The organism is Paracoccus denitrificans (genome assembly GCF_900100045.1).
GTDB lineage: Bacteria > Pseudomonadota > Alphaproteobacteria > Rhodobacterales > Rhodobacteraceae > Paracoccus > Paracoccus denitrificans.
This window is the reverse complement of the sequence record NZ_FNEA01000007.1, coordinates 55313-108534: the sequence shown is the minus strand read 5'-3', so window position 1 is coordinate 108534 and position 53222 is coordinate 55313. Positions and strand designations below refer to the sequence as shown.

64 protein-coding genes and 2 riboswitches (2 of these 66 running past the window's edge) are annotated in these 53222 nt (G+C 68.9%); of the genes, 47 read left to right on the top strand and 17 right to left on the bottom strand.

Annotation, left to right across the window (positions count from 1 at the left end; all coding sequences use genetic code 11):
* The 4 genes from fsa to BLT64_RS07785 form a co-directional block, all read left to right on the top strand.
* On the top strand, positions 1-299 hold the 3' portion of the coding sequence (gene fsa / locus BLT64_RS07800; RefSeq protein WP_011748779.1) for a fructose-6-phosphate aldolase. Its footprint begins 355 nt before the window's first position; only the last 299 of its 654 coding nucleotides appear in the window; the start codon falls outside the window, past its left edge; it ends in the stop codon at positions 297-299.
* Positions 299-1009, top strand: a complete 711-nt coding sequence (locus BLT64_RS07795) for a DUF484 family protein (protein WP_011748780.1) — start codon at positions 299-301, stop codon at positions 1007-1009. The genes fsa and BLT64_RS07795 overlap by 1 nt, the downstream gene beginning before the upstream one ends.
* Positions 1006-1944: a tyrosine recombinase XerC gene (locus BLT64_RS07790; RefSeq protein ID WP_011748781.1), complete on the top strand. Its 939-nt coding sequence runs from the start codon at positions 1006-1008 to the stop codon at positions 1942-1944. Before BLT64_RS07795 ends, BLT64_RS07790 begins: the two co-directional genes overlap by 4 nt.
* A 165-nt stretch (positions 1945-2109) precedes the next feature.
* On the top strand, positions 2110-2868 hold the full coding sequence (locus tag BLT64_RS07785) for a TSUP family transporter (RefSeq protein ID WP_011748782.1): 759 nt from the start codon (positions 2110-2112) through the stop codon (positions 2866-2868).
* A 37-nt stretch (positions 2869-2905) separates the two neighbouring features.
* Here the strand turns inward: BLT64_RS07785 and BLT64_RS07780 are convergent, their stop codons facing one another.
* Positions 2906-3892 carry an asparaginase gene (locus tag BLT64_RS07780; protein WP_011748783.1) on the bottom strand — a complete coding sequence of 329 codons (987 nt, stop codon included), beginning with the start codon at positions 3890-3892 and terminating at the stop codon, positions 2906-2908.
* 151 nt (positions 3893-4043) lie between these two features.
* Here BLT64_RS07780 and BLT64_RS07775 point away from each other — a divergent pair, with 151 nt between their 5' ends.
* The 6 genes from BLT64_RS07775 to BLT64_RS07750 all read left to right on the top strand — a co-directional run bounded on the left by BLT64_RS07775 (position 4044) and on the right by BLT64_RS07750 (position 10726).
* Positions 4044-4571, top strand: a complete 528-nt coding sequence (locus BLT64_RS07775; RefSeq protein ID WP_011748784.1) for an invasion associated locus B family protein — start codon at positions 4044-4046, stop codon at positions 4569-4571.
* Positions 4572-4676: 105 nt separating this feature from the next.
* Complete coding sequence (rlmN, locus tag BLT64_RS07770; protein WP_011748785.1) at positions 4677-5852, top strand: dual-specificity RNA methyltransferase RlmN; 1176 nt, start codon at positions 4677-4679, stop codon at positions 5850-5852.
* A 218-nt stretch (positions 5853-6070) separates the two neighbouring features.
* A complete protein-coding gene (gene gpmI / locus BLT64_RS07765) occupies positions 6071-7594 on the top strand; it encodes a 2,3-bisphosphoglycerate-independent phosphoglycerate mutase (RefSeq protein ID WP_011748786.1) in 1524 nt (507 codons plus the stop codon).
* Positions 7591-8826 carry a murein hydrolase activator EnvC family protein gene (locus BLT64_RS07760; RefSeq protein ID WP_011748787.1) on the top strand — a complete coding sequence of 412 codons (1236 nt, stop codon included), beginning with the start codon at positions 7591-7593 and terminating at the stop codon, positions 8824-8826. Before gpmI ends, BLT64_RS07760 begins: the two co-directional genes overlap by 4 nt.
* A complete protein-coding gene (locus tag BLT64_RS07755; protein WP_011748788.1) occupies positions 8823-10238 on the top strand; it encodes a S41 family peptidase in 1416 nt (471 codons plus the stop codon). The genes BLT64_RS07760 and BLT64_RS07755 overlap by 4 nt, the downstream gene beginning before the upstream one ends.
* Positions 10235-10726 (top strand): RNA pyrophosphohydrolase, encoded by a 492-nt coding sequence (locus BLT64_RS07750; protein ID WP_011748789.1) that lies wholly within the window; start codon positions 10235-10237, stop codon positions 10724-10726. Before BLT64_RS07755 ends, BLT64_RS07750 begins: the two co-directional genes overlap by 4 nt.
* A 90-nt stretch (positions 10727-10816) precedes the next feature.
* Here the strand turns inward: BLT64_RS07750 and BLT64_RS07745 are convergent, their stop codons facing one another.
* Both BLT64_RS07745 and BLT64_RS07740 read right to left on the bottom strand, forming a co-directional pair.
* Positions 10817-12070 (bottom strand): lytic murein transglycosylase, encoded by a 1254-nt coding sequence (locus tag BLT64_RS07745; protein WP_011748790.1) that lies wholly within the window; start codon positions 12068-12070, stop codon positions 10817-10819.
* Between the two features lie 88 nt (positions 12071-12158).
* On the bottom strand, positions 12159-12476 hold the full coding sequence (locus BLT64_RS07740; protein WP_011748791.1) for a DUF8846 family protein: 318 nt from the start codon (positions 12474-12476) through the stop codon (positions 12159-12161).
* A 56-nt stretch (positions 12477-12532) separates the two neighbouring features.
* Here BLT64_RS07740 and BLT64_RS07735 point away from each other — a divergent pair, with 56 nt between their 5' ends.
* Positions 12533-13003, top strand: coding sequence for a YbaK/EbsC family protein (locus BLT64_RS07735; protein WP_011748792.1), 471 nt, complete (start codon positions 12533-12535; stop codon positions 13001-13003).
* A 44-nt stretch (positions 13004-13047) separates the two neighbouring features.
* On the opposite strand, the gene BLT64_RS07730 is transcribed toward BLT64_RS07735, so the two are convergent.
* On the bottom strand, positions 13048-13299 hold the full coding sequence (locus BLT64_RS07730; RefSeq protein WP_011748793.1) for a GlsB/YeaQ/YmgE family stress response membrane protein: 252 nt from the start codon (positions 13297-13299) through the stop codon (positions 13048-13050).
* A gap of 104 nt (positions 13300-13403) precedes the next feature.
* Positions 13404-14228 carry a 2,3,4,5-tetrahydropyridine-2,6-dicarboxylate N-succinyltransferase gene (dapD, locus tag BLT64_RS07725; protein ID WP_011748794.1) on the bottom strand — a complete coding sequence of 275 codons (825 nt, stop codon included), beginning with the start codon at positions 14226-14228 and terminating at the stop codon, positions 13404-13406.
* A gap of 92 nt (positions 14229-14320) precedes the next feature.
* Between dapD and BLT64_RS07720 the strand changes: the two genes are divergently transcribed.
* Positions 14321-15148, top strand: coding sequence for an LOG family protein (locus BLT64_RS07720; RefSeq protein WP_041529973.1), 828 nt, complete (start codon positions 14321-14323; stop codon positions 15146-15148).
* Positions 15149-15366: 218 nt separating this feature from the next.
* On the opposite strand, the gene BLT64_RS07715 is transcribed toward BLT64_RS07720, so the two are convergent.
* From BLT64_RS07715 to BLT64_RS07700, 4 genes are all read right to left on the bottom strand, one after another.
* Positions 15367-15894, bottom strand: coding sequence for a hypothetical protein (locus BLT64_RS07715; RefSeq protein ID WP_011748796.1), 528 nt, complete (start codon positions 15892-15894; stop codon positions 15367-15369).
* A 112-nt stretch (positions 15895-16006) separates the two neighbouring features.
* A complete protein-coding gene (rlmH, locus tag BLT64_RS07710; RefSeq protein ID WP_011748797.1) occupies positions 16007-16474 on the bottom strand; it encodes a 23S rRNA (pseudouridine(1915)-N(3))-methyltransferase RlmH in 468 nt (155 codons plus the stop codon).
* 3 nt (positions 16475-16477) lie between these two features.
* Positions 16478-16876, bottom strand: a complete 399-nt coding sequence (gene rsfS / locus BLT64_RS07705) for a ribosome silencing factor (RefSeq protein ID WP_086000147.1) — start codon at positions 16874-16876, stop codon at positions 16478-16480.
* A 132-nt stretch (positions 16877-17008) separates the two neighbouring features.
* A complete protein-coding gene (locus BLT64_RS07700; protein WP_011748799.1) occupies positions 17009-17242 on the bottom strand; it encodes a hypothetical protein in 234 nt (77 codons plus the stop codon).
* A 295-nt stretch (positions 17243-17537) separates the two neighbouring features.
* Here BLT64_RS07700 and leuC point away from each other — a divergent pair, with 295 nt between their 5' ends.
* Entirely contained in the window at positions 17538-18974 is a 1437-nt protein-coding gene (gene leuC / locus BLT64_RS07695; RefSeq protein ID WP_011748800.1) for a 3-isopropylmalate dehydratase large subunit, read from the top strand.
* Between the two features lie 17 nt (positions 18975-18991).
* On the opposite strand, the gene BLT64_RS07690 is transcribed toward leuC, so the two are convergent.
* Positions 18992-19597, bottom strand: coding sequence for a hypothetical protein (locus BLT64_RS07690; protein WP_232290471.1), 606 nt, complete (start codon positions 19595-19597; stop codon positions 18992-18994).
* Between the two features lie 71 nt (positions 19598-19668).
* Between BLT64_RS07690 and leuD the strand changes: the two genes are divergently transcribed.
* The 6 genes from leuD (at position 19669) to bluB (ending at position 23706) form a co-directional block, all read left to right on the top strand.
* Complete coding sequence (leuD, locus tag BLT64_RS07685; protein ID WP_011748802.1) at positions 19669-20274, top strand: 3-isopropylmalate dehydratase small subunit; 606 nt, start codon at positions 19669-19671, stop codon at positions 20272-20274.
* On the top strand, positions 20265-21317 hold the full coding sequence (locus BLT64_RS07680) for an endonuclease/exonuclease/phosphatase family protein (protein ID WP_011748803.1): 1053 nt from the start codon (positions 20265-20267) through the stop codon (positions 21315-21317). Before leuD ends, BLT64_RS07680 begins: the two co-directional genes overlap by 10 nt.
* Positions 21318-21361: 44 nt before the next feature.
* A riboswitch (cobalamin riboswitch) is annotated at positions 21362-21566 on the top strand.
* Between the two features lie 37 nt (positions 21567-21603).
* Positions 21604-21780, top strand: coding sequence for a CbtB domain-containing protein (locus BLT64_RS07675; RefSeq protein ID WP_011748804.1), 177 nt, complete (start codon positions 21604-21606; stop codon positions 21778-21780).
* 1 nt (position 21781) lies between these two features.
* On the top strand, positions 21782-22480 hold the full coding sequence (locus BLT64_RS07670) for a CbtA family protein (protein WP_011748805.1): 699 nt from the start codon (positions 21782-21784) through the stop codon (positions 22478-22480).
* Positions 22481-22549: 69 nt separating this feature from the next.
* Positions 22550-23083 carry a hypothetical protein gene (locus tag BLT64_RS07665; RefSeq protein ID WP_011748806.1) on the top strand — a complete coding sequence of 178 codons (534 nt, stop codon included), beginning with the start codon at positions 22550-22552 and terminating at the stop codon, positions 23081-23083.
* Positions 23083-23706 carry a 5,6-dimethylbenzimidazole synthase gene (bluB, locus tag BLT64_RS07660; protein ID WP_011748807.1) on the top strand — a complete coding sequence of 208 codons (624 nt, stop codon included), beginning with the start codon at positions 23083-23085 and terminating at the stop codon, positions 23704-23706. Before BLT64_RS07665 ends, bluB begins: the two co-directional genes overlap by 1 nt.
* A 3-nt stretch (positions 23707-23709) precedes the next feature.
* Here the strand turns inward: bluB and BLT64_RS07655 are convergent, their stop codons facing one another.
* Positions 23710-24126 (bottom strand): DUF1801 domain-containing protein, encoded by a 417-nt coding sequence (locus BLT64_RS07655; RefSeq protein WP_011748808.1) that lies wholly within the window; start codon positions 24124-24126, stop codon positions 23710-23712.
* A gap of 4 nt (positions 24127-24130) precedes the next feature.
* Positions 24131-24742: a cob(I)yrinic acid a,c-diamide adenosyltransferase gene (cobO, locus tag BLT64_RS07650; protein WP_011748809.1), complete on the bottom strand. Its 612-nt coding sequence runs from the start codon at positions 24740-24742 to the stop codon at positions 24131-24133.
* Positions 24743-24779: 37 nt separating this feature from the next.
* Positions 24780-24980, top strand: a riboswitch (cobalamin riboswitch).
* Between the two features lie 77 nt (positions 24981-25057).
* Between cobO and BLT64_RS07645 the strand changes: the two genes are divergently transcribed.
* From BLT64_RS07645 to cobJ, 7 genes are read left to right on the top strand one after another with little or no spacing between them, the layout of a single operon-like run.
* The gene (locus BLT64_RS07645) at positions 25058-25411 is read left to right on the top strand and encodes a DUF1636 family protein (protein ID WP_011748810.1); all 354 of its coding nucleotides are present in this window, start codon (positions 25058-25060) and stop codon (positions 25409-25411) included.
* 3 nt (positions 25412-25414) lie between these two features.
* Positions 25415-26449: a cobalamin biosynthesis protein CobW gene (cobW, locus tag BLT64_RS07640; RefSeq protein ID WP_011748811.1), complete on the top strand. Its 1035-nt coding sequence runs from the start codon at positions 25415-25417 to the stop codon at positions 26447-26449.
* 3 nt (positions 26450-26452) lie between these two features.
* Positions 26453-29623, top strand: coding sequence for a cobaltochelatase subunit CobN (cobN, locus tag BLT64_RS07635; protein ID WP_011748812.1), 3171 nt, complete (start codon positions 26453-26455; stop codon positions 29621-29623).
* Entirely contained in the window at positions 29620-30783 is a 1164-nt protein-coding gene (locus tag BLT64_RS07630) for a ferredoxin-like domain-containing protein (protein WP_011748813.1), read from the top strand. Before cobN ends, BLT64_RS07630 begins: the two co-directional genes overlap by 4 nt.
* Positions 30784-30826: 43 nt before the next feature.
* Entirely contained in the window at positions 30827-31456 is a 630-nt protein-coding gene (locus BLT64_RS07625; protein ID WP_011748814.1) for a precorrin-8X methylmutase, read from the top strand.
* 2 nt (positions 31457-31458) lie between these two features.
* The gene (cobI, locus tag BLT64_RS07620; protein WP_011748815.1) at positions 31459-32220 is read left to right on the top strand and encodes a precorrin-2 C(20)-methyltransferase; all 762 of its coding nucleotides are present in this window, start codon (positions 31459-31461) and stop codon (positions 32218-32220) included.
* Positions 32217-32945 carry a precorrin-3B C(17)-methyltransferase gene (cobJ, locus tag BLT64_RS07615; RefSeq protein ID WP_011748816.1) on the top strand — a complete coding sequence of 243 codons (729 nt, stop codon included), beginning with the start codon at positions 32217-32219 and terminating at the stop codon, positions 32943-32945. The genes cobI and cobJ overlap by 4 nt, the downstream gene beginning before the upstream one ends.
* On the opposite strand, the gene BLT64_RS07610 is transcribed toward cobJ, so the two are convergent.
* Positions 32921-33658 (bottom strand): cobalt-precorrin-6A reductase, encoded by a 738-nt coding sequence (locus BLT64_RS07610; protein ID WP_041529974.1) that lies wholly within the window; start codon positions 33656-33658, stop codon positions 32921-32923. The two genes, cobJ and BLT64_RS07610, sit on opposite strands and share 25 nt — an antisense overlap.
* Between BLT64_RS07610 and cbiE the strand changes: the two genes are divergently transcribed.
* From cbiE to BLT64_RS26775, 9 genes are all read left to right on the top strand, one after another.
* Entirely contained in the window at positions 33657-34829 is a 1173-nt protein-coding gene (gene cbiE / locus BLT64_RS07605) for a precorrin-6y C5,15-methyltransferase (decarboxylating) subunit CbiE (protein ID WP_011748818.1), read from the top strand. The genes BLT64_RS07610 and cbiE overlap by 2 nt on opposite strands.
* Positions 34826-35176, top strand: a complete 351-nt coding sequence (locus BLT64_RS07600) for a cobalamin biosynthesis protein (RefSeq protein WP_011748819.1) — start codon at positions 34826-34828, stop codon at positions 35174-35176. The genes cbiE and BLT64_RS07600 overlap by 4 nt, the downstream gene beginning before the upstream one ends.
* The gene (cobM, locus tag BLT64_RS07595) at positions 35173-35946 is read left to right on the top strand and encodes a precorrin-4 C(11)-methyltransferase (protein WP_011748820.1); all 774 of its coding nucleotides are present in this window, start codon (positions 35173-35175) and stop codon (positions 35944-35946) included. Before BLT64_RS07600 ends, cobM begins: the two co-directional genes overlap by 4 nt.
* Positions 35943-37232 (top strand): cobyrinic acid a,c-diamide synthase CobB, encoded by a 1290-nt coding sequence (locus BLT64_RS07590; protein ID WP_011748821.1) that lies wholly within the window; start codon positions 35943-35945, stop codon positions 37230-37232. Before cobM ends, BLT64_RS07590 begins: the two co-directional genes overlap by 4 nt.
* Entirely contained in the window at positions 37229-37978 is a 750-nt protein-coding gene (cobF, locus tag BLT64_RS07585; protein WP_011748822.1) for a precorrin-6A synthase (deacetylating), read from the top strand. The genes BLT64_RS07590 and cobF overlap by 4 nt, the downstream gene beginning before the upstream one ends.
* Complete coding sequence (locus BLT64_RS07580; protein ID WP_011748823.1) at positions 37963-38271, top strand: DUF1636 family protein; 309 nt, start codon at positions 37963-37965, stop codon at positions 38269-38271. The genes cobF and BLT64_RS07580 overlap by 16 nt, the downstream gene beginning before the upstream one ends.
* Positions 38272-38643: 372 nt before the next feature.
* Positions 38644-39099, top strand: a complete 456-nt coding sequence (locus tag BLT64_RS07575) for a c-type cytochrome (RefSeq protein ID WP_041529975.1) — start codon at positions 38644-38646, stop codon at positions 39097-39099.
* Positions 39099-39680 carry a cytochrome b/b6 domain-containing protein gene (locus tag BLT64_RS07570; RefSeq protein WP_011748825.1) on the top strand — a complete coding sequence of 194 codons (582 nt, stop codon included), beginning with the start codon at positions 39099-39101 and terminating at the stop codon, positions 39678-39680. The genes BLT64_RS07575 and BLT64_RS07570 overlap by 1 nt, the downstream gene beginning before the upstream one ends.
* Positions 39681-39781: 101 nt before the next feature.
* Positions 39782-39937, top strand: a complete 156-nt coding sequence (locus tag BLT64_RS26775; protein ID WP_155984334.1) for a hypothetical protein — start codon at positions 39782-39784, stop codon at positions 39935-39937.
* 32 nt (positions 39938-39969) lie between these two features.
* Here the strand turns inward: BLT64_RS26775 and parC are convergent, their stop codons facing one another.
* Positions 39970-42213: a DNA topoisomerase IV subunit A gene (parC, locus tag BLT64_RS07565; RefSeq protein ID WP_011748826.1), complete on the bottom strand. Its 2244-nt coding sequence runs from the start codon at positions 42211-42213 to the stop codon at positions 39970-39972.
* A 102-nt stretch (positions 42214-42315) separates the two neighbouring features.
* Here parC and BLT64_RS07560 point away from each other — a divergent pair, with 102 nt between their 5' ends.
* The 6 genes from BLT64_RS07560 to BLT64_RS07535 all read left to right on the top strand — a co-directional run bounded on the left by BLT64_RS07560 (position 42316) and on the right by BLT64_RS07535 (position 46810).
* A complete protein-coding gene (locus BLT64_RS07560; protein WP_011748827.1) occupies positions 42316-43134 on the top strand; it encodes an SDR family NAD(P)-dependent oxidoreductase in 819 nt (272 codons plus the stop codon).
* Positions 43135-43158: 24 nt separating this feature from the next.
* Positions 43159-43359 (top strand): twin transmembrane helix small protein, encoded by a 201-nt coding sequence (locus BLT64_RS07555; RefSeq protein WP_011748828.1) that lies wholly within the window; start codon positions 43159-43161, stop codon positions 43357-43359.
* Positions 43359-43931, top strand: a complete 573-nt coding sequence (locus BLT64_RS07550) for a cob(I)yrinic acid a,c-diamide adenosyltransferase (protein WP_011748829.1) — start codon at positions 43359-43361, stop codon at positions 43929-43931. Before BLT64_RS07555 ends, BLT64_RS07550 begins: the two co-directional genes overlap by 1 nt.
* 120 nt (positions 43932-44051) lie before the next feature.
* Positions 44052-44810, top strand: a complete 759-nt coding sequence (locus tag BLT64_RS07545; protein WP_011748830.1) for an electron transfer flavoprotein subunit beta/FixA family protein — start codon at positions 44052-44054, stop codon at positions 44808-44810.
* Positions 44810-45736, top strand: a complete 927-nt coding sequence (locus BLT64_RS07540) for an electron transfer flavoprotein subunit alpha/FixB family protein (RefSeq protein WP_011748831.1) — start codon at positions 44810-44812, stop codon at positions 45734-45736. Before BLT64_RS07545 ends, BLT64_RS07540 begins: the two co-directional genes overlap by 1 nt.
* Positions 45737-45934: 198 nt before the next feature.
* Positions 45935-46810: a 3-hydroxybutyryl-CoA dehydrogenase gene (locus BLT64_RS07535; protein ID WP_011748832.1), complete on the top strand. Its 876-nt coding sequence runs from the start codon at positions 45935-45937 to the stop codon at positions 46808-46810.
* A gap of 75 nt (positions 46811-46885) precedes the next feature.
* On the opposite strand, the gene plsY is transcribed toward BLT64_RS07535, so the two are convergent.
* Genes plsY through BLT64_RS07520 form a run of 3 tightly spaced genes read right to left on the bottom strand, consistent with a single transcriptional unit; the run spans position 46886 to position 49694 of the window.
* On the bottom strand, positions 46886-47470 hold the full coding sequence (plsY, locus tag BLT64_RS07530) for a glycerol-3-phosphate 1-O-acyltransferase PlsY (protein WP_011748833.1): 585 nt from the start codon (positions 47468-47470) through the stop codon (positions 46886-46888).
* Positions 47467-48738 (bottom strand): dihydroorotase, encoded by a 1272-nt coding sequence (pyrC, locus tag BLT64_RS07525; RefSeq protein ID WP_011748834.1) that lies wholly within the window; start codon positions 48736-48738, stop codon positions 47467-47469. The genes plsY and pyrC overlap by 4 nt, the downstream gene beginning before the upstream one ends.
* Positions 48735-49694, bottom strand: a complete 960-nt coding sequence (locus BLT64_RS07520; RefSeq protein WP_011748835.1) for an aspartate carbamoyltransferase catalytic subunit — start codon at positions 49692-49694, stop codon at positions 48735-48737. Before BLT64_RS07520 ends, pyrC begins: the two co-directional genes overlap by 4 nt.
* A 102-nt stretch (positions 49695-49796) precedes the next feature.
* On the opposite strand from BLT64_RS07520, the gene cobA reads away from it, so the two are divergent.
* The 6 genes from cobA to BLT64_RS07490 all read left to right on the top strand — a co-directional run.
* A complete protein-coding gene (gene cobA, locus BLT64_RS07515; RefSeq protein WP_011748836.1) occupies positions 49797-50531 on the top strand; it encodes a uroporphyrinogen-III C-methyltransferase in 735 nt (244 codons plus the stop codon).
* An 83-nt stretch (positions 50532-50614) separates the two neighbouring features.
* Positions 50615-51130: a DUF2478 domain-containing protein gene (locus BLT64_RS07510; protein ID WP_011748837.1), complete on the top strand. Its 516-nt coding sequence runs from the start codon at positions 50615-50617 to the stop codon at positions 51128-51130.
* A gap of 2 nt (positions 51131-51132) precedes the next feature.
* A complete protein-coding gene (locus BLT64_RS07505) occupies positions 51133-51375 on the top strand; it encodes a sulfurtransferase TusA family protein (RefSeq protein WP_011748838.1) in 243 nt (80 codons plus the stop codon).
* The gene (locus BLT64_RS07500; protein WP_011748839.1) at positions 51375-52304 is read left to right on the top strand and encodes an AEC family transporter; all 930 of its coding nucleotides are present in this window, start codon (positions 51375-51377) and stop codon (positions 52302-52304) included. The genes BLT64_RS07505 and BLT64_RS07500 overlap by 1 nt, the downstream gene beginning before the upstream one ends.
* Positions 52305-52307: 3 nt before the next feature.
* Complete coding sequence (locus BLT64_RS07495; protein ID WP_011748840.1) at positions 52308-53114, top strand: crotonase/enoyl-CoA hydratase family protein; 807 nt, start codon at positions 52308-52310, stop codon at positions 53112-53114.
* 105 nt (positions 53115-53219) lie between these two features.
* On the top strand, positions 53220-53222 hold the beginning of the coding sequence (locus BLT64_RS07490; RefSeq protein ID WP_011748841.1) for a DMT family transporter. It continues 942 nt past the right edge of the window; 3 of the gene's 945 nt are visible here — the first part of the coding sequence; its start codon is at positions 53220-53222; its stop codon lies off the right edge, out of view.

Here is a 53222-nt window from a genome sequence, read left to right as displayed (position 1 = left end):
CCAAGGCCGGCGCCACCTTCATCAGCCCCTTCATCGGCCGGCTCGACGACATCAACTTCGACGGCATGGAACTGATCGCCCAGATCCGCGAGATCTATGACAATTACGACTTCCAGACCCAGATCCTGGCGGCCTCGATCCGCTCGGTGAACCACATCACCGACGCCGCCCGCATCGGCGCCGACGTGATCACCGCGCCGCCCGCCGTCATCAAGGCGATGGCGAATCACGTGCTGACCGACAAGGGCCTGGAACAGTTCAACGCCGACTGGGCCAAGACCGGGCAGAAGATCGTCTGATGAGCCAGGAGCCCGCGGCCGAACTGACCGAGGAGATCCGCGCCCGGCTGCTTGCCCGGCCCGAGCTCATCCTCTCCGACCGCGACCTGATGCGCGCGCTGATCGGCGCGCGCGAGGCCGAGGTGGGCGAGAACGTCATCGACATCCGCGGCCGCGCCATGCAGGCGCTGGAATCGCGGCTCGACCGGCTGGAGGCCGCGCATGAATCGGTGATCTCGGCCGCCTATGACAACCAGTCGGGGATGAACACCATCCACCGCGCCGTGCTGTCGCTGCTGGAACCGATGGATTTCGAGGAGTTCCTGGAAAACCTCGACATCGCGGTCGCGCCGATCCTGCGGGTGGAAACCTTGCGGCTGGTGATGGAATCGGGCGGTGCGATACCCGAGCCGGAAGACGGCGGCCCGCTGGTGATCGCCCCCGCCGGCACGGTGGCCGGGCTGATCTCGGGCGGGCGGCGGATGCCGCGCGGCGACGACATCGTGCTGCGCCGCGCCGTGCCCGAGACCCTGCCCTTTCATGGCGAGGCCCGGGCCCCGATCCGCTCCGAGGCGCTCTTGCCCATCGACCTCGGCCCCGGCCGCTTCCCGGCGCTGCTGCTCATGGGTTCGGCCGATATCGGGCGCTTCAACCCCGCCCAGGGCACGGATCTCCTGCGCTTCTTCGGCCAGGCGTTCCGGCTGGTGCTGATTTCCTGGCTCAGGAAATGACCGGCGGGGCCGAGCTTTTGGCGCTGGCCCCGGCCATGGCCGACAATCTCGAGCGTTGGCTGGCCAGCGAGCGGGCTGCGCGCGACCGCTCGGACCACACGATCCGCGCCTATCAGGCCGACCTGCTGGCCTTCCTGACCTTCCTCGGCAGCTATCACGGCACGCCCGCCCTGCCCGCGACGCTGGCCGGGCTGACGCAGACCGACATGCGCGCCTTTGCCGCCGCCGAGCGCGGGCGGGGGCTTTCGGCTCGCTCGCTCGCGCGGAGGCTCTCGGCCACACGCAGCTTCATCCGCTGGATGTCGGACCGGCACGGCTTCGACGCTTCCAGGGCGCTGGCCTCGCGCGGGCCGAAATACACCCGCTCGCTGCCTCGCCCACTGGCGCCGGAACAGGCGCAGGACGTGCTGGAAATCACCGGCAGCACCCATCCCGAAGCCTGGATCGCGACCCGCGACGCGGCGGTGCTGACGCTGCTCTGGGGCTGCGGGCTGCGCATCTCCGAGGCGCTGGGGCTGAACGGCGCCGACTGGCCGCTGCGCGAGGCGCTGACCATCCGCGGCAAGGGCGGGCGCGAAAGGCAGGTGCCGGTCCTGCCCATCGCGCGCGAGGCCATCGCCGATTACCTGCGCCTCTGCCCCTATCCGCTGCAAGCCAAGGCTCCGCTGTTTCGCGGCGCTCGTGGCGGTCGGCTCAGCCCGACGCTGATCTCGGGCGCGATGCGACAGGCAAGACAGGTGCTGGGCCTGCCGCCGACCGCGACCCCGCATGCGCTGCGCCACTCCTTCGCCACGCATCTGCTGACTGCGGGCGGCGATCTGCGCACGATCCAGGAACTCCTGGGCCATGCCAGCTTGTCCACGACCCAGGTCTATACCGGCGTGGACGACGCCCACCTGCTGGCGGTCTATCGCGCCGCCCACCCCCGCGCCTGAGCGCCTTCACCGTTTCCCCAATACCCATGCGGCACCCATGCAGCCGCGCGACCGGCACAGGCCGCGCCAGCCTCTCGCCAAGGTTTCTTCGTTCCCCAAATACTCATGCGACCCCACCGCCCGGGCCGGCTTTACATTTCCCGCACGGCCCCGCAAAGGGGCGGCATGTTCGAACTCTCCCTCGACCTCGTGCTGCTGCTGGCCGGCGCCGCATTCGCCGCCGGCTTCGTCGATGCCATCGCCGGCGGAGGCGGGTTGATCACCGTCCCCGCCCTGATGCTGGCCGGCCTGCCCCCGGCGCAGGCGCTGGCCACCAACAAGGTGCAGGGCGTCTTCGGTGCGGCGACTGCGGCGATCTCCTATGCCCGGCGCGGGTTGGTGGACCTGCGCCAGCAGACCGGCGCGGCGGCGGTGGCATTCGCGGCCGGGCTTTGCGGCGCGCTGCTGGTGACATGGCTCCCGGCGCAGGCGTTGCGCTATGGCTTGCCGGTGGTGCTGATCGGCATCGCCGCGTTCTTCGCCCTGCGACCGGGACTGGACGATACCGACCGCATGCGCCGCATCGCCCCCGCGGCCTTTACCGCCACGGTCGTTCCCATCGTCGCCTTTTACGACGGGCTGGTCGGGCCGGGCACGGGTTCCTTCTTCATGCTGGGCTTCGTCATGCTGGCGGGCTACGGCATCCTCAAGGCAACGGCGCACACGAAGCTGCTGAACTTCGCCTCGAACCTGGGCGGGCTGGTCGCCTTTGCCGCTGTGGGCAAGCCGCTCTGGCTGGTCGGCGCAGTCATGGCACTGGCGCAGATCGGCGGCGCCATGCTGGGCGCACGACTGGCGATGCGAACCGGAGCGCGGGTCATCAAGCCGCTGCTGGTCGTGACCTCGACCGCACTGGCACTGCGGCTGATCTGGCAGCTTCTGTAAAGGACGAAACCTGGCCCAAGCCGCAACGGCCGGGGTCTCAGCTTGGAAAACCCCCGGCGCGGCGCAGCTCGCCCGTGGCCAGCCCGCGCCAGTTGCGCAAGGGTCCGGTCAGGTATTTCTGCACCACCGGATGGCCTTCCTCCAGCAGCCCCAGATGCACCATCAGCGCGGTGATCGCCGCTTCGGCACCGCGCGTGCCGCCATCCGCGACCTTCAGCGCGATCCCCAGCCCCCGCTCGGGAACGATGCCGACAAAGACCGCCTCGGCCCCGGTCTTGACCGCGGCGCGACCCTTCATGGCGCGCATCAGCTCGGTGCAGGCCCGCCCTTCGCCGGCGACCAGGTCGGGATGGGCCAGCATCGCCTCGACCAGGCGCCGCTGCGCGCGGCCTCGCACCCCGGCCCCCGGCTGGGCGAAGCCGGCCATGGCATGGGACAGCCCCTCGATCGTGCAGGCGAAATTCGGCGCCGAGCAACCGTCGATGCCCCAGCCGGTGGCGGTCTCGCCGGTCACCTCCTCGAAGGCGCGGCGCACGGCGCGCTGCACGGGATGATCGATCTCGACATATTCCGGGCCGGCCTTCATGTGCCGCTTGAGCGTCAGGAAGCCGGCATGCTTGCCCGAGCAGTTGTTGTGGATCTGGCAGGGGTTTTCGTCCGAACAGGTCAGCCGCTTGCGCTCGGCCGGGTCGTTGGGCATATGCGCGCCGCAGCGCAGGTCCTCCTCATCCAGCCCCAGGCCGGACAGCCAGGCCGCGACCCGCTCGGTATGGATGCGGGCGCCGTTATGGCTGGCGCAGGCCAGCGCCAGATGCTCGCTTCCCAGCCCCGCCGCATCGGCCGCGCCGCTCTCGACCAGCGGCAGCGCCTGCACCATCTTGCAGGACGAGCGCGGATAGATCACCGCACCCGGATCGCCCCAGGCCTCGACGATGCCGTTCGCATCCGAAATCACCACATGGCCCAGATGGGTGCTCTCGCGCATGCCGCCACGCCACAATTCGATGAGTCTGGCTGCGGTCATGGTCGCTTTTCCTCTGACAATCGCGCGATTTTCCGCGAACGGGGGTTTTTCACGGCTTCCTTTTCGCATTATCTTGCCGCCAGATGGTTGAAAACACCACCGTCATCGGCAACAAGCCGGAACAAACCGGACCATGGCAGGAGGCCAGAGCATGTTGAAATTCGCGCCGCGCGCCGCAGCGGCAGCCGCCGCACTCGCGATCGCCGCGTCTTCGCCGGTCCTGGCCCAGGACTCGACGAATGTAGTCGGGACCGAGGGCGACTGGACCGTCTTCTCGGCGAACAGCCCCAAGGAATGCTGGGCCGTGTCGGCACCGAAATCCACCCAGAACCTTGACGCGAGCGGCAAGCCCAAGGAGGTGACGCGCGGCGACATCCGGCTTTATGTCGCCTATCGCCCCGGCCAGTCGGGCGAGGTCTCGTTCTCGGGCGGCTATCCCTTCGCCCCGGATTCGGCGGTCGAGGTGAATATCGGCGGCAACGTCTTCAAGCTGTTCACCGAGGGCGAAAGCGCCTGGACCGGCTCGCCGGCCGACGACGCCAAGCTGGTCTCGGCGCTGCGCGCGGGCTCTTCGGCCGTGATCACCGGCCGCTCGGCACGGGGCACGGTGACCAAAGACACCTTCAGCCTGTCCGGCATCACCGCCGCGACCAACAAGGCGCAGGCCGCCTGCAAATAGGCCGCACCTGCCGGAACCGATACGAACAGGGGCGCGAGCCCCTGTTTTCTTTTGGGCCGTCTTGCCCTATATAGGCCCATTGCCCCCTCGCCCGGACATCCAGCCATGAACGCCGCCCCGATCACCCAGGACCTGCTGACCATCCCGCGCAAGCTGCCCGAGACGGCAGGCAGGAACCTCGTCGGCCTGACCCGCGAGCAGTTGCACGAGGCACTGATCCAGGCCGGCACGCCGGAAAGGCAGGCCAGGATGCGTGTGGGCCAGATCTGGCAATGGATCTATCACTGGGGCGTGCGCGATTTCGCGCAGATGACCAACCTGGCCAAGGACTATCGCGCCCTGCTGGCGGAAAACTTCGAGATCGCGCTGCCCGAGATCGTCACCCGCCAGATCAGCGCCGACGGCACCCGCAAATACCTGCTGCGCATCAGCGGCGGGCACGAGGTCGAGACCGTCTATATCCCCGAGGAGAACCGCGGCACGCTTTGCATCTCGTCCCAGGTGGGTTGCACGCTGACCTGCTCGTTCTGCCACACCGGCACGCAGAAGCTGGTGCGCAACCTGACGGCGGGCGAGATCGTCGGCCAGGTCATGGTCGCCCGCGACGACCTGGGCGAATGGCCCAAGCCCGGCGCGCCCAAGGACGAGACGCGACTGGTCTCGAACGTGGTGCTGATGGGCATGGGCGAGCCGCTCTACAATTTCGACAATGTCCGCGACGCGATGAAGGTGGTGATGGACGGCGAGGGCATCAGCCTGTCGCGCCGCCGCATCACGCTGTCGACCAGCGGCATCGTCCCCGAGATCGCCAAGACCGCCGAGGAGATCGGCTGCCTTCTGGCCGTCAGCTTCCACGCCACCACCGACGAGACCCGCGACAAGCTGGTTCCGGTGAACCGCAAGTGGAACATCGAGACGCTGCTCAATGCGCTGCGCGAATATCCGCGCCTGTCGAACTCGGAACGCATCACCTTTGAATATGTCATGCTGGACGGGGTGAACGACAGCGACGAGGATGCGCGGCGGCTGGTCCGGCTGATCCGCGGCATCCCAGCCAAGGTGAACCTGATCCCCTTCAACGAATGGCCCGGCTCGCCCTATCGCCGCTCCGGCTGGGAGCGGATCGAGGCTTTCGCCGACATCGTCCACAAGGCCGGCTATGCCTCGCCCATCCGCACCCCGCGCGGCGAGGACATCATGGCCGCCTGCGGCCAGCTGAAATCCGCGACCGAGCGCGGCCGCAAGACCGCCGCCCAGATCGCCGCCGAGGCCCGCGCCTGAGGCTTTTCTGCAGGTGCTTGCGGCTTGGTCGCATGAGTATTTGAAGAACGAAGAAGCGTGGACGCGCGCCGAATGAAGCTTCTTCGTTCCACAAATACTCATGCAACGGCGCCACAATCGGCACGCTGCGCCTTCACGAATCCGCCAGAACCCGTGGCGACCTTGCCCCGCGCGCCCCGCAGTCGTAGAAGCGTCGCGACCCGCGAAAGAGGTGCCGCATGACCCGCCCGAAACCCGTCGTCCTTTGCATCCTCGATGGCTGGGGCATTTCCTCGCGCCCCGAGCAGAGCGCGCCCGACCAGGCCAGGACGCCGAATTTCGACCGCCTGATGCGCGGCTGCCCGCATGGAACGCTGGTGACCTTCGGCCCGGATGTCGGATTGCCCAAGGGCCAGATGGGCAATTCCGAGGTCGGCCACACCAATATCGGCGCCGGCCGCGTCGTGGCCATGGACCTGGGCCAGATCGACCTGGCCATCGAGGACGGCAGCTTTTACGAGAACGCCGCACTGGGCGAGTTCATCCGCAAGCTCAAGGCCAGCGGCGGCACGGCGCATCTGATGGGCGTCGTCTCGGACGGGGGCGTGCATGGCCATATCCAGCATGTCATCGCCGCCGCGCGTGCGGTGACCGACAAAGGCGTGCCGGTGGTGATCCATGTCGTCACCGACGGTCGCGACGTGCCGCCGCAATCGGCGATGGGCTTCGTCACCGAACTTCTGGGCGAATTGCCCGAGGCCGCGCGTATCGGCACCGTCGTCGGCCGCTATTACGCCATGGACCGCGACAACCGCTGGGAGCGCGTCGCCCGCGCCTATGCCGCCATGGTTCGCGCCGAAGGGCTGCCCGCCCCGGATGCGGCGCAGGCGGTGGCCGACGCCTATGCCCGCGGCGAGACCGACGAGTTCATCCAGCCCACCGTGGTCGAGGGCTATGCCGGCGCGAAGGATGGCGACGGCTTCTTCTGCCTCAATTTCCGCGCCGACCGCGCGCGCGAGATCCTGGCCGCCATCGGCCAGCCGGATTTCTCTGCCTTCGACACCGGCAGGCGGCCGGAATGGGCGGCGCTTCTGGGCATGGTCGATTACTCGACCAGCCATGACGAATACATGCAGGCCGCCTATCCCAAGCGGCAGGTGGTCAACACGCTGGGCGCCTGGGTCGCCGCCAGGGGCCTGCGCCAGTTCCGCCTGGCCGAGACCGAGAAATACCCGCATGTCACCTTCTTCCTGAACGGCGGCAAGGAGACCCCGGAAGAGGGCGAGGATCGCTTCATGCCGGCCAGCCCCAAGGTCGCAACCTATGACTTGGCGCCGGAGATGGCCGCGCCCGAGGTCAGCGCAAAACTGGTCGAGGCCATCGAGGCGGGCTACGACCTGATCGTGGTGAACTATGCCAACCCCGACATGGTCGGGCATACCGGCAGCCTGCCCGCCGCCATCCGCGCCTGCGAGGCGGTGGACAAGGGGCTGGGCATGATGCTGGAGGCGTTGGAAAAGGCCGGCGGCGCCGCGGTGGTCATCGCCGATCACGGCAATTGCGAAACCACCATCGACCCCGAGACCGGCGGGCCGCATACCGCCCACACCACCAACCCGGTGCCGGTGATCGTCTTCGGCGGGCCCGAGGGTGCCAAGCTGCGCAACGGCCGGCTGGCCGATGTGGCGCCGACGGTGCTGGACCTGATGGGGCTGGACCTGCCGCCCGAAATGACCGGCACCTCGCTGATCGGGCGCGCATGAAACACAGGCTGCTCCTGCCGGTGCTGGTGGCCTTTGCCATCGGCTCGATGGCCCCGGCCCAGCCGGCAGCGCCCGCGCAGGACGATTCGTCGCTGGGCCAGGCCGCGCAGGAGGCTGCCAGGGCCGCCGACATGCTGCGCGAGGCGGTGGGCCAGCTGGACGAGGCGCTGACCGAGGACGATCAGGTCGCCTCGCTGACCCGGATGATCCGTGCCTATGAACAGGGCATGGCGGCGCTGCGCGAAGGGCTGCGCCGCGCCGGCATCCGCGAGCAGGAGATCCGCGCCGAATTCGACGCCCGGCGCGAGCGGCTGGGCCGGGTGCTGGGGGTGATGACCTCGATGCAGAAATCGCCCGAGACCATGTTGCTCCTGCATCCCTCGGGACCGGAATCCTCGGCCCGGGCGGGGATGATCCTGTCCTCGGTCGCGCCGGGGCTCGATACCGAGGCGCGGGAGATGCAGCAGAAGCTGGAGGAGATCCGCACCGTGCGCGCGATCCAGCTGAGCGCGGCGAATACGCTGGCGCAGGGGCTGGACCAGGTGCAGGAGGCGCGGCGCCTGCTGGCCTCGGCGGTGACCGACCGCTCCAGCCTGCCGGTGCGTTTCGGCGAAGACCCGAAGGAGTTGACCGCGCTGGTGCAATCGGCCGACACGCTGGACGCCTTTGCCTCGGGCATCGTCGGCATGGAGCAGGATGTCGGCCCGCCCATGGCCGATTTCGAGGGCGCGCAGGGCAGCCTGGCGCTGCCGGTGCTGGGCCGCGTGCTGCGCCGCTATGACGAACCCGATGCCGCGGGGGTGCGCCGGCCGGGAATGGTGATCGCCACCTCGCCCGCCGCACTGGTCACCACGCCCTGGCCGGCGACGATCCGCTATCGCGGCCCGCTGCTCGATTACGGCAATGTGATGATCGTTGAGCCCGCGCGCGGGTATCTGATGATATTTGCCGGACTGGCGCAGGTCTTCGGCGAGACGGGCGACGTGCTGGCCCTGGGCGAGCCGGTCGGGCTGATGGGCGGGCAGGAGCCGCCTGCGCAGGAGTTCGGCGCCGAGTTCGTCGCCAATGCCGCAGCCGGAGGCGGTGCTGGACAGACCGAGACACTCTATGTTGAACTCCGCAAGGGCAAGGAAACACTGGACCCGGCAGAATGGTTCGTGATGAATCCCATTGTCGGAGAGGCCACGGACGGGACAGGCCGCAACGCAACCGGGCAGGACGGAACTGAATGAAACATTATCTTCTGGCAGGGGCGATCGGCACGCTTGCGGGCATCACCGTCGCCACCCAATTCGCCGGCCCCTTGGTCGCGCAGGAAACGGGCAAGAACGCCTCGGTCTACGAACAGCTGGACCTGTTCGGCAACGTGTTCGAGCGCGTGCGCGCCGATTACGTCGAGCAGGTGGACGACAAGAAGCTGATCGAGGCGGCGATCAACGGCATGCTGACCTCGCTTGACCCGCACAGCTCGTTCCTGTCGGCCAAGGATTACGACGACATGCAGACCCAGACCCGCGGCAGCTTCGGCGGGCTGGGGATCGAGGTCGGGCAAGAGGACGGGCTGGTCAAGGTGATCTCGCCCATCGACGACACGCCCGCCGCCGAGGCCGGCGTGAAGGCCGGCGACTACATCACCCATGTGAACGGCGAATCGCTGATGGGCCTGACGCTGGACGAAGCGGTCGAGAAGATGCGCGGCCCGGTCGGCTCGGAAATCAAGATCACCATCCTGCGCGAGGGCGAGAAGGAGCCCTTCGACCTGACCATCACCCGCGACACGATCAAGCTGACCGTGGTCAAGACCCGGATCGAGGGTCATGCCGTGGTGCTGCGGATCTCCACCTTCAACGACGAAACCATGCAGACGCTGAATACCGAGATGGCCAAGGCGATCAAGGACGCGGGCGGCATCGACAAGGTGACGGGCTTCGTGGTGGACCTGCGCAACAACCCGGGCGGGCTGTTGAACCAGGCCATCGAGGTGTCGGATGCCTTCCTCGACAAGGGCGAGATCGTCTCGACCCGCGGCCGCAAGCCCGAGGAAAGCGAACGCTGGAACGCCAAGACCGGCGATCTGGCGCAGGGCAAGCCGATGGTGGTGCTGATCAACGGCGGTTCTGCCTCGGCATCCGAGATCGTCACCGGCGCGTTGCAGGACCACCGCCGCGCCATCGTCGTCGGCACCAAGAGCTTCGGCAAGGGCTCGGTCCAGACGGTGATGCCGGTCACCTCCGACAGCGCCATCCGGCTGACCACGGCGCGCTATTACACGCCCTCGGGCCGCTCGATCCAGTCTCTGGGCATCCAGCCCGACATCATCGTCGAGCAGCCCACGCCGAAACCGCAGGAAGAGGACGAGGCCGGCAAGCCCCGGACCGAATCGAAATTCCTGAACTCCGAGGCCGATCTGCGCGGCGCGCTGAACAACGATTCGATCAGCGACGAAGAGCGCAAGCAGATCGAGGAGGAGGCCAAGCAGGTCGAGGCCACCGCCAAGCTGCGCGAAGAGGATTATCAGCTGGCCTATGCCGTGGACATCCTCAAGGGCCTGGCGGCGGTGGATTACCACGCCCAGGCGGTGCCGGAGGCCGCGAAACCCGCCAATACCGGCGAGGACGCGGCCCAGGGGGCGCAGGCGGAATGAGCGCGGATCTGCTGGGCCCCTCGGGCCTGCCTTACCGGCCTTGCGCCGGGGTGGTGCTGATCAACCCGGTGGGGCTGGTCTTTGCCGGGCAGCGCATCGACAATCCCGGCCCGGCTTGGCAGATGCCGCAAGGCGGCATCGACCGGGGCGAAAGCCCGCGCGAGGCGGCCCTGCGCGAACTGGTCGAGGAGACCGGCGTCACCCCCGACCTGGTCGATGTGCTGGCCGAGACGCCCGGCTGGGTGACCTATGACCTGCCGCCGGAACTGCTGGGCAAGGTCTGGAAGGGACGCTATGGCGGCCAGAAGCAGAAATGGTTCGCCATGCGCTTCCTGGGCGAGGATTCGGCAGTGCGGATCGCCACCGAGCACCCGGAATTCGAGCGTTGGCAATGGATGCGGGCGGCGGATCTGATCGACGGCATCGTGCCCTTCAAGCGCGATGTCTATGCCCGGGTTCTGAGCGATTTCCGCGAGATCCTGGCCTGAACGGCCGACGCCGCGCCTTGTGGCACGGGCGGAATGGGTATTTGGAAAACGGAAAGAGAGGCGGCGCGGCTATCGGGCCGCCCCCTTGTCTTAGCCGCGCAGCATGGCCAGCAGGCGGGTATCGGCATAGCCGTCGGGCGTCACGCCGCGCGAGCGCTGGAAGGCCCGGATCGCCTCGGTCGATTGGCCGCCCAGCTTGCCGTCCACCCCGCCGGTATCGAAGCCGCGCGCCATCAGCAGGCGCTGGATCTCGGCCTTTTCGTTGTTCGACAGCGTGCGGTCGCCGCGCGGCCAGTTGCCCTGGATGCCGCGGCGGCCGGCGATGGCCTCGCCCAGATAGGCGACGGCCAGGGCATAGCTGTCGGAGGCGTTGTATTTCAGGATGGCGCGGAAGTTGTCGGTGATGAGAAAGGCCGGACCCCGCGCCCCCGCCGGGGCCAGGATGGAGCCCGAGGGCACCGGCGCGCCGCTGACCGTGCGCACCCCCATCGCCGCCCATTGGCTGCCTGAATGCTGCACCGACTTGCCGGACCGGTTGAAGTCGAAGCCCGGCGGCAGGATCACCTCGGCTCCCCAGGGCTGGCCGGGGCGCCAGCCGTTCTGGCGCAGGTAGCTGGCGGTCGAGGCCAGTGCATCGGTCGGATCGTTCGACCAGATGTCGCGACGGCCGTCGCCGTTGAAGTCCACGGCATGGCTGAGGAAGGACGACGGCATGAATTGCGTATGCCCCATGGCCCCGGCCCAACTGCCGACCATATGGGCGCTGTCCACATCGCCGGACTGGATGATGCGCAGCGCCGCCACCAGCTCGCCGGCAAAGAATTCGCCGCGGCGACCGTCATAGGCCAGCGTCGCCAGCGCCGGCACGATCCGGGTGTTGCCGCGATTGGCGCCAAAATTCGATTCCATGCCCCAGACCGCCAGCACGATCTCGCGCGGGACGCCGTAGCGCGCCTCGATGGCCGAGAGCGTGCCGGCATATTGCGCGGCCTTGGCACGGCCGGTTGCCCCGCGCGTGCCGATGGCACCGTCGAGATATTCCCAGATCGGCTTGGTGAATTCGCTTTGCTTGCGGTCCAGCGCGACGATGCTGGGCTGGTAGTGCGCCCCGGCCATGGCGCTGTCGAACGTGCCGGGCGAGACACCGGCCGCCAGCGCGCGCGGGCGGAAGCTTTGCACCCAGTTCTGGAAGCCCGCCTCGGAGCCCTGCCCGCCCGCCGTGGGCAATCCGCCGAAATTGCCGCCGCCGACGGTGCCCGGCGTGTGGTTCAGCGACACGCCGCAGCCTGCCAGGGCGATGGTCAGCACGGCCGAGGTCGCGATGCGGGAAATGCGTCTGGTCATTCTGCCTGTCCGTTCCGTTGCTCGTTTTGGGCTTTTGTTCTGGTTGCAGCCAGTCTAGCCCAGCATGGCGCGGCTGGATAGGGGCGGATCAGCCGTCCTCATCACCGTAAAGCGGCTCCATCTGGGCAACGATCACCGCGTTCTCCTCCAGCGCGCGGTCCATCAGGGCGCGCTCTTCCTCGGGGATCTCGTGGCCCTCGGCCAGCCGCTCGTCGATGCTGCCATGGCCGGTGACCTCGATGGGCGCAAGGCCGGCCTGCTTCAGGATGGCGACGGTTTCGCGCACCGCCTCTTCCTCGTCCTTGCCCGAGGCATAGCAGACCAGCGCCGCGCCGGTAGCGCCCTGGGGCAGGCCGTCATCGGCCGCGCGGCCGACTTCGACCAGAAGCGTATAGACCTGTTGCATGGCTTTCCCTTCGCCGCGATTTGGCGTCATATCGCCCGAAACGGACGGAGGTGACAATGAGCAAGAGCTTGCGCCGCGTGCAATCGGCGCTGGAGGCCGCGGGCCTCGCCGCACTGATCCGCGAGACCGACGACAGCGCGCGCACCGCCGAGGGCGCAGCGGCGGCGGTCGGCTGCGCGGTCGACCAGATCGCCAAGTCGATCATCTTTCGCGGCGAGGAATCCGGCCATGTCGTGCTGTTCCTGACCGCGGGCGGCAATCGCGTCGATCCGGCCAAGGCGACCGGGGTGGCGGGGCAGCGGCTGGGCAAGGCCGATGCGGACCTGATCCGGGCCGAGACCGGCTTTGCCATCGGTGGCGTCGCGCCGGTCGGGCATCTGCGCCCGATCGAGGCCTGGCTGGACCCACGCCTGCTGGAATTCGACACGGTCTGGGCGGCGGCAGGCACCCCGCGCCATGTCTTTGCCATCGCGCCCAGCGATCTGATTCGCATTACCGGCGCCCGCCAGGCGGATTTCACCGCCTGAACCGCCGGGCGGCAAAAGGGGCGGGAAAACCCGCCCCGGCTTCGCTATCCTGCCACTGCCCGGTAAAGCCAGATCAGCACCACCGCGCCGATCAGCCCGGCCACGCCCTGCGCCAGCCAACTGCCCGCCTGCGCATTCAGCCCGACGAGGCCCAGAAGCGCATTGCCGACCACCGCACCGACGATGCCGAGGATGACGTTGAGGAAAATCCCCGTATCGGCCTTCATGATGCTGCTGGCGATCCAGCCCGCCAACCCGCCGACGACGATCGCGGCCAGCCAACCCAAACCCTGCATGTGAACCCTCCGATTGCAAGACGACATGCGGGGTGAACGCGCAAACGCGCCTTCGGTTCACGGCCGCATCACGCCCAGCTGCGCTGATGCGGCCATGCAACGGTTCAGTCGCGCAAAAGCTCGTTGATCGAGGTCTTGGAACGGGTCTGCGCATCGACGCGCTTGACGATCACCGCACAATACAGGTTCACACCGTTCTTCGAGGGCATCGAGCCGGCGACGACCACCGAACCCGCCGGAACCTCGCCATACATGACCTCGCCGGTCTCGCGGTCCACGATCTTGGTCGATTTGCCGATGAAGACGCCCATGCCCAGGACCGAGCCCTCGCGCACGATGCAGCCCTCGACCACCTCGGAACGGGCGCCGATGAAGCAATTGTCCTCGATGATGGTCGGGCCGGCCTGCATCGGCTCCAGCACGCCGCCGATGCCGACGCCGCCCGACAGGTGCACGTTCTTGCCGATCTGCGCGCAAGAGCCGACGGTGGCCCAGGTATCGACCATGGTGCCCTCGTCGACATAGGCGCCCAGGTTCACGAAGCTGGGCATCAGCACCACGCCCTTGGCGATATAGGCCGAGCGGCGCACGACGCAGTTCGGCACGGCACGAAAGCCGGCGGCCTGCCATTGCGCCTCGCCCCAATGGGCGAACTTGCTGTCCACCTTGTCCCACCAGGTGCCGCCTTGCGGCCCGCCCATGTGGACCTCCATGTCCTTGAGGCGAAAGCCCAGCAGCACGGCCTTTTTCGCCCATTGGTTCACATGCCAGTCGCTGCCGCGCTTTTCGGCGACGCGCAGCACACCCTTGTCCAGCGCCTCCAGCGTGGCCTCGACGGCATCGCGCACCTCGCCCCTGGTGGCGGGGGTGATCTGGTCGCGGATCTCCCAGGCGGATTCGATGGCGGCTTCAAGGGCGTCATTCGACATGGTCTGGCCTCTCTCGGGTGGAAACTCTTGCCCAAGGGCTATAAGCCGAGGGGTGCGGCCGCGCAATGCGGCGGTTTCTGCCAGAGGATCGGATGACGGAACTTGACGAGCGCAGCCACCCGTTTCGCGACAGCCATCAGGACGTGGAGGCGGCGCGGACCATCCCCGACACGGCCCAGACGCGCGCGCCGGCCTATCGGCTGGCCTTTACCGATTCCGAATTCCTGCTGCGCGAGGAACTGCGCCCGGTGCGGTTGCAGCTCGAACTGCTGAAGCCGCAGATGATCATGGATGCGCGCGGCATCCGCTCGACCGTGGTGATGTTCGGCGGCGCCCGCATCCCCTCGCCCGACCGGCGCGAGGGCGCGCGCACGCCGGCGCTGGCCGCCCTGTCGCATTACTATGACGAGGCCCGGCGCTTTGCCCGGCTGATGACCGAACGCAGCCTGAAAAGCTATGGCGCCGAGGATGTGATCTGCACCGGCGGCGGTCCGGGGGTGATGGAGGCCGGCAACCTGGGCGCGCACGAAGCCGGGGGCGCCTCGATCGGCCTGTCCATCGTGCTGCCGCATGAACAGACGCCGAATGCCTATGTGACGCCGGACCTGTGCTTCAATTTCCACTATTTCGCCATTCGCAAGATGCATTTCCTGATGCGGGCCAAGGCGGTTACGGTCTTTCCGGGCGGCTTCGGCACCATGGACGAGATGTTCGAGGCGCTGACCCTGATCCAGACCGGCCGCATGAGGCGCATCCCCTTCATCCTGTTCGGGCCGGAATTCTGGCACAAGGTCATCAACTGGGAGGCGCTGGCCGAGGCCGGCACGATCAGCCCCGAAGATCTGGAGCTGATCAGCTTCGTCGAAAGCGCCGACGAGGCGGTCGAGATCATCGACAATTGGGTCGTACCCTGCCCCTGAGCGGGGCGGGCGCGGTTCTGGTGAGCGGGGCGAGGCGGCTCTGGACGAAGCTCCGGCCCCAGCCATTCCCCGCTCTGCCCATGCGCGGCGGTGTTTTGCGGATGCTTTTTCCGGCCATCGCCTTTTCGGAACCCCGGCCACGGCCGGGCAGGCTGGCCAAGGGCGTTCCATCGGCCCCGGCAACCCTGTCATCGGCGCCGAGCACATATTTGACCGGGTCATTTCGGCCACCAGGCGATGAAATCGCCCGCGACGATATTCGAGGGCTGGTCACCGCCCTGCCGATCCGTTGCCGCCATGGCCTGCTGCGCCTGGGCGGCGCCGTGGCGATAGGTTGCATATGACAGTTCGGGCCGCATCTCGGGTTCGGGCTGGTCCTCGACCGCTTGAATCACGATGGTTCCCAGCTTCAGCGCGCGCTGGAACGCTTCGTCCTCGCCATAGATCGCGGTAAGGAACCTGATCACCCGGGCGCGAAACACGGCGCGATCCTGCGGACCATCGGGGTTGCTGGCCGTTCCCGGCATGCCCTCCCGCTCCGGCGTTGGGGGAGATTCTGCCCGCCGCGAATGGTCGACGCCCTCGCGGCCAAGCTGCATGTCCTTGTCGACCGCGTCTGCCTGCCCGACCGGAGGCACCTCGGGCCGGGCGCGGGCAAGGGTGGGACCGACGACCTCGACCTCTTGTGCCGCATAGGTGGCCGCGGGGCCGGTCCGGCTATGGATATGGTGAACGACTGGAATCATGGCGCACCCGGCGACTCGCGATCTGGATGCGCCCATCATAGCGGATGCCGGGCGGATTTCACCGCTCCCGCGCCGGATTTTTCCTTAAAATTTTAATAAATTTAATGGCTTGTCATTCCCGATGATAGGGGTTGCCGGCCAGGATGGTGGTGGCGCGATAGATCTGTTCGGCCAGCATGACCCGGACCAGCATATGCGGCCAGACCATGCGGCCGAAGCTGATCGCCAGATCGGCCCCGTCGCGCAGGCCGGGGTCGATGCCGTCCGCGCCGCCGATCACGAAGGCGACATCCCGCGCCTGATCGCGCCAGCCGGCGATCCGGGCCGCGAATTCGGGTGAGCTGAGCATCTGGCCGCGCTCGTCCAGCACCACCAGCGCGGCGCCCTGGGGAATGGCCCTGGCCAGCAGCGCCGCCTCGGCCACCATGCCGCCGCCACGCTTGTCCTCGACCTCGGCCAGCGTCACGGGCGGCAGGCCCAAGGCGCGGCCCGCCTTGGCGTGGCGGTCCAGATAATCGGCGATCAGCTTCGCCTCGGGGCCCTGCCGCAGCCGCCCGACCGCGGCAATGACCATGCGCATGGATCAGTTGCGGGGCGAGCCGGGCTGGTCGGCCGCATGTTCGGCGCGCAGCCGGTCAAGCGCGGCAGAACGCAGCGCGTCGGCGGGCATCCACATCTTTTCCAGCTGATAGAACTCGCGGACCTCGGGGCGGAAGACATGGACGATCACGTCGTCGGTGTCGATCAGCACCCAATCGCCGGTTTCCTTGCCCTCGATCCGGGCCGAGCGGCCGGTCTGCTCCTTCAGGCGCTCGACCAGCTTTTCGGCGATCGAGGCCACCTGGCGCGCGTTCCGGCCCGAGGCGATCACCATGTGATCGGCCATGGCCGAGCGGCCGCGCAGGTCGATGGTCACGACATCTTCGGCCTTGTCGTCGTCAAGAGAGGCAAGAATGCGGTCCAGTAGCTGATCGCTCGTCAGCCCGGATTCCGCGGTGGTCGCAGCCGGCGCAGAGGCCGGCGAGACGGTATTGGACAGGGTTCATCCTCCGGTCATCACGCCGATCTCCCCCGGCGCAGGGGCCTTATCAATGTAGCACGGAATCGCGCCCGCTCAATGCAGGCGCAGCGGATTTCTGGCCGCACCCCCCGCCGGACAGGCGGAAACCGGCAGATTTCCCCAGGGATCGGCGCATCTGACCTGCCCCTCGGCCCAGGCCAGATGCCGGCTTTCGACGCCCGCCATCTGCCGCGCCTGCTTGAGCGGCGTGTCGGCCACATGCACCGCCAGCGCGAAAACGGCCACGCAGATCAGCGGGATGGCCCGCAGGATGATGCGAATCAGCATGATCGGTCCCTTTCCTGTCCCTTGCACAGAAAATAGGGACCATTTCTCAACTTGGAATTAACAGAGCCGTGTGACGATATTGAATATGACGTGAAATCGACCTATTACTGCTGGCATGCGAGGATTCGTCTATTTCGACATTCATGACCGCGCCCGCCTGCCCGGCCGGTTCTACGGCGAAAGCCTGTCCGTCACCGCCCGACTTTGACGGGAGCGGGCGCCTGCGCGCGCCCTGCCGCATGTTGCGGCGCCCCCTCCGCCCTTTCCCAGCTAGTCTTCCAGAAAAGAGACAGCCATGACCGGCAACACGAACGCGGGCGCGCCCCGCACCCTCTACGACAAGATCTTCGACGCCCATGTGGTCGAGCGTTCCGACGACGGCACCTGCATCCTCTATATCGACCGTCACCTGGTGCATGAGGTGACTTCGCCCCAGGCATTCGAGGGGCTGCGCATGGCCGGGCGCAAGGTGCGCCGTCCCGACCAGACCATCGCGGTGCCGGACCACAACGTGCCGACCACGCCCGACCGCGTGAACGGCATCGAGAACCCCGAGGGCCGCATCCAGGTCGCCGAACTGGACAAGAACGCCCGTGAATTCGGGCTGAACTACTATCCGATGTCGGACATCCGCCAAGGCATAGTGCATATCGTCGGCCCCGAACAGGGCTGGACCCTGCCCGGCATGACCGTGGTTTGCGGCGACAGCCATACCGCGACGCATGGCGCCTTCGGCGCATTGGCGCACGGCATCGGCACCTCGGAAGTGGAACACGTCCTGGCCACCCAGACGCTGATCCAGAAGAAGTCCAGGAACATGAAGGTCGAGATCACCGGCAAGCTGCGCCCGGGCGTGACCGCCAAGGACATCACCCTGTCGGTGATCGGCGCGACCGGCACCGCCGGCGGCACCGGCTATGTCATCGAATATTGCGGCGAGGCGATCCGCGACCTGTCGATGGAAGGCCGCATGACCGTCTGCAACATGGCGATCGAGGGCGGCGCCCGCGCCGGCCTGATCGCCCCCGACGAAAAGACCTTCGAATACGTCAAGGGCCGCCCCCACGCCCCGAAGGGCGCCGCATGGGAGGCCGCGCAGGCCTGGTGGAAGACGCTGTTCAGCGACGAGGGCGCGCATTGGGACAAGGTCGTCACCATCCGCGGCGAGGACATCGCCCCGGTGGTGACCTGGGGCACCTCGCCCGAGGACGTGCTGCCGATCACCGGCAAGGTTCCCGCCCCCGAGGATTTCGAGGGCGGCAAGGTCGAGGCCGCGCGCCGCAGCCTGGACTACATGGGGCTGAAGCCCGGCACGCCGCTGAACGAGATCAGGATCGACGCGGTCTTCATCGGGTCCTGCACCAACGGCCGGATCGAGGACCTGCGCGCCGCTGCCGGGATCCTCAAGGGCCACAAGCTGGCGCCGGGCGTGCGCGGCATGGTCGTGCCCGGCTCGGGCCTCGTGCGCATGCAGGCCGAGGAAGAGGGTCTGGACAATATCTTCATCGACGCGGGCTTCGAATGGCGCCTGGCCGGCTGCTCGATGTGCCTGGGCATGAACCCCGACCAGCTGGCACCGGGCGAACGCTGCGCCGCGACCTCGAACCGCAATTTCGAGGGGCGGATGGGCCGTGGCGGCCGCACGCATCTGATGTCGCCGGTGATGGCGGCGGCTGCGGGCATCAAGGGCCACCTGACCGACGTGCGCGAGTTGCTGGCGGAAACCGTCTGATGCTTGGGGCGGGGTCCTCAGCGGCCCCGCCGCCGCAGCAGCAGCAAGGCGTTGATCGCGATCAGCAGCAGCCCGGCATTCTCGAACCAGAAGTTGTACTTGATGTTCGCGAATTCGGCGTTGATGAGCCTGTCCACATGATGAAAACTCACCGCGCGCACCAGCACGAAACCGCAAAGCACGACCAGCCCCAGCAGGGCAAGGCCGTTGCGGCGCCTGTGCCCGCGCAGGGCCTTCGTCGTCCAGGACAGCGCGATCACCATGCCCAGCACCATCCCGGCGATGAAGGCCAGTTGCACCAGCTGACGCTTGTCATACCAGCCTTGCGCCCGGGCCATGCAGCGCCCGGTGACGATCAGCGCGGTTTGCAGGTCCAGTTGCTTGTTCAGCGCCAGAAAGGCCATCAGCCCGGCGATCGCCAGCCACAGCCCGCGCGCCGCGCCGGCCGGACGGCAGTGCAGCACCTTTACCGCCAGGAACAGGCAGACAAGATACGAGAGCACCGTCAGCCAGCCGGTGATCTCGGGGTCGCCGATCTGCGGCGTCCAGTCGCGCGCGATGCAGGCGCGCAGGGCGGCGAAGCTCGAAAACCCGAAAAGCATCAGCAAGACCCGCATGGCCATGGCGCAAGGCGCCGCTGGGGTCTCGGTTAACGGGCGCAAGCGCCCCAAGTCAATTCTGCGAGGATCAAGACATGGACAAGTTCACCACACTGACCGGAATCGCGGCACCCATGCCGCTGGTCAACATCGACACCGACATGATCATCCCGAAACAGTTCCTGAAGACGATCCATCGCTCGGGTCTGGGCAAGAACCTGTTCGACGAGATGCGCTACAATCCCGACGGCTCCGAGATCCCCGATTTCGTGCTGAACCAGCCGGCCTACCGGGAATCGCAGATCATCGTCGCCGGCGACAACTTCGGCTGCGGTTCGTCGCGCGAGCACGCGCCCTGGGCCCTGCTGGATTTCGGCATCCGCTGCGTGATCTCCACCAGCTTCGCCGACATCTTCTACAACAACTGCTTCAAGAACGGCATCCTGCCCATCGTCATGCCGCAAGAGGTCGTGGACGTGCTGATGGAGGACGCGAAGAAGGGCGCCAACGCCCGCATGACCGTCGATCTGGAAAACCTGACCGTGACCACCTCGGACGGGCAGAGCTTCCCCTTCGAGCTGGACCCGTTCCGCCGCCACTGCCTGCTGAACGGTCTGGACGATATCGGCCTGACCATGGAGAAGGCAGGCGCCATCGACACCTATGAGGCGCAGATGGCCCAGAGCCGGCCTTGGGTGTAAGGGCGCTTGCCGGGGCGGCGCTGCTTGCCGCCCTTGGCCTTGCCGCCCATGCCGATCCCCTGCGGATCGCCACCTACAGCCCCGACCTGTCGCGCGACGGGCCGGGGCTTTTGTTGCGCGACCTCGGCCGCAAGGACGCGCAGATCGAGGCGGCGATCCGGGTCGTCGCCGAGACCCGGCCCGACATCCTGCTGCTGACCAAATTCGACTGGGATTACGAGGGTCGCGCGCTGGACGCCTTTGCCGCAAGGCTGGCCGAGGCCGGGCTGGACTATCCGCACCGTTTCGCCGCCCGGCCCAATTCCGGCATGGCGACCGGGCTGGACCTGAACGCCGACGGGCGGCTGGGCACGGCCGACGATGCGCAGGGCTTCGGCACATTCTCGGGCCAGGGCGGCATGGCGATCCTGTCGCGCCACCCCATCGGGCCGGTGACGGATCACACGGATTTCCTGTGGCGCGACCTGCCCGGCCACCTGATGCCGCCACTGCCCGAGGATGTCGTGGCGATCCGCCGCCTGTCCTCGACCGCGCATTGGGACGCGGTGATCACGGTCGCGGATCGGCCGCTGCATCTGCTGGGCATGTCCGCGACGCCGCCGGTCTTCGACGGGCCCGAGGACCTGAACGGCCGGCGCAACCATGACGAACTGGCCTTCTGGCTGCATCACCTGCCCGACGGCCCCTTCGTGCTGGCCGGCAACCTGAACCTCGATCCCATGGACAGCGAGGGCCGGCCCGAGGCACTGGCCCGGATCATGGCGCATGTCACAGACCCCCTGCCCCGCAGCCCCGGCGGCGCGGCGGCAAGGGGCGGCGTCAACGACGGCCACAAGGGCGATCCGGCGCTGGATACCGGCGACTGGCCGGACGACAAGCCGCCGGGCAACCTGCGCGTCGATTACGTCCTGCCGGCCAAGGGGCTGAAGGTGCTGGGCTCGGGCGTGCTCTGGCCGGCCGACGGACCGCTGGCCGAGGCAGCGCTGGCGGCTTCGGCGCATCGGCTGGTCTGGGTCGACCTGGACTGGCCGCCCGCCCCCTAGGTCTCCGCCCCCCGATTCCGCTTGCTGCCCGCACGACATCGCGGGTAACATATGCGTGTATCGGTGCCCCTTTCGGGGCCAAAAGGGAATGCGGTGCCGTCTCCGGCGTCTTGGGGACCAAATCCGCAGCCGCCCCCGCGACTGTAGGCGGAGAGCGGACGCCCATCGTGCCACTGGCCATCCGGCCGGGAAGGCGGGCGTCAGCCGTGACCCGCGAGCCAGGAGACCTGCCGATGCGTGAAACCGCAATGTCGTCGGGTTGGACGACCAAAGGAAAGGGTCGCAGATGACCGCAAAACCCATGACCGCCGCCGGCGCCAGCCGCGCCTCGGTGCTGTTTCCTGCCGTGGCCGCATTCGCCATCGGCTTCGGGCTGATCTTCATGTCCGGGCTGGTGCAGGCCGAGACCCTGCATGACGCCGCCCATGACGTGCGTCACGCGACCGGCTTCCCCTGCCACTGACATGTTCTCGCGCATTCTGACCAGCGGATTGATCGCTGGCGCTGTAACGGGGCTGATTGCCGCCCTGTTGCAGCTTTGGTTCGTGCAGCCCGTGCTGCTGCATGCCGAGCTGTACGAATCCGGCCAACTGGCGCATTTCGGTGCCGAAACCGTCAGCGCGCATCAGGATCCGGGGCCGTTCGAATGGACCCGCAACATGCTTTCGGTCCTGTTCACCATGATGGTCTATGCCGGCTACGGGCTGATGCTGGTGGCGCTGATGGCGGTTTCCGAATCGCAGGGCAATGCGGTCACCGCGCGGCAGGGGTTGCTTTGGGGGCTTGCCGGCTACCTGACCATGCAGCTTGCCCCCGCCTTCGGTCTTGCCCCCGAGGTGCCGGGCGTCGCCGCCGCCGATGTGCAGGTCCGCGCCATCTGGTGGCTGGGCACGGCGCTGGCCACCGGGCTTGCGCTGTGGCTGATCGCCTTTGGCAAGGGCTGGGCGGCCTGGGGCGTGGCGGTCGTGCTGCTCCTGGCGCCGCATGTGATCGGCGCACCACAGCCCGACAGCTATGCCGGCCCGGTCCCGCCCGAGCTTTCGGCCGAGTTCGCCGGCCGCGCGCTGGGTGCCGGCGCCATGGCCTGGGTGCTTCTGGGCCTGCTGGCCGGCTGGTTCTGGCAGCGCGAAAGCCAAAGCGCGCCGGTTCCGCAAGCCGCCTGATCCGGGCCGAAACCCTTACGGCCGGGCGTGCATTCCGCGCCCGGCCTTTCCATGAAACGGGGAAAAGACATGGATCGCTCGATCCCGATGCTGCTGATCGGCCTGATCTTCGGCGGTGGCATGGGCTTTGTCATCGCCGCCGCCAACGGCATCACGCTGGACGGCCACGATCATGGCGCGCATGGCCATGGCGTGCAGGCCGCGGCGCATGACCACGGCCCTCCCATCGACCTGCCCGCCGGCAGCGCCACCGCCTCGGCCCGGCTGGAGCCCGACAGCACCGCAGGCTGGAACCTGTTCGTCGAGGCGCAGGGCTTCTGCTTTGCCCCCGAACATGCCGGGCTGGCCGATCGCAGCGGCGAGGGCCATGCGCATCTCTATCGCAACGGCACAAAGATCGCCCGGCTTTACGGCCCGGCCCATCACCTCGACATGCTCGCGCCCGGCGACCGGCTGCGGGTCGAATTGAACTCGAACGACCACCGCCCGCTAACCGTCGCCGGCCGGCCGCTCGCCGTCGAGCTGACCGTGCCCGACCGCCCCATCGGCATCCGCGCCGGGGCCGAGGGCCTGCCCGACAGCGCCATCTGCGCGGCGCCGTGATGGAGTTCGGTGCTGAGGACCGAGCCGCACTGGAGCGCATCCTGCGATGGCGCCGCGACGTGCGGCATTTCCGCGACGACCCGGTCCCCGAGCCGCTGCTGGACGAATTGCACGCGGCGATGGAACTGTCGCCCTCGGTCGGCAATGCCCGGCCCTGGCAGGTGATCCGGGTCGAAAGTCCGGCCCTGCGGGCCGAGATCCGCGCCGATTTCCTGCGCTGCAATGCCCAGGCCGCAGGCCGCTATCAGGGCCGGCAGCGGCAGGAATACGATGCGCTGAAGCTCGCCGGCCTGGACCATGCACCTGTCTGGCTGGCCGTCTTTACCCGGATCGACCCGTCCGAGGGCCACGGCCTGGGCCGCGCCACCATGCCGCAGACCCTGCGGCAGTCGACGGCCATGGCGATCCATGCGCTGTGGCTGGCGGCGCGGGTGCGCAACCTGGGCCTTGGCATGATCTCGATCCTCGACCCCGCGCGGATCACGGCGCTGCTGCAAGCGCCGCAGGACTGGGAATTCTCGGCACTCATCTGCCTCGGCTGGCCCGAGTTCGCCGACGACACGCCGCTGCTGCACCGCACCGGCTGGCAGGAAAACATCGCGCGGGACTGGCAGCGGCGCTGAGCGCTACATCTTCTCGCCCGGCAGGCGGCTGGCCTGCCTGACCCAGTCGGCGAATTGTTTCTCGTCGAACGGTCCCTCGGGGATATGCAGATAGCGCACATCCGGCTGCTTCGAGGCGACCGGCGGCATCGGTTCAAGCTGCGTGCCGCGAAAGAAGCCGACCTTGATGTATTTCGTCATGCAATGGAAGCTGAGGAACCAGTGCCCCTCCTCGACCCCGTAAAGGGGCGAGTTCCATTTCACCGCCTTCTTCACCCCCGGCACGGCGCGGGTGATGATCTCGTCCAGTTTCCGGCCGATCCCCTGCTTCCAGCCCGGCATGGCGGCGATATAGGCGCGGACCGGCGCCTCGCCATAGCCCTTGGGGATCTGCGGATTGCCGCCCGAAAGCAGCTTCGGCTTGTCCGGCGATTTCTCCATGCTCCTAGAACTCCACGCCCGGCTGGGCCTTGATCCCGTCGCGGAACGGGTGCTTGACCTGCTCCATCTCGGTCACAAGATCGGCCAGCGCGATAAGTTCCGGCTTGGCGTTGCGCCCGGTCAGCACGACATGGGTCATCGGCGGCTTTTCGTCGCGCAGGAAGGCCAGCACCTCGTCTAGGTCCAGGTAGTCATAGCGCAGTGCGATGTTGATCTCGTCCAGCAGCACCATGCGGATCGAGGGATCGCGGATCAACTCCTTGGCCTTTTCCCAGCCGGCGCGGGCGGCGGCGATGTCGCGCTCGCGGTCCTGGGTTTCCCATGTAAAGCCCTCGCCCATGGCATGAAACTGGCACAGCTCGCCGAAATGCGTGGTCAGCAACCGCCGCTCGCCGGTATCCCACGCGCCCTTGATGAACTGGACCACCGCGCAGGGCATGCCATGGGCGATGCAGCGCAGGATCATGCCGAAGCCCGACGAGGACTTGCCCTTGCCCTTGCCGGTATGGACGATGACCAGGCCCTTTTCGCCCTGCTTTTCCTGCATCATCCTGTCGCGGGCGGCCTTGATCCGGGCCATCTTCTCGGCGTGGCGGGTATTGTCGTCGGTCTGCATCGGGCACTCCTTCGCTTGACAAGTCGGGACCGGGCGCGCACAGACATGGGGCGCTGGTTCCTGTCCTATGACAGGCTAAGAGGGAATGCGACAGGCAACCGCCTGAAAGCAGCCGCCCCCGCGACCGTGACCGGAAAGGTCGCCCCTCTGCCACTGGCGAAAGCCGGGAAGGCGGGGCGGCCGTGGGCCCAGGCCCGAATCCGCAAGCCGGGAGACCTGCCGGTGCAGAAGGATTGACCGGCGGACGGGGTGTTCCCGCTGGGGCTTGGGGCATTCGCGCCCCTGCGCCCTGCCGCCATAACGGATGAAGGGCGCATGACAGTCACGCTGCATGTCTGCATCACCTGCCGCGCCGGCCAGCCCGTCCCCGAGGGCGAGCCCGTGCCCGGCGCGCGGCTGCACGACGCACTGACCGCCGAAGGCCCACCCGAGGGCGTGCGCATCGTCCCGGTCGAATGCCTGTCCGCCTGCGCCAACGGCGCCGCCATCGCGCTGTCGGCGCCGGGCCGCTGGACCTATGTCTATGGCCGGATGGAGGCCGGGGACGCCCCCGAGATCCTGGCCGGCGCCGCGGCTTACGCCCAGGCCCCCGACGGCATCGTGCCCTGGCGCGAGCGCGTCACGATTTTCCGCAAGCGCAGCCTCGCGCGCATTCCCCCGATTGGATGAGAGATGAGCGACCTGACCAAGACCCCCGTGACCGTCATCACCGGCTTTCTCGGCGCCGGCAAGACCACGCTGATCCGTCACCTGATGTCGCAGCCGCAGGGCAAGCGGCTGGCGGTGCTGGTCAATGAATTCGGGACCATGGGCGTCGATGGCGAGATCCTGAAGTCCTGCGCCGACGAGAACTGCCCGGCCGAGAACATCATGGAGCTGTCGAACGGCTGCATCTGCTGCACCGTCGCCGACGATTTCATCCCGACGCTGGAGCGGCTGATGGCGATGCCCGTCAAGCCCGATCACATCCTGATCGAGACCTCGGGCCTTGCGCTGCCCAAGCCGCTGCTGAAGGCCTTCGACTGGCCGGCGATCCGCTCGCGCATCACCGTGGACGGGGTGATCGCGCTGGCCGATGCCGAGGCCGTGGCCGCCGGCCGCTTCGCCCCCGACGAGGCCGCCGTCGAGGCGCAGCGCGCAACTGATCCCAGCCTGGACCACGAGACGCCGCTTTCCGAGGTCTTCGAGGACCAGATCGCCTGCGCCGACATCGTGCTGCTGTCCAAGGCCGACCTGGCCGGCGAGAACGGGCTGGCCGCCGCTCGCGCGGTGATCGAGGCCGAGGCCCCGCGCAAGCTGCCGATCCTGCCGCTGACCGATGGGGTGATCGACCCGCGCGTGATCCTGGGCCTGGGTGCGGCGGCCGAGGACGACCTTGCCGCCCGCCCCAGCCATCACGACGGCGCCGACGATCACGAGCATGACGATTTCGACTCGGTGGTGATCGAACTGGCCGAGATCGCCGATCCCAGCGACCTTGCCGCCCGCATCGAGCGGCTGGCGCGCGAGCAGAACATCCTGCGCGTCAAGGGCCATGTCGCCGTCGCCGGCAAGCCCATGCGCCTGTTGGTGCAGGCGGTGGGCGAACGGGTGCGCCATCAATACGACCGGCCCTGGGGCGACGGCCCCCGCGCCTCGCGCCTCGTGGTGATCGCCGAGCATGACGACATCGACGAGGCCGCGATCCGGGCGGTCCTGGCCGCGTAAGCCATGCATGTCGTCTTTCGCGAAAGCCGTGGGCTTGAGGAAACCGAGGTCCCGACCGACCCCGGCCAAAGCCCCGCCGACCTGGTCGTGCTGTCCTATTCGGACAGCGACCTGGGCGCTTTCGCGGCAGGCTGGCACAGGGCTGGCGAGGGCCTGCCCGCGCTGCGGCTGTGCAACCTCTCGGCGCTGCGGCATCCGGTTTCCGTCGATCAATATTGCGAGGCCACGCTTTCCGGCGCCCGCGCCGTGCTGGTCCGGCTGATCGGCGGCGAGCCCTATTGGCCTTACGGCACAGCCAGCCTGCAGGATCTGGCGCGCAGGCGGGGCATCGCACTGGCCTTCCTGCCGGCGGACGGTCGGCCCGATCCGACGCTGGACCGCTTCTCGACCTTGCCGGTGCCGGTGCTGCGCCGGCTGGCGGCGCTTTGCGACGAAGGCGGCGCGGTCGCGGCGCAGATGGCACTGGCGGAACTGGCGCAGGCGGCAGGACTGCCCGCCGCCCCGGTCCATGGCGAGGCCGCGATCCCGCAATGGGGTTTCTACGATCCCGACGCAGGCGTGACCGCAGGCCCCACGCCGGGCGAGGCCCCGGTGCTGGTCAGCTTCTATCGCAGCTACCTGACCGCGGCCGACCTTGCGCCGGTGGATGCGATGATCCGGGCCCTGCGCGGGGCGGGCTTTGCCGCGACCGGGGTGTTCGCGCCCTCGCTCAAGGCACCGGGCTTTGCCGCTTGGCTGGCGCCGCATCTGTCCGGCCTTGCGGCGGTGGTGAACCTGACCGCCTTTTCCGCGCGCGACGATGCGGGCGCCACGCCCTTCGACGGCACGGATTGCCCCGTGTTCCAGGTGGCGCTGTCCACCGCGCCCCGCGCCCTGTGGGCCGCCGAGGACCGGGGGCTTTCCGCCGCCGACCTGGCCATGCATGTCGTGCTGCCCGAGGTCGATGGCCGCATCTTCCTGGGCGCCGTCAGCTTCAAGCAACCACAGGTCCGCGACCCGGCGCTGGAGTTCTCGCGCCTGATCCACGCCCCGGACATGGGCCGCATCAACGCGGCGGTGGCGCGGATCAAGGCATGGCACCGGCTGCGGCAGGCGATGCGACGCGCCGTCGTGCTTTCCACCTATCCCGGCAAGGCGCATCAACTGGCCCATGCGGTGGGGCTGGACGCGTTGGCGTCGACCGGCACAATCCTTGGCATCCCGCATGACGACTTGGGCCGCCGCATGACGACCGAACGCATCCACTGGCCGCTCTCGGACTACCGCAAGGCGCTGGCCACCCTGCCACAACGCCTGCAAGACGACCTGCGCGCGGCATGGGGCGAACCGCCGCCCGACGGCTTCCGCTTCGCCGCCATCCGCCACGGCGCCGACCTGATCGCCCTGCAGCCCGAGCGCGGCGAGGTGAAAACCCGCGCCGACGAGTACCACGACCTGACGCGCACCCCGCGCCATGAATATGTCGCGTTCTACCTCTGGCTGCGGACCCAGGCGGACGCCATGATCCACATGGGCGCGCATGGCACGCTGGAATGGCTGCCGGGGAAATCCGTGGCGCTGTCCGGGGAATGCTGGCCCGAGGCGCTGCTGGACGACCTGCCGGTGATCTATCCCTTCATCGTCAACGATCCCGGCGAGGCCGCGCAGGCCAAGCGCCGGCTTTCGGCCGTGACGCTGGGCCACCTGCCGCCGCCGCTCGTGGACTCGGGCGTCCCCGAAAACCTGACGCATCTGGAACGGCTGCTGGACGAATATTCCACAGCCGACGGGCTGGACCCCCGCCGCCGCGACCGGCTGATCCTCGCCATCCGCGACGAGGCCCGCGCCGCCGGGGTCGAGGCCGATCTTGGCCTGCCCCCCGATGCGGCACCGGCCGAAGCGATCCCGCTGATCGACCGCTTCCTTTGCGATCTCAAGGACAGCCGCTTCGGCGATGGGCTGCACGTCTATGGCACCGGCCCCTGTGGCAAGGCCGAACGCGACGGGCTGGCCGGTGCGCTCGCCGGCAAGCGGGTGGCGCCCGGCCCCTCGGGCTCGCCGGCGCGCGGGCGGCAGGACGTGCTGCCGACCGGGCGCAACCTCTTCGCCGTCGATCCGCGCGCCGTGCCCTCGCGCGCCGCCCACGCGCAAGGGGTGAAGCTGGCCGAGGAACTGTTGCGCCGCCACTTGCAGGACCATGGCGACTGGCCCAAGGGGCTGGTCGTGGACCTGTGGGGCAGCGCCACCATGCGCACGGCAGGCGAGGAATTCGCCATGGCGCTGCATCTGGCCGGTCTCAGCCCGCGCTGGGATGCCGCCTCGGGCCGCGTCGCGGGCATCGAGATCCTGCCTTTGGCCGAACTGGGCCGACCACGGATCGACGTGACGCTGCGGGTCTCGGGGCTCTTTCGCGACATCTTCCCCGGCCTCGCGCAACTCTTCGAAACTGGTGCCGAGGCGCTGGCCACCCGCGACGAGGCGCCCGGGGACAACCCCTATCGCAGCCGCGCCCCTCGCGTCTTCGGCCCCAAGCCCGGTCTCTACGGCCTTGGCATCGCCGAACTGGCCGAGACCTTCACGGATGCGGCGCGGCAGGCGGCGGGCGAGGCATGGCTTGCCGCCTCGTCCCACGCCATCGGCGCCGATGGCCGGATCAGCCATCAGCCGCAGGCGATCCGCGACCGCCTGGCCGGGGCCGATGCCTTCGTCCATGCGCAGGACCTGCCGGAATCAGACCTGCTGCTGGCCGGCGACTATGCCGCGCACGAGGCGGGCTTCGCCGCCGCCATGGCGCGGATCGGCGCAGCCGCACCCGCGCTTTACCACCTGGACGCGACCCGGCCCGACCAGCCCCGCGCCCGCAGCCTGACCGAGGAAATCGCCCGCGTCACCCGCGCCCGCGCCGCCAATCCGGCCTGGGCCGACGGCATGATGCGGCACGGCTTCCGCGGCGCGGCCGAGATCGCGGCTACGCTCGATCACATGGCCGCATTCGCCAATCTGGCGGGCGTGGTGCCCGGTCACCTGTTCGATCTCTATCACGACGCGACGCTGGGCCGGCCCGAGGTCGTGGCCTTCATGGAGCGCGAGAATCCGCAGGCACTCGCCGCCATGCGCGCCATGTTCGCGCAGCTGCTGGAATCGGGCCTCTGGGCCACGCGGCGCAACTCGGTGCTGGCCGAGGCGGCGCCATGAGCTACGAGGTCAAGGGCTGGTGTCCCGGCGCATTGCGACCGATGGCCTCGGGCGACGGGCTGGTCCTGCGCATCCGGGCCCGGAACGGCAGGCTGATGCCCGATCAGGCGCAGGCCATAGCGGACCTCTCCTGGAGCCATGGCAACGGGCTGATGGACCTGACCAGCCGCGCCAACCTGCAGTTGCGCGGACTGACCCCCGCCGGCCATGCGGCAAGCGTTGCGATTCTGGCCAGGCTCGGCCTGATCGACCGCGACGCCGGGGCCGAAGCGCGGCGCAACGTGATCCTGTCGCCCTTTGCCCCCGTGGGCAGCGCGGCCTGGCAACTGGCCGAGGCCATGGCCCGGGCGATGACCGAGCCGGAGGCGCCGCAGGTGCCCGGCAAGTTCGGTTTTGCCGTCGATACCGACCCGCCGGTGCTGGCGCAGACGCCCTCGGACATCAGGCTGCACCCGCAGGGCCCGGGATGGCTGATCGTGCCGGATGGCGGCGACTGGGCGCTGGCGGCCAAGGACACGCACGAGGCCGCAGCCCGCGCCGTCGATCTGGCACGCTGGTTCATGCAGGGCGGCGTGCGGGACGGGCGCGGGCGGATGCGCGACTATCTGCGCCGCGCTCCCGCCCTGCCCCACGGCGCCCTGCCGCTGGCATCCTTTCCGTTTTCCAAATACCCATGCGACGGCGCCACCGAAGCCGCCTGTGCCGATCCGCCCGGACCCGGCCCGGCGCCGAACGGCTGGCTGCTGGGCTTTGCCTTCGGCCAGATCACCGCCGCCCAATTGGCCAGGGCGGCCGCACTTGGCCCGCTACGCCTGACCCCATGGCGCGCGCTGCTGATCGAGGGTGCGGCCCGCCCCCGCATCGACGGCGCCATTCTCAAGCCCGACGACCCGCTCTTGCGCATCCATGCCTGCACCGGCGCCCCCGGCTGCCCGCAGGCGCGGGCCGATGTCCGCGCGCTGGCCCGCAGCCTGGCGCCGCGTCTCGCACCCGGCCAAAGCCTGCATGTCAGCGGCTGCGCCAAGGGCTGCGCATATCGGGGCGCGGCCTCGGCGACGCTGGTCGCCACCACGCCCGGCCGCTTCGACCTGATCCGAAACGGCGGCACGCGCGATCCCGTCACGCTGGCGGGGCTTGCGCCGGACCGCATTCCGCTCTGACCCCGCCCTTGCAAGATAGCCGCAGAAATCCCAGGAAACCCCGATGCTGCACCAATACGAAACCGACGGCGCCCGGATCTATGCGCAGTCCTTCGCCACCATCCGGGCCGAAGCGGACCTCGCCCGGTTCGCCGCCGAGGAAGAGCCGGTCGTCGTGCGCATGATCCATGCCGCCGGGCTGGTGGGGTTGGAGCGCGACGTAGCCTTCTCGGCCGGCATGGCCGTGGCGGCACGCAAGGCGCTCGAGGACGGCGCGCCGATCCTTTGCGACGCCCGCATGGTCAGCGAGGGCGTCACCCGCGCCCGCCTGCCCGCCGCGAACCGCGTCATCTGTACGCTGAACGACCCGCGCGTGCCCGACCTCGCCGCACAGATGGGCAACACGCGCAGCGCCGCAGCGCTGGAGCTGTGGCGCGACGATCTGAAGGGCGCCGTGGTCGCCATCGGCAATGCGCCCACCGCGCTCTTTCACCTGCTGAACATGCTCAGGGACCCGGCCTGCCCGCGCCCGGCCGCGATCATCGGCTGCCCGGTGGGCTTCGTCGGCGCGGCGGAATCCAAGGCGGCGCTGATGGACGACCTGCCCGCGCCGGCGCTGATCGTGCGCGGGCGGCTGGGCGGCTCGGCCATCACCGTGGCTGCCGTCAACGCGCTCGCCAGCCGAAAGGAATAGCCATGGCCCCCCAAACCGGAAAGATCATCTGCGCGGGCCTCGGCCCCGGCGATCCCGACCTGATTTCGGTCCGCGCCGACCGCGCCATCCGCGGCGCACGGCAGATCGCCTATTTCCGCAAGAAGAGCCGGGCCGGGCAGGCCCGCCGCATCGTGGCCGAGATGCTGGCGCCGGACGTGATCGAACACGCGATGGAATATCCGGTCACCACCGAGATCCCCTTCGACAGCCCGGAATACAACCGGCTGCTTGCGGCCTTCTACGACGACTGGACGGCGCGGCTGGCGCGGCTGGCCGTCGACAGCGACGTTGTGGTGCTGTGCGAAGGCGACCCGCTGTTCTACGGCTCGTTCATGCATCTGCATGCCCGGCTGCAAGGGATCGTCCCGGTCGAGATCATCCCCGGCATCCCCGGCATGACCGGCTGCTGGAACGCCATCGGCCAGCCGATGACCTGGGGCGACGACGCCATGACGGTGCTGATGGGCACCCTGCCCGAGGCCGAGCTTGCCCGTCACATCCGCGCCGCCGACGCGGTGGTGGTGATGAAGACCGGCCGCAACCTGCCCAAGATCGCCCGTGCGCTGGCGACCGCCGGGCGCATGTCCGACGCCTGGCTGGTCGAGCGCGGCACCATGCCGAACCAGCGCGTGACGCCGCTCGCGCAGGCCGATCTGCAGGCCTGCCCGTATTTCGCCACCGTGCTGGTGCATGGCAACGGCCGCCGCCCGCTGTCCGATTCCGCCGCGGATGCCGCAGAATGAGCGGCTGGGTCGCGGTGGCCGGCCTGGGGCCGGGCGCGGAGGATCTGGTCACGCCCGAGGTCAGGGCGGCGCTGGCCGAGGCCACCGATGTCGTCGGCTACATCCCCTATGTCGCCCGCGTCGCACCGCGTCCGGGGCTGGCGCTGCACCCCTCGGACAACCGCGTCGAGCTGGAGCGCGCGCGCCTTGCGCTGGACCTGGCGGCGCGGGGGCGGCGGGTCGTGGTGGTCTCTTCGGGCGATCCGGGGGTCTTTGCCATGGCCTCGGCGCTCTTCGAGGCGCTGGAGGGATGCGAGAATACCCCCGACATCCGCATCCTGCCCGGCATCACCGCCATGCTGGCCGCAAGCGCCCGGCTGGGCGCGCCCCTGGGCCATGATTTCTGCGCCATCAACCTTTCGGACAACCTCAAGCCCTGGGCGCTGATCGAAAAGCGCCTGCGGCTGGCGGCCGAGGCCGATTTCGCCATGGCCTTCTACAATCCACGCTCCAAGGCCCGGCCCGAGGGCTTTGCCCGCGTGCTCGAGATCCTGCGCGAGGCTTGCGGTCCCGACCGGCTGATCTCGTTCGCGCGCGCCGTCTCGACCCCGGACGAGGCGCTGAACACCGTCACCCTGGCCGAGGCCCGCCCCGAGATGGCCGACATGCGCACCGTGGTCATCCTGGGCAACAGCGCCACCCGCCGGGCCGGCGCCTGGGTCTATACGCCGCGATCCGTGCCATGAAGCCAGGCCATCACCTCGGCCGGCGCAGCGACGACGCGGCGCAGCGGCAGCACGGGACGGTCGATCATCACGACCGGCAGGCCCAGTTCGCGCGCGGCGACGATCTTCGCCTGGGCGGCATGGCCCCCGGCATTCTTGGCGACGACGTGGGCGATGTCGTGGCGCCGCATCAGCGCGATGTCGCCCGTGACGGTGAACGGCCCGCGCGAGACGATCAGCGTGGCGTCGCGCAGGGGATGCGCCGCCACCTCGGCGAAACGCAGCATCCAGATGTGGTTCAGCCCCACGAAGGGTTGCAGGTTCTGCCGCCCGATGGCCAGGAACACCGCCGAACCGTCGCCGGGCAGCGCGCGGGCGGCGGGCTCGTAATCGGCGACGTGGATCCAGCGGTCGCCCGGCGCGGCAACCCAGGGCGGGCGCTCCAGCGCGATCAGCGCCGTGCCGGTCGCACAGCAGGCGGCGACGGCATTGCGGCTCATGCCCTCGGCAAAGGGGTGGGTGGCGTCGACGACATGGCTGATGCGCTCGGCCCGCAGGTAATCCGCCAGCCCCTCGGAGCCGCCGAAGCCGCCGATGCGCATCGGCAGCGGCTGCGCCACCGGGTTGGCGGTGCGGCCGGCATAGGAATAGACTGCGTCCAGCCCGGCCTCGGCCAGCGCGCGGGCCATGGCCCCCGCCTCGGTGGTGCCGCCCAGCAGAAGGATGCGCGTCATGGCTGATCCCTGGCTTTCCATCATCGGTATTCAGGAGGATGGCCTTGCCGGCCTGCCGCCTGCAAGCCGCGATGCGCTGGATCGGGCGGAAATCGTCTTCGGCGCCCCCCGGCATCTGGAACTGGCGGGGATCGGCGGGCAGCGGGGCCGGGCATGGCCGGTGCCTTTCGGTCTTGATCCGCTGCTGGCCTTGCGCGGGGAAAGCGTGGCGGCGCTGGTTTCGGGCGATCCGTTCTGGCATGGCGCCGGCGGCAGCATCGCCGCCGTGCTGCAAACGGGCGAATGGCGGGCCTTTCCCGCGCCCGGCACCTTTTCGCTGGCCGCCGCAAGGCTGGGCTGGCGGCTGGAGGAGACCGCCTGCCTCGGCCTGCATGCCGCGCCCTTTGCCCGGCTGCGCCCGGTGATGGCGCGGGGGGCGCGGGCGATCTGCCTGCTGCGCGACGGCACCGCCCCCGCCCAGCTTGCCGAATGGCTGGTGGCGCAGGGGCTGGGCCCGACGCGCATGGTGGTGATGGAGGCGCTTGGCGGCCCGCGCGAACGCATCCGCGAGGCACGGGCGCAGGGTTTCGCGCTGGACTGCATCGCGCCGGTCGCGGTGGCGCTGGACGGGGCGGATCTGCCATCGGGCGCCGGCCTGCCGCGCGGCTTCGGCCTGCCCGACGACAGCTTCGCCCATGACGGCCAGATCACCCGTCGCGCCATCCGGGCGGTGACGCTGGCGGCACTTGGCCCGCGGACGGGAGAGATGCTGTGGGACATCGGCGGCGGCTCGGGCTCGGTCAGCGTCGAATGGTGCCTGAACGGCGGCCGGGCGGTGACGCTGGAGCCCCGCACCGACCGCATCGCCAATATCGCCGCGAATATCAAGGCGTTCGGGCTGGCGGATCGGATGCGCGCCGTCCAAGGCGCGGCACCCGATTTCCTCCACGATCTTCCGGCACCCGATGCGATCTTTATCGGCGGCGGCGCTTCGGCCACGCTGATCGACGCCCTGCCCCCCGCCCGTCTGGTCGCGAACGCGGTGACGCTGGAGACCGAGGCGCTGCTGATCGGCCTGCACGCGCAACGCGGCGGCAGCCTGACCCGCATCGCGCTGGAGGAAGCCGTCCCGCTGGGCCGGATGCGCGGCTGGACCCCGGCGCGCAGCGTGACGCAATGGAGCTGGCCATGAGGGTCGCGGGCATCGGCTTTCGTCAGGCGGCAAGCCTTGCCTCGCTGGCCGACGCGCTGGCCCGCGCCGGAGCGGCCGAGGCACTGGCGACCAGTCCGGCCAAGGTGGCGGCGCCGGCGATCCGGGCTTTGGCCGCGCAGACCGGCCTGCCGCTGCTGGCCGTCGAGGTCGCCGGCATCGCAACCCCCACGCAATCGCCGCGTATCCTCGCGCGGCACGGCACCGGCTCGCTGGCCGAAGCCGCCGCCCTGGCAGCACTCGGCCCCGGCGCGCGCATCGTCGCGTCGCGCGTAACCTCGCAAGACGGGATGGCCACCGCCGCCATCGCAGAAGGAGACCCCGCATGACCGTCCATTTCATCGGCGCCGGCCCGGGCGCGGCCGACCTGATCACCCTGCGCGGCCGCGACCTGATCGCGTCCTGCCCGGTCTGCCTTTATGCCGGCTCGCTGGTGCCGCAGGCGCTGCTGGGCCATTGCCCACCCGGCGCGCGGATCGTGAACACCGCGCCCATGGACCTCGACCAGATCGTCGCCGAGATCGCCGCCGCGCATCAGGCGGGCCATGACGTGGCGCGGCTGCATTCGGGCGACCTGTCGGTCTGGTCGGCCATGGGCGAGCAACTCCGCCGGCTGCGCGAGCTGGGCATCCCCTATGACGTGACGCCCGGCGTGCCGTCATTCGCCGCCGCCGCCGCCGCGCTGGGGGCCGAACTGACCCTGCCGGGTGTGGCGCAATCGGTGGTGCTGACCCGCACCTCGGGCCGCGCATCGGCCATGCCCGAGGGCGAGACGCTTGCCAATTTCGCCGCCACCGGCGCCACGCTGGCGATCCACCTGTCGGTGCATGTGCTGGACCGCGTGCAAGCGGAACTGGTCCCGCATTACGGCGCCGATTGCCCGGTCGCCGTGGTGTTCCGCGCCAGCTGGCCCGACCAGCGCATCCACCGCGCCACGCTGGGCACGCTGGACCCCGCCATCGGCGAGGGCGAGCGCACGGCGCTGATTCTGGTCGGCCGGGCGCTGGCGGCGGAGGGTTTCGACGAAAGCCGCCTCTATGCCGGCGACTACGACCGCCGCTTTCGCCCCGTCGGCACCGCACCGAGGTTCCCGGAATGAAAGGGCTAGTCGTCAGTGCCCCCGCCTCGGGCAGCGGCAAGACCACGGTCACGCTGGGACTGATCGCGGCCTTGCGCGCACGCGGGCTGGTGGTGCAGCCGTTCAAAAGCGGGCCGGACTATATCGACCCCGCCTTTCACCGCGCGGCGGCGGGACGCGAGTCCTTCAACCTCGACAGCTGGGCCATGGACCGGGCGCAGATCGCGCATCTGATCGGTGCGGCCGGGGGTGCGGACATTGCGCTGGCCGAGGGCTCGATGGGGCTTTTCGACGGCGTGGCGCGTGCGGGCGGTTGCGGCAACGGCGCCAGCGCCGACATCGCCGCGCTGACCGGCTGGCCGGTGGTGCTGGTCATGGATTGCAAGGGGCAGGCGCAATCCGCCGGTGCCGTGGCACTGGGGTTCCGCGAGATGCGCCGCGACGTGCATCTGGCGGGGGTGGTGCTGAACCGCGTCGCCTCGCCCCGGCACGAAACCCTGATGCGGCACGCGCTGGACCAGCTTTCGATCCCGGTGCTGGGCGTGCTGCCGCGCGAAGCCGGGATCGAGCTGCCCGAGCGGCATCTGGGACTGGTGCAGGCACAGGAACACGCCGCGCTGGAGGCGCTGCTCGCGGCTGCGGGCGAGGCAGCGGCGCGGCACCTGGATCTGGATGCCATCATCGCGGCGGCCGCGGGCGGGATCGCGGCCCAGCCCTTTCGCCCGCTGCCGCCGCCGGCCGAACGCATCGCGCTGGCGCAGGACGACGCGTTTTCCTTTGTCTATCCGCATCTGGTCGCCGGATGGCAGGCGGCAGGGGCGACGATCCTGCCGTTCTCGCCCCTGGCCGATCAGGCGCCGGACGACAGCGCCGGGGCCTGCTGGCTGCCGGGCGGCTATCCCGAACTGCATGCGGGCCGGTTGGCTTCGGCCGGCCGCTTCCGCGCCGGGCTGCGGCGTTTTGCCGAGACCCGCCCGGTGCATGGCGAATGCGGCGGCTACATGGCGATGGGCGCCGGGCTGGTCGATGCTGAAGGCACGCGCCACGAAATGGCCGGGCTGCTGGGGCTGGAGACCAGCTATGAAAAGCGCCGGATACATCTGGGCTATCGCCGCGCCGAACCGCTCGCCGGGCTTTATGCCCCTGCGCTGGCCGGGCACGAGTTCCATTACGCCACCATCCTGGCCCAGCCCGACGAGCCGCTGGCCCGCGTCACCGATGCCAATGGCGATGCGGTGCCCGAGACCGGCTCGCGCCGCGGCCACGCCACCGGCACCTTCTTCCACCTGATCGGAGAGGCGCCATGATCGAGCTTGCGCTGATCGGCATCGGCACCGGCAGCCCCGGCCACCTTACGCGCGAGGGCATCGCCGCGATGGCGGATGCCGACCTGATCCTGATCCCTGCCAAGGGCGATGACAAGGCCGACCTGGCCGATCTGCGCCGGGCGCTTTGCCAGCAGGTGCTGGCCAGCCCACCGCCGCTGGCCGTCTTCGACATGCCCGCGCGCGATGCGGCGGACGGCTATCGGCAGGGCGTCGAGGCATGGCACGACGCCATCGCCGAACGCTGGGAACAGGTGATCCGCGCCCATGGCGCCATCCGCCCGGCACTGCTGGTCTGGGGCGACCCGTCGCTTTACGACAGCACGCTGCGCATCGCGGAACGGGTGGCGCGCCGCCTGCCGCTGAACCTGCGCGTGATCCCCGGCATCACCGCGATCCAGGCACTTTGCGCCGCCCATGCCATCCCGCTGAATGCGGTTGCCGCGCCGGTGCTGATCACCACCGGCCGCCGGATCCGCGACCACGGCTGGCCCGGAACGGTGGACCGGCTGGTCGTGATGCTGGACGGCGAATGCTCGTTCCAAAGCCTGGATTCCGAGGGGCTGCATATCTGGTGGGGGGCCTTTCTGGGCATGCCGAACCAGATCCTGATCCGGGGGCCGCTGCCCGAGGTCGCAGGGCATATCCTGGAGACCCGCGCCCGGGCGCGGGCCCAGCACGGCTGGATCATGGACATCTACCTGCTCGAGCGATGCCGGTCACGCTGACCCTGCCGCCGGGCCCCGATGCCGACGCGCTGGCCGGGGTGCTGCGCAGGCTTGGCCCCGACATCGCCCTGCGCCGTGCCGCGCTGCGGGCGCGCGATGCCCGGCCGGTATTGATGGCGCTGCAGGCGCCGGGGCGCGGCGCCTATCTGTTCCACGACCTGCACCCCGGGGATGCTGCCGATATCGCGGCGACGATCCGTGCCTATCTGGCGGCGCCGGACGGCTGGATCATGGACGCCCGGCCCTGCGGCCGACTGCGCTTTTGCCTGAAACTGCGCATCCCGGCGGCCTGAAAAATCCGCCGTCCACGCCGCGCGGAGGGAGGAGACGCGGCATGAACGGCGGTCACTGCCATGAAGACCCCGTGCGGCCCGGGGTAACGGGGGATGCAACCCCGTCCACCCCAGCTTGCGCTTGCCGCACGGCATGGCGCAAGCGCCGCGGCCCCGCACGACCGGAAAGAAAGCGATCCTGCCCGGATCGCAGTCACGCGGGCAGGCCGGCCGCGGAAAAAACGGCGCTTTCGCGAACAGAAAATCCCCGCCGGGCCAGCGACTTTCACGAAAATGGCATCGCCGCATGCGTTGGCAGATCGGGCGGGCTGTGCAACTCTGCTCCGGCGCGAGCCCGATTGCAGCCATATGCCACATGAAAGGAACGACGACATGCGCCTGATTCTCACTGCCGCCGCCCTGGCTGCGGTTCCGCTGGTCAGCCTGGCCCAGGATGATCCGGTCAAGCAGGCCATCGACGCCCGCCACGGCTTTTACCAGATGCTGGCCATCAACATGGGCACGCTCTCGGGGATGGCCAAGGGCGATGTCGCCTATGACGAGGCCGCGGCCAGCCGCGCCGCCGCCAATATCGAGGCGCTGACGCAATACGACCTGCCAAGCCTGTTCATCGAGGGCAGCAGCTCCGCCGATGCCCAGGACAGCGCGGCCAAGCCCGACATCTGGTCCAATCCCGAGGATTTCGGCACGAAGTTTGCCGGGCTGGGCGAGGCGGCGACCGGCGCCTCGGATGCGGTCAAGGGTGGTGCCGGAGAGGTCGGCGCGGTGGTTCAGAAGCTGGGCGGCGCCTGCAAGGCCTGTCACGACGACTATCGCGAAAAGAGCTGATGAAAGGCCCCGTCCGCGAGGTCCGGCTGTGGGACCCGCTGCTGCGCGGATTCCACTGGTTGCTGGCCTTTTTCGTGATCCTGGGATGGTGCCTCGGCCAGTTCGGGCCTGCCAAGATGACGCTGCATTTCTGGTGCGGCTATGTCGTGGCGGGGCTTTTGCTGTTCCGGCTGGTCTGGGGGTTTTTCGGCCCGGCCCCGGCGCGGTTCTCGCATTTCCTGCGGGGACCGGGGGCGATCGCGGGCTATATGCGGGGGATGTTCCTGCGCGAGCCCAGCTATTGGCCGGGCCACAACCCGCTGGGGGCGCTGTCGGTCATCGCCATGCTGGCGGTGCTGGCGGCGCAGGTGACCACCGGCCTGATCTCGGACCCCGACGACTATATCAACGTCGGCCCGCTGGCCTCTTACGTCAGCGGCGCCACGCGCTCCAAGGCGGTGGGCTGGCACAATCTGGGCGCCAACCTGATCCTGGTCCTTGTGCTGCTGCATATCGCGGTGATCCTGTTCTATCGCTTCTGGAAGCGCGAGAATCTGGTGCAGCCGATGATTACCGGACGCAAACAGGTTCGTGAGGAATAGGCCGCGGAATTGATCGAATCGCCCCCGCGTGTCAGGCTGGGCCATGCCGGGCCTGCGTTCTGGCCTGTCCGGCATGCCTGAACCGCACGAAGGAGCCGATGATGATCAGCAAGACCGTCGCCCTTGCCCTGGCGTTTTCGATGGCCGCCATCCCCGCGCTTGCGGACTGCCCCGGCCACAAGAAGGTCTCCAGCGACCAGACGGCGGCGACTACGCCGACCGAAAGCCCGGCCCCCGCGCCGAGCGTGAACAGCTAGCGAAAAGGGCGGGACCCGCGCCCCGCCCTTTCTCAGTTGAACCTGTTGTCGCGCGGGAAGCCGCGCGGCGCCATGTAGCCTGCGCCCGCCCGCTTGCCGAGCCATTCGGTCAGGTCCGGCTCGCTGCGCGTCCGGCCGCCGGTTTCCTGCCAGCGCAGCCCTTCGGCCAGGGTGATGCAGACGGCATCCGACAGCCCGCCATCCTTGTATTTCTGCAAGCGCACGCCCTTGCCGCGCGCCATTTCCGGCAGTTCTGACAACGGAAAGACCAGCAGCTTGCGGTTCTGGCCGACCACCGCGACATGATCGCCGGTCACGCGGCGGCACAGCGCCGCCTCGCCGTTCAGCACCTGCTTGCCGGCGCGGGTCTGCGCCAGGATGTCGGCCCCGGCAACGACGAACCCGTCCCCGGCCTTCGAGGCGACCAGATATCGCTCGCCGTCGCGCCAGGGGAACATGTCGATCACGGCGGCATCGTTCGGCAGGTCGATCATCAGCCGCAACGGCTCGCCCATGCCGCGCCCGCCGGGCAGGTTGTTCGCCGGCAGGGTATAGAAGCGGCCGTTGGCGGCAAAGACCATCAGCTTGTCGGTGGTCTCGGCATGCAGCGCCATGAACGGACCGTCGCCATCCTTGAACTTGACCTCGGCATCCAGCGGCTGGTGGCCCTTCATGGCGCGGATCCAGCCCATCTTCGACAGGATGACGGTAATCGGCTCGCGCTCGATCATGGCGTCCATGTCGATCTCGGCCACCTCGCCGGCCTCGCCGATCTCGGTGCGGCGCTGGCCGCCGGAGGCGGACTTGCCGAATTTCGCCCGGGTCTCGCGCAGTTCCTCGGCGATCCTGGCCCATTGCGCGCCCTCGTCGGCCAGCATGGCCGCCAGGCCCTCGCGCTCGCGGGTCAGGTTCTCGTGTTCGGCGCGCAGTTCGATTTCCTCAAGCCGGCGCAGCGCACGCAGGCGCATGTTCAGGATCGCCTCGACCTGCACGTCGGACAGCTTGAACTCGGCGATCATGACCGCCTTCGGATCGTCCTCGTGCCGGATGATCTCGATGACGCGGTCGAGGTTCAGGAAGGCGATCATATAGCCCTCCAGCACCTCCAGCCGGGCCGCGATCTTGTCGAGCCGGTGGTTCGAGCGCCGCACCAGCACCTCGCGCCGGTGGTCCAGAAAGGCGCGCAGCACCTCTTTCAGCGAGCAGACCTTGGGCACGCGGCCGTCGATCAGCACGTTCATGTTCAACCCGAAGCGCACCTCCAGGTCGCTCACCCGGAACAGCGCCGCCATCAGCTGCTCGGCATCGACGGCGCGGGTGCGCGGCTCCAGCACGATGCGGATGTCCTCGGCCGATTCGTCGCGCACATCGGCCAGGATCGGCACCTTCTTCAACTGGATGACCTCGGCCAGCCGCTCGATCAGCTTGGATTTCTGCACCTGATAGGGGATCTCGGTGACGACGATCTGCCACTGGCCGCGGCCCAGATCCTCGACCGACCAGCGCGCCCGCAGCCGCAGGCTGCCACGGCCGGTCCGGTAAGCCTCGGCAATGGTTTCGCGCGATTCGACCAGCACGCCGCCGGTCGGGAAATCCGGCCCCGGCACGATCGAGACCAGCGTGTCGTCGCGCGCATCCGGCGCCTTGATCAGATGCAGGCAGGCGTCGATCACCTCGTGCAGGTTGTGCGGCGGCACGTTGGTCGCCATGCCGACCGCGATGCCCGAGGCGCCGTTGCACAAAAGGTTCGGAAAGGCGGCGGGCAGCACGATGGGTTCTTCCAGCGTGCCGTCGTAGTTCGGGCGGAAATCGACCGCGTTCTCGGCCAGCCCCTCCATCAGCGCCTCGGCGGCCGCGGTCAGGCGGGCCTCGGTATAGCGGCTGGCGGCGGGGTTGTCGCCGTCGATATTGCCGAAATTGCCCTGCCCGTCCACCAGCGGATAGCGCATGGCAAAGGGCTGGGCCAAACGCGCCATGGCGTCGTAGATCGCGGCATCGCCATGCGGGTGATAGTTGCCCATCACGTCGCCGCTGATCTTGGCCGATTTGCGGAAGGCCCCCGTGGGCGAAAGCCTGAGTTCGCGCATGGCGAACAGGATACGGCGATGCACCGGCTTCAGCCCGTCGCGCGCATCCGGCAGCGCCCGGTTCATGATGGTGGAAAGCGCATAGGTCAGATACCGCTCGCCGATGGCGCGAGACAGCGGCTCGGACGTGGTCTGATCCTGGCTCGGATCGGGCGGGGTCGGATCTGGAACATTCGGATCGTCTGACATGTTCCGGTGAATAGGCCCGCACGCCGCGCCGGTCCAGCCGGAAATGCGCGGCTTGCGCAAGGCCCGGCCTTGGCGCAGAACCCCGGCGGCAAGGAGGCGCGCATGAAGACCGTTCTGATCACCGGCTGTTCCTCGGGCATCGGGCTGGACGCGGCGCGGCACATGCGGGCGCGCGGCTGGCGCGTCATCGCCACCTGCCGCAAGCCCGAGGATATCGAGGCCCGCCGCGCCGAGGGCTTCGACACGCTGCACCTGGAACTGGGCTGCGAGGACAGCGTGGCGCGCTGCGCCGAATCCGCGCTGGCCCTGGGGCGCATCGACGCGCTGGTGAACAACGCCGCCTTCGCCATCCCCGGCGCCGCCGAGGACCTGCCGCGCGGCGCATTGCGCGCGATCTTCGAGACGAATCTGTTCGGCACCCATGACCTGACCCGCCGGCTGATCCCGCATTTCCGCGAGCATGGCGGGCGGGTGGTGAACATCAGCTCGGTCCTGGGCCTTGTCGGCATCCCCTGGCGCGGCGCCTATGTCGCGACGAAATTCGCGCTGGAAGGGCTGACCGACGTGCTGCGCGTCGAGATGGCCGATACCGGGGTGCAGTTCATCCTGATCGAGCCCGGCCCCATCGGCACCAGGATCCGCCAGAACTCGATCCCGCATTTCGAGCGCTGGATCGACTGGCAAGCCAGCCCGCGCGCCGGGCAATACCGCCGCACGCTGCTGAAACGCCTCTACGAGCCGGCCGCGAAGAAGGACCGCTTCGAACTGCCGCCCTCGGCCGTCAGCACCCGGATCGCGCAGGCGCTGGAAAGCCCAAGGCCCCGCCCGCGCTATTACGTCACCACGCCGACCCATGTCTCGGGCATCGGGCGGCGGCTTCTTTCCACGCGCGCTCTGGACTGGTTCGCGCGCCGCAGCTAGGCTTCGCGCCGAAAGGGCCCGCCCATGCATGACAAACCGCTTTTCTACCTGCTCGCGATCTGCTGCCTTGCCGTGGTGGTGATCCTGGCCACCGGCATCGGCGGTTTCGCCAAGGGCGGCGAGTTCAACCGCAAGCAAGGCAACCGCATAATGCGCTGGCGCATCATCGCCCAGGCCATCGCCATCGCGGTCTTCCTGCTTTATCTCTGGGTAAGGAGCGGCTGATGGTCGTGCTGAACAAGATCTACACCCGCACCGGCGACAAGGGCGAGACGGCGCTGTCGAACGGCGAGCGCGTGCCCAAGCATTCCCTGAGGGTCGAGGCCTATGGCACCGTGGACGAGCTGAACGCCACGCTGGGCCTCGCCCGCCTGCATGCCACGGACGAGATCGCGGCGCGCATCGCGGTGATCCAGAACGATCTTTTCGACCTTGGCGCCGACCTGTCGCGCCCGCGCATGGTCGAGGATGCCGAGGCGCCCTATCCGGTGCTGCGCATCATCGATGCCCAGGTCGAGCGGCTGGAGACCGAGATCGACGCGATGAACGCCGACCTCGCCCCCCTGCGCAGCTTCATCCTGCCGGGGGGCTCGGCGCTCGCGGCGCATCTGCACCTGTCGCGCACCGTGGCGCGGCGGGCCGAGCGCGCCGCCGTGGCGCTTTCCGCGGCCGAGGATGCCAATCCGGCCGCCGTGAAATATCTCAACCGCCTTTCGGACTGGCTGTTCGTGGCGGGGCGCGTCGCCAATGAAAACGGCGCGCAGGATATCCTGTGGGTGCCAGGAGCCAGCCGTTAGCGACAACATGACGGAATGGAAATGTTACGACGCGTTACGGTCGTTTTTTCCCTGTCATTGCCGCCGATGGCCCGCTAACAAACCCTCCGAACAGGTGACGCAACCAAAGGGGAGAGGCCGATGAAGGTTCTCGTGCCAGTCAAGCGCGTGATCGACTACAACGTGAAGGCGCGTGTGAAGTCTGACGGTTCTGGAGTTGATCTTGCGAACGTGAAGATGTCGATGAACCCGTTCGACGAGATCGCGGTCGAGGAGGCGATCCGTCTGAAGGAGAAGGGCCAGGCCGAGGAGATCATCGCGGTCTCGATCGGCGTCAAGCAGGCGGCCGAGACGCTGCGCACGGCGCTGGCCATGGGCGCCGACCGGGCGATCCTGGTGGTGGCCGCGGACGACGTGCAGCAGGACATCGAGCCGCTGGCGGTGGCGAAGATCCTCGCCGCGGTGGCCAGGGCGGAAGGCACCGAGCTCATCATCGCCGGCAAGCAGGCGATCGACAACGACATGAACGCCACCGGCCAGATGCTGGCGGCGATCCTGGGCTGGGCGCAGGCGACCTTCGCCTCGAAAGTCGAGATCGAAGGGGCCAAGGCCAAGGTGACGCGCGAGGTCGACGGCGGCCTCCAGACCATCGCGGTCAGCCTGCCGGCGGTGGTCACCGCCGACCTGCGGCTGAACGAGCCGCGCTATGCCTCGCTGCCGAACATCATGAAGGCCAAGAAGAAGCCGCTCGATGAAAAGACCGCCGCCGATTACGGCGTCGACGTCGCGCCGCGGCTCGAGGTGGTCTCGGTGCGCGAGCCCGAGGGCCGCAAGGCCGGCATCAAGGTGGGCTCGGTGGACGAGCTGGTGGGCAAGCTGAAAGAAGCGGGGGTGATCTGATGGCTGTTCTGCTGCTTGGGGAAGTCACGAACGGCGCGCTGAACCGCGACGCGACGGCGAAGGCGGTGGCCGCGGTCAAGGCCTTGGGCGATGTGACGGTGCTCTGCGCCGGGGCCTCGGCGAAAGCCGCCGCCGAGGAGGCCGCGAAGATCGCCGGCGTCGCCAAGGTGCTGGTGGCGGAAGACGCCCTCTACGGCCACCGCCTGGCCGAGCCGACCGCGGCGCTGATCGTGGGCCTCGCCGGCGACTACAGCCACATCGCCGCCCCGGCGACCACCGATGCCAAGAACGTCATGCCCCGCGTCGCGGCGCTGCTCGACGTGATGGTGCTGTCGGACGTCTCGGCCATCCTCGACGCGGACACATTCGAGCGGCCGATCTATGCCGGCAACGCCATCCAGGTGGTGAAGTCGAAGGACGCGAAGAAGGTCTTCACCATCCGCACCGCCAGCTTCGACGCGGCGGGCGAAGGCGGCACCGCCCCGGTCACCGAGACCGCGGCCGCCGCCGATCCCGGCCTGTCCTCCTGGGTGGCCGACGAGGTGGCCGAGAGCGACCGCCCCGAGCTGACCTCGGCCAGGCGCGTGGTCTCGGGCGGCCGCGGCCTCGGCTCGAAGGAGAGCTTCGCGATCATCGAAGAGCTGGCCGACAAGCTCGGCGCCGCGGTGGGCGCCTCGCGAGCGGCGGTGGACAGCGGCTATGCCCCGAACGACTGGCAGGTCGGGCAGACCGGCAAGGTCGTCGCCCCCGAGCTCTATGTCGCGGTCGGCATCTCGGGCGCGATCCAGCACCTGGCGGGGATGAAGGACAGCAAGGTGATCGTGGCGATCAACAAGGACGAGGAGGCGCCGATCTTCCAGATCGCCGATTACGGCCTGGTCGGCGACCTGTTCTCCGTCGTGCCGGAACTGACAGGGAAGCTCTGAGCGCTTTCTCCGTTTTCCAAATACTCCGGGGGAGCGCCCCTGAGGCCCCATCAAGGGGCCGCAGGGGCGCGGGGGCAGAGCCCCCATCCCTGCGAAAACCGTTTGAAAACCGCCCGTTTCCATAACGGGCGGTTTTTGCATTGAACGTCCAAGGCGCTTACGCCTATCGTCCTGGCTGACCGACGAAAGGATGGGTTCATGGCGATTCAATCGGTGGGCGTGATCGGCGCCGGACAGATGGGCAATGGCATCGCGCATGTCTTTGCCCTGGCGGGTTATGACGTGCTCATGACCGACATCTCGCGCGAGGCGCTGGACAAGGCCGTGGCGCAGATCGACCACAACCTGGAACGCCAGGTCAGCCGCGGCAAGGTCTCGGCCGAGGACAAGGCCGCGGCGATGCGGCGCATCACCACCACCATGACGCTTTCCGACCTGGGCAAGACCGACCTGATCATCGAGGCCGCCACCGAGCGCGAGACCGTCAAGCAGGCGATCTTCGAGGATCTGCTGCCGCATCTGAAGCCCGAGACCATCCTGACCTCGAACACCTCGTCGATCTCGATCACCCGCCTTGCCAGCCGCACCGACCGGCCCGAGCGCTTCATGGGCTTCCACTTCATGAACCCGGTTCCGGTCATGCAGCTGGTCGAGCTGATCCGCGGCATCGCCACCAACGAGGAGACCTACAAAGCCCTGGTCGAAGTGGTCGAAAAGATCGGCAAGACCTCGGCCAGCGCCGAGGATTTCCCGGCCTTCATCGTCAACCGCATCCTGATGCCGATGATCAACGAGGCGGTCTATACGCTTTACGAGGGCGTCGGCTCGGTCAAGTCCATCGACCAGTCGATGAAGCTGGGCGCCAACCACCCGATGGGGCCGCTGGAACTGGCGGATTTCATCGGCCTCGACACCTGCCTGGCGATCATGAACGTGCTGCACGAGGGGCTGGCGGACACGAAATACCGGCCCTGCCCGCTCTTGGTGAAATATGTCGAGGCAGGCTGGCTGGGCCGCAAGACCGGGCGTGGGTTCTACGACTATTCGGGCGAGGAGCCGGTGCCGACGCGATAGGGGCTCCGCCGCCGCCCTGAACGCCCCTCGACGGGGCGCTCAGGGCGTCCCCGGAGTATTTTCAGAACAGAGAAATCAGGACTTCCTGCCGATCCTGGGCTCGGTTCCGGCAAGGATGCGGGCAATGTTCGTGCGATGGCGGATGAAGATCAGCACGGCCATGAACGCCGTCACCGCCGCCATGCGCGCGCCATCCAACCAGAGGGCAAGGCAGGGCGTCAGCGCAGCGGCCACCAGCGCCGAAAGCGACGAGATCCGGCCGGCCAGCGCCGCCAGCAACCAGATCCCGCAGGCGATCAGGCCCAGCCGCCAGTCCAGCGCCAGCAGCGTGCCAAGGAAGGTCGCGACCCCCTTGCCGCCCCGAAAGCCCAGCCAGACCGGGAACAGGTGGCCCAGGAAGGCCGCCGCGCCCGCGACCAGCGCGGCATCGGGACCGGCAAGCCAGCGCGCCAGCAGCACGGCGATGGCGCCCTTGCCGCTGTCCAGCAGCAGCGTCGCCAGCGCGGCCGGCTTGTTGCCGGTGCGCAGCACGTTCGTCGCGCCGATATTGCCCGAGCCGATTCGGCGCAGGTCGCCCAGGCCCAGCGCACGGGTGATGACGATGCCGAAGGGCACCGAGCCCAGCAGGTAGCCGATCACGGCCCAGAGGATCAGGCTCATGCATCCTCTCCGAAGACGCGGCGGCCGGCGACCCAGGTGCCCAGCACCCGCCCTTCCATCCGCGCACCGTCGAAGGGCGTGTTCTTCGACTTCGACAACAGCGTGAAGCGGTCCAGCACGAAGGGCGCGTCGGGATCGAACAGCACCAGATCGGCCGGGGCGCCCGCCGAGAGCCGCCCGCCCGGCAGTCCCAGCCGCCGCGCCGGATTGAGCGACATCGCCCGCCAAAGCTGCGGCAGGCTCAGCCCGCCCTGATGGTAAAGCCGCATCGCCGCCGGCAGCAGGGTTTGCAGCCCCACCGCGCCCGGCGCCGCCTCGGCAAAGGGCAGGCGCTTGCTTTCCTCGTCCTGCGGGGTGTGGAAGCTGGCGATCACGTCGATCAGCCCCTCGGCCACCGCCTCGACCATGGCCAGCCGGTCCTCCTCGGAGCGCAAGGGCGGGGTGAAGCGGAAGAAGGTGCGATAGCCGCCCACGTCGTATTCGTTGAGCGTCAGGTGATGGATCGAGATGCCGGCGGTCACGTCCAGCCCGGCCTCGCGCGCGCGGCGCAGCGCCGGCAGGCTGGCCGTGACGGTGATCTGGTCGGCATGGTAGCGGGCGCCGGTCATCGCCACCAGCGCCAGGTCGCGGTCGAGCCCCATCACCTCGGCCATGGGCGAAACCGCGGGCAGGCCGTAGAGCGAGGCGAACTTGCCGCCGGTCGCCGCCGTACCTTTCGACAGGCCCGGCTCCTGCGGATGGCCGACGATCAGCGCGCCAAGGCCGCGGGCATAGGTCATGCAGCGCGACAGGAGCCGGGTGTCGGAAACCACCCGCACCCCGTCGGTGAAGGCCACGGCGCCGGCATCCTGCAGAAAGCCCATCTCGACCATCTCGCGCCCCTGGCGGGCGCGGGTCAGCGCCGCCATGTGGCGGATGTTCACCGGCGCATCGGCCGCACGGCGGGTGGCGAATTCCAGCGATTCCGGGGCATCGATCGGCGGCATCGTGTCCGGCCGCGCGATCACCGTGGTCACGCCGCCCGCCGCAGCCGCCAGCCCGGCGCTGCGGAAGCTTTCCTTGTGCCGCTCGCCCGGCTCGCCGATCTTGACGCCCCAGTCGATCAGGCCGGGGGCAAGGCATCTGCCGCCGCAATCGATCAGTTCGGCGCCTTGCGGGGCGTCGGCACCAACGGTCTCGATCCGGCCGTCGCGGACGGTCAGCGTGGCGTCCTCGACCGATTGCGTCTCGGGGTCGATCAGGCGGGCGTTCTGGAAGTGCAGGATCATGCCATCATCTCCGCCGCCTTGGCGCCGCGTTCGGCCCGCAGGTTGCGCGCCAGCAGGTCCATCGCCGCCATGCGCACCGCGACCCCCATTTCCACCTGGTCCTGGATGACGCTGCGGTTGATGTCGTCGGCGATGGTGCCGTCGATCTCCACCCCGCGGTTCATCGGCCCCGGATGCATGACGATGGCATCGGGCGCGGCCAGCGCCAGCTTTTCCGCGTCCAGGCCCCAGCGGTGGTAATATTCCCGCTCGGACGGGATGAAGCCGCCATCCATCCGCTCTTTCTGCAGACGCAGCATCATCACCACATCGGCGCCCTTCAGCCCCTCGCGCATGTCCTCATGGATCTCGCAGCCCCAGTCGCGCGCGCCCGAGGGCATCAGCGTCGCCGGCCCGACCAGCCGCAAGCGGTTCTCCATCTTGCCCAGCAGGATCAGGTTCGAGCGCGCCACTCGGCTATGCGCGATGTCGCCGCAGATCGCCACGGTCAGCCGGTGCAGCCGGCCCTTGGCGCGTCGGATGGTCAGCGCGTCCAAGAGCGCCTGCGTCGGATGCTCGTGCCTGCCGTCGCCCGCGTTCAGGACCGCGCAATTCACCTTTTGCGCCAACAGGTCCACCGCGCCCGATTGCGGATGACGCACCACCAGCAGGTCGGGATGCATGGCGTTCAGCGTCAGCGCGGTGTCGATCAGCGTCTCGCCCTTTTTCACCGAGCTGGTCTGCATCGCCATGTTCATCACATCGGCGCCCAGCCGCTTGCCTGCCAGCTCGAAGCTGGACTGCGTGCGGGTCGAGTTCTCGAAGAACATGTTGATCTGCGTCATCCCCGCCAAGGCATCGGAATGCTTCACCGTGCGGCGGTTCAGATCGACATAGGTCTCGGCCAGGTCGAGAAGCGTGGTGATTTCGGGGGGGGCGAGCGGCTCGATCCCCAGAAGATGGCGGGCACGGAACATGGCTTGATCCCCAAGGTCGCGGTCGCGCCTTCTATGGCAAATGGCGGGCCGGGCGGCAAGCAGCCCCTTGCCTTGACGCGGATTTTGCCGCATCGCCAGATCATGCGTGAACAGATCGGCCTTGTCAGCTTCGTCTCCTCGGGTCCGGGCGACCCCGAGCTTCTGACCCTGCGCGCCGCCCGGCTGCTGGCCGAGGCGGATGTGGTGCTTTACGACGACCTGGCCTCGGGGCCGGTGCTCGAGCAGGCCGGGCCGCAGGCGCAGCTGATCGGCGTCGGCAAGCGCGCCGGGCGACCCTCGGCCAAGCAGGAACATGTCAACGCGCTCCTGGTGGAACACGCCCGGGCGGGCAAGCATGTGGTGCGGCTGAAATCCGGCGATTCCGGCATCTTCGGCCGGCTGGAAGAGGAGTTGTCGGCGCTGCGGGCTCACGGCATCCCGTTCCAGATCGTGCCCGGCGTGCCCTCGGCCATGGCCGCCGCCGCCGTCGCCGGCCTGCCGCTGACCCGGCGCCAGACCGCGCGGCGGCTGCAATTCGTCACCGGCGCCGACGTGACCGGCGGGCTGCCCGAGGACCAGAACTGGGCCGCCCTGGCCGATCCGCGCGCCACCACCGTCGTCTTCATGGGTCAGCGCACCTTCCCGCAGATGGCGGCATTGCTGGTCGAAAACGGCCTGCCCCCGGATACGCCCGCATTGCTGGCCGAGGCGGTCGGCCATCCGCACCAGCGCCTGATCCGCACCACCGTCGCCCGCCTCGCCGAGCAGCTTGCCACCGAAGGCCCCAGCCCGCATCCGGCGCTGATCCTCTACGGCCCGCTGGCCGAGGGGAACTGAGCCCGGCAGTTTCTCCGTTCTGCAAATACTCAATATTGCGCCCGCGCGCCCAGGGACTATGCTGGCCGCGAGAGAGGACCGCCATGCTGGGTTTCGTGACCGTTCAGGACAATGCGCCGGGTGCCGGCGACCGGCTGCTGACCGCCGCAGCCGAGCGGCTGGCCGCCGCCGGGATGCGGCTGGCGGGCGCGGTGCAGATCAATACCGAACCTGTGCCGGGGGGCGATTGCGACATGGACCTGCGCATTCTCGGCGATGACGGGCCGCTGGTGCGCATCACCCAGTCGCTCGGCCCGGGGGCACAGGCCTGCCGGCTGGATACCGGCGCGCTGGCCCAGGCCGTCGCGCGCACCGAATCGGTGCTGGACCGCGGGGCCGAGTTGCTGATCGTCAACAAGTTCGGCAAGCAGGAATGTTTCGGACGCGGCTTTCGCGAAACCATCGCCCGCGCGCTCGCCGCAGGCATCCCGGTTCTGGTGCATGTTCCCGACGAACAACTGCCCGCCTTTCGCGAATTCGCCGGCGAACTGGCCGAAGAGCTGCCGCCCGAGCAGATCGAGGACTGGTGCCGCGCCCGGCTGACCAGTTCGGCAGCCTGACCATGCAGATCGACGCACGCGGCCTTCTGTGCCCCCTGCCGGTGCTGCGGCTGCGCAAGCGGCTCATGGCGCTGCCGCGGGGCACACGGGTCACGCTGCTGGCCACCGACCCCGCCGCGGTGATCGACGTGCCGCATTTCTGCGCCGAATCCGGCCATCGCCTGGTCGGCAGCCGCGAAATCGCGCCGGGCGAGACCGAATACGTCGTCGAACGCGGCCCCGCCTGCGCCATCGCCGCGGACTGATGCTGGCGATCTTCCTGAAGACCCTGCCGTTCTTTCTCGTCATCGGCACGGGCTGGCTGGCCGGGCGCACGCGCTTTTTCCCGCCCGAGGCCACCGGCTGGCTGACGAAATTCGTCTTCTACTTCGCGCTGTCGGCCATGCTGTTCCGCTTTGCCGCGACGCTGGATGTGGCCAGCCTCTTCGACCCGGCCTTCGTCATGGCCTATCTTTGCGGCTCGGCCGCGCTTTGGGCCCTGGGTTTCGCGGTGGCGCGCTGGCGCCGCCAGCCGCTGGTCACCGCGGCGATGGAGGCGCATACGGCAATGACCGGCAATACCGGCTTTCTAGGCGTGCCGATGCTGGTCGTGCTGCTGGGCGAACGCGCCATCGGCCCGGTGCTGATGGTGCTGACCATCGACATGGTGGTGTTCTCGACGCTGATCACCCTGATCGTCACCGCGGCAAGGCAGGGGCGGGTACGGCTGGCGACGCTGTGGCCCCTGCTGCGCGGCATCGTCTCGAACCCGATGATCGTCTCGATGCTGGCGGGACTGGCCTGGGCCGGGCTGCACCTGCCGATGCCGGGGCCGCTGGACGAATTCCTGGCACTCTTGGGCGCCTCGGCCACGCCGGGGGCGCTGTTCGCCATCGGCGCCAGCCTGGCCGGACGCGCGGCCGAGCGCATGGGCCCGGCGCTTTGGCTCAGCCTCGCCAAGCTGGTGCTGCACCCGCTGGCGGTGGGCATCGCCGCGCTGGCGGTATTCGGGGTCGAGCCCTATGCGGCGGGCGTGATGATCGCCGCCGCCAGCCTGCCGGTCGCGGGCAACGTCTATATCCTCGCGCAATATTTCGGCACCGCCGTGCAGCGCGTCTCGGCCGCCATCCTGATCTCGACCGCGGCGAGCATCGCCACGGTTCCCGTCGTCATTCACTGGATCACGAAAGGCTAGACCATGCGCGACATTTCGCAGTTGAACCTGACCCACCTGCTCTTCGACATGGACGGGGACGGCATCGCCACCGTCACCCTGAACCGCGCCGCCAAGCGCAACGCCCTGAATGCCGAGACGATCGAGGAACTGGTCGCGGTCTTTTCCGCCCTGCCCGCCTCGGGCGCCCGTGCCGTGGTGCTGCGCGCCGAGGGGCCGCATTTCTGCGCCGGGCTGGACCTGGTCGAGCACGGGCGCGAGGAACGCAGCCCTGCCGAGTTCATGCGCATCTGCCTGCGCTGGCACGAGGCGTTCAACAAGATCGAATATGGCGGCATTCCGGTCATCGCCGCGCTCAAGGGCGCGGTGGTGGGCGGCGGGCTGGAACTGGCCTCGTCGGTCCATATCCGGGTGATGGACGAGACCACCTATTTCGGCCTGCCCGAGGGGCAGCGCGGGCTGTTCACCGGCGGCGGCGCCACGATCCGCGTGCCCCGGCTGATCGGCCAGGCGCGCATGATGGACATGATGCTGACCGGCCGGCTGTATTCCGGGGACGAGGCGGTGCAGGTCGGGCTGGCGCAATACCGCGTGGCCGACAGCGAGGCGCAGGCCTACGACCTTGCCCGCCGGGTGGCGCAGAACACACCCCTGTCGAATTTCGCGGTCTGCTCGGCGATCTCGCATATGCAGAACATGTCGGGGCTGGACGCCGCCTATGCCGAGGCCATGGTCGCCGGCATCGTCAACACCCAGGACGCCGCCAGGGGAAGGCTGGACAGCTTTGCCCAGGGCACGGCGCAAAAGATCAAGCCGGGCGAGGCAGGCTGACCCCGCCGCCGCAAGGTTTCGGCCGCAAGAAACGGATCGCGGCCGCGTGCCAAGGCGGCAACATGCCCTGCGAAACCGGCCGCACGGGTCGAAGGAGGGAAGATCATG

Bases quoted from the DNA above. Each gene is read 5' to 3' on its own strand.
- BLT64_RS07510 (WP_011748837.1), top strand. From the start codon at position 50,615: ATGCTGGGTTTCGTGACCGTTCAGGACAATGCGCCGGGTGCCGGCGAC.
- BLT64_RS07665 (WP_011748806.1), top strand. From the start codon at position 22,550: ATGGATCGCTCGATCCCGATGCTGCTGATCGGCCTGATCTTCGGCGGT.
- leuC (WP_011748800.1), top strand. From the start codon at position 17,538: ATGACCGGCAACACGAACGCGGGCGCGCCCCGCACCCTCTACGACAAG.
- BLT64_RS07575 (WP_041529975.1), top strand. From the start codon at position 38,644: ATGCGCCTGATTCTCACTGCCGCCGCCCTGGCTGCGGTTCCGCTGGTC.
- rlmH (WP_011748797.1), bottom strand. From the start codon at position 16,474: ATGCGCATGGTCATTGCCGCGGTCGGGCGGCTGCGGCAGGGCCCCGAG.
- BLT64_RS07500 (WP_011748839.1), top strand. From the start codon at position 51,375: ATGCTGGCGATCTTCCTGAAGACCCTGCCGTTCTTTCTCGTCATCGGC.
- BLT64_RS07715 (WP_011748796.1), bottom strand. From the start codon at position 15,894: ATGATTCCAGTCGTTCACCATATCCATAGCCGGACCGGCCCCGCGGCC.
- BLT64_RS07785 (WP_011748782.1), top strand. From the start codon at position 2,110: ATGTTCGAACTCTCCCTCGACCTCGTGCTGCTGCTGGCCGGCGCCGCA.
- cobN (WP_011748812.1), top strand. From the start codon at position 26,453: ATGCATGTCGTCTTTCGCGAAAGCCGTGGGCTTGAGGAAACCGAGGTC.
- BLT64_RS07775 (WP_011748784.1), top strand. From the start codon at position 4,044: ATGTTGAAATTCGCGCCGCGCGCCGCAGCGGCAGCCGCCGCACTCGCG.
- BLT64_RS26775 (WP_155984334.1), top strand. From the start codon at position 39,782: ATGATCAGCAAGACCGTCGCCCTTGCCCTGGCGTTTTCGATGGCCGCC.
- BLT64_RS07760 (WP_011748787.1), top strand. From the start codon at position 7,591: ATGAAACACAGGCTGCTCCTGCCGGTGCTGGTGGCCTTTGCCATCGGC.
- BLT64_RS07630 (WP_011748813.1), top strand. From the start codon at position 29,620: ATGAGCTACGAGGTCAAGGGCTGGTGTCCCGGCGCATTGCGACCGATG.
- BLT64_RS07740 (WP_011748791.1), bottom strand. From the start codon at position 12,476: ATGCAACAGGTCTATACGCTTCTGGTCGAAGTCGGCCGCGCGGCCGAT.
- BLT64_RS07735 (WP_011748792.1), top strand. From the start codon at position 12,533: ATGAGCAAGAGCTTGCGCCGCGTGCAATCGGCGCTGGAGGCCGCGGGC.
- cobM (WP_011748820.1), top strand. From the start codon at position 35,173: ATGACCGTCCATTTCATCGGCGCCGGCCCGGGCGCGGCCGACCTGATC.
- plsY (WP_011748833.1), bottom strand. From the start codon at position 47,470: ATGAGCCTGATCCTCTGGGCCGTGATCGGCTACCTGCTGGGCTCGGTG.
- BLT64_RS07625 (WP_011748814.1), top strand. From the start codon at position 30,827: ATGCTGCACCAATACGAAACCGACGGCGCCCGGATCTATGCGCAGTCC.
- BLT64_RS07755 (WP_011748788.1), top strand. From the start codon at position 8,823: ATGAAACATTATCTTCTGGCAGGGGCGATCGGCACGCTTGCGGGCATC.
- BLT64_RS07600 (WP_011748819.1), top strand. From the start codon at position 34,826: ATGAGGGTCGCGGGCATCGGCTTTCGTCAGGCGGCAAGCCTTGCCTCG.
- BLT64_RS07690 (WP_232290471.1), bottom strand. From the start codon at position 19,597: ATGGCCATGCGGGTCTTGCTGATGCTTTTCGGGTTTTCGAGCTTCGCC.
- BLT64_RS07730 (WP_011748793.1), bottom strand. From the start codon at position 13,299: ATGCAGGGTTTGGGTTGGCTGGCCGCGATCGTCGTCGGCGGGTTGGCG.
- BLT64_RS07645 (WP_011748810.1), top strand. From the start codon at position 25,058: ATGACAGTCACGCTGCATGTCTGCATCACCTGCCGCGCCGGCCAGCCC.
- BLT64_RS07720 (WP_041529973.1), top strand. From the start codon at position 14,321: ATGACGGAACTTGACGAGCGCAGCCACCCGTTTCGCGACAGCCATCAG.
- BLT64_RS07505 (WP_011748838.1), top strand. From the start codon at position 51,133: ATGCAGATCGACGCACGCGGCCTTCTGTGCCCCCTGCCGGTGCTGCGG.
- cobI (WP_011748815.1), top strand. From the start codon at position 31,459: ATGGCCCCCCAAACCGGAAAGATCATCTGCGCGGGCCTCGGCCCCGGC.
- BLT64_RS07550 (WP_011748829.1), top strand. From the start codon at position 43,359: ATGGTCGTGCTGAACAAGATCTACACCCGCACCGGCGACAAGGGCGAG.
- dapD (WP_011748794.1), bottom strand. From the start codon at position 14,228: ATGTCGAATGACGCCCTTGAAGCCGCCATCGAATCCGCCTGGGAGATC.
- BLT64_RS07780 (WP_011748783.1), bottom strand. From the start codon at position 3,892: ATGACCGCAGCCAGACTCATCGAATTGTGGCGTGGCGGCATGCGCGAG.
- cbiE (WP_011748818.1), top strand. From the start codon at position 33,657: ATGGCTGATCCCTGGCTTTCCATCATCGGTATTCAGGAGGATGGCCTT.
- pyrC (WP_011748834.1), bottom strand. From the start codon at position 48,738: ATGATCCTGCACTTCCAGAACGCCCGCCTGATCGACCCCGAGACGCAA.
- BLT64_RS07745 (WP_011748790.1), bottom strand. From the start codon at position 12,070: ATGACCAGACGCATTTCCCGCATCGCGACCTCGGCCGTGCTGACCATC.
- rlmN (WP_011748785.1), top strand. From the start codon at position 4,677: ATGAACGCCGCCCCGATCACCCAGGACCTGCTGACCATCCCGCGCAAG.
- BLT64_RS07555 (WP_011748828.1), top strand. From the start codon at position 43,159: ATGCATGACAAACCGCTTTTCTACCTGCTCGCGATCTGCTGCCTTGCC.
- leuD (WP_011748802.1), top strand. From the start codon at position 19,669: ATGGACAAGTTCACCACACTGACCGGAATCGCGGCACCCATGCCGCTG.
- bluB (WP_011748807.1), top strand. From the start codon at position 23,083: ATGGAGTTCGGTGCTGAGGACCGAGCCGCACTGGAGCGCATCCTGCGA.
- BLT64_RS07580 (WP_011748823.1), top strand. From the start codon at position 37,963: ATGCCGGTCACGCTGACCCTGCCGCCGGGCCCCGATGCCGACGCGCTG.
- BLT64_RS07610 (WP_041529974.1), bottom strand. From the start codon at position 33,658: ATGACGCGCATCCTTCTGCTGGGCGGCACCACCGAGGCGGGGGCCATG.
- cobA (WP_011748836.1), top strand. From the start codon at position 49,797: ATGCGTGAACAGATCGGCCTTGTCAGCTTCGTCTCCTCGGGTCCGGGC.
- BLT64_RS07590 (WP_011748821.1), top strand. From the start codon at position 35,943: ATGAAAGGGCTAGTCGTCAGTGCCCCCGCCTCGGGCAGCGGCAAGACC.
- BLT64_RS07520 (WP_011748835.1), bottom strand. From the start codon at position 49,694: ATGTTCCGTGCCCGCCATCTTCTGGGGATCGAGCCGCTCGCCCCCCCC.
- gpmI (WP_011748786.1), top strand. From the start codon at position 6,071: ATGACCCGCCCGAAACCCGTCGTCCTTTGCATCCTCGATGGCTGGGGC.
- BLT64_RS07540 (WP_011748831.1), top strand. From the start codon at position 44,810: ATGGCTGTTCTGCTGCTTGGGGAAGTCACGAACGGCGCGCTGAACCGC.
- cobJ (WP_011748816.1), top strand. From the start codon at position 32,217: ATGAGCGGCTGGGTCGCGGTGGCCGGCCTGGGGCCGGGCGCGGAGGAT.
- BLT64_RS07495 (WP_011748840.1), top strand. From the start codon at position 52,308: ATGCGCGACATTTCGCAGTTGAACCTGACCCACCTGCTCTTCGACATG.
- BLT64_RS07795 (WP_011748780.1), top strand. From the start codon at position 299: ATGAGCCAGGAGCCCGCGGCCGAACTGACCGAGGAGATCCGCGCCCGG.
- BLT64_RS07670 (WP_011748805.1), top strand. From the start codon at position 21,782: ATGTTCTCGCGCATTCTGACCAGCGGATTGATCGCTGGCGCTGTAACG.
- cobO (WP_011748809.1), bottom strand. From the start codon at position 24,742: ATGCAGACCGACGACAATACCCGCCACGCCGAGAAGATGGCCCGGATC.
- BLT64_RS07655 (WP_011748808.1), bottom strand. From the start codon at position 24,126: ATGGAGAAATCGCCGGACAAGCCGAAGCTGCTTTCGGGCGGCAATCCG.
- BLT64_RS07535 (WP_011748832.1), top strand. From the start codon at position 45,935: ATGGCGATTCAATCGGTGGGCGTGATCGGCGCCGGACAGATGGGCAAT.
- BLT64_RS07545 (WP_011748830.1), top strand. From the start codon at position 44,052: ATGAAGGTTCTCGTGCCAGTCAAGCGCGTGATCGACTACAACGTGAAG.
- BLT64_RS07675 (WP_011748804.1), top strand. From the start codon at position 21,604: ATGACCGCAAAACCCATGACCGCCGCCGGCGCCAGCCGCGCCTCGGTG.
- BLT64_RS07570 (WP_011748825.1), top strand. From the start codon at position 39,099: ATGAAAGGCCCCGTCCGCGAGGTCCGGCTGTGGGACCCGCTGCTGCGC.
- BLT64_RS07790 (WP_011748781.1), top strand. From the start codon at position 1,006: ATGACCGGCGGGGCCGAGCTTTTGGCGCTGGCCCCGGCCATGGCCGAC.
- cobF (WP_011748822.1), top strand. From the start codon at position 37,229: ATGATCGAGCTTGCGCTGATCGGCATCGGCACCGGCAGCCCCGGCCAC.
- cobW (WP_011748811.1), top strand. From the start codon at position 25,415: ATGAGCGACCTGACCAAGACCCCCGTGACCGTCATCACCGGCTTTCTC.
- parC (WP_011748826.1), bottom strand. From the start codon at position 42,213: ATGTCAGACGATCCGAATGTTCCAGATCCGACCCCGCCCGATCCGAGC.
- BLT64_RS07560 (WP_011748827.1), top strand. From the start codon at position 42,316: ATGAAGACCGTTCTGATCACCGGCTGTTCCTCGGGCATCGGGCTGGAC.
- BLT64_RS07750 (WP_011748789.1), top strand. From the start codon at position 10,235: ATGAGCGCGGATCTGCTGGGCCCCTCGGGCCTGCCTTACCGGCCTTGC.
- BLT64_RS07700 (WP_011748799.1), bottom strand. From the start codon at position 17,242: ATGCTGATTCGCATCATCCTGCGGGCCATCCCGCTGATCTGCGTGGCC.